The 57,671-nt window shown below is 48.8% G+C and carries 42 protein-coding genes; 29 read left to right on the top strand and 13 right to left on the bottom strand.

Annotation, left to right across the window (positions count from 1 at the left end; all coding sequences use genetic code 11):
- Positions 1-3: 3 nt before the first annotated feature.
- Positions 4-600, bottom strand: coding sequence for a TetR/AcrR family transcriptional regulator (locus PHQ97_09235; protein ID MDD4392912.1), 597 nt, complete (start codon positions 598-600; stop codon positions 4-6).
- 170 nt (positions 601-770) lie between these two features.
- Between PHQ97_09235 and PHQ97_09240 the strand changes: the two genes are divergently transcribed.
- The 9 genes from PHQ97_09240 to PHQ97_09280 all read left to right on the top strand — a co-directional run bounded on the left by PHQ97_09240 (position 771) and on the right by PHQ97_09280 (position 8,243).
- Entirely contained in the window at positions 771-1,775 is a 1,005-nt protein-coding gene (locus PHQ97_09240) for a transposase (protein ID MDD4392913.1), read from the top strand.
- Between the two features lie 257 nt (positions 1,776-2,032).
- A complete protein-coding gene (locus PHQ97_09245) occupies positions 2,033-2,263 on the top strand; it encodes a transposase (GenBank protein ID MDD4392914.1) in 231 nt (76 codons plus the stop codon).
- Positions 2,264-2,410: 147 nt separating this feature from the next.
- Positions 2,411-2,719, top strand: coding sequence for a hypothetical protein (locus PHQ97_09250; protein ID MDD4392915.1), 309 nt, complete (start codon positions 2,411-2,413; stop codon positions 2,717-2,719).
- 398 nt (positions 2,720-3,117) lie between these two features.
- Positions 3,118-3,549 carry a peptidoglycan-binding protein LysM gene (gene lysM, locus PHQ97_09255; protein MDD4392916.1) on the top strand — a complete coding sequence of 144 codons (432 nt, stop codon included), beginning with the start codon at positions 3,118-3,120 and terminating at the stop codon, positions 3,547-3,549.
- Positions 3,550-3,682: 133 nt separating this feature from the next.
- Positions 3,683-4,558 (top strand): tellurite resistance TerB family protein, encoded by an 876-nt coding sequence (locus PHQ97_09260; GenBank protein ID MDD4392917.1) that lies wholly within the window; start codon positions 3,683-3,685, stop codon positions 4,556-4,558.
- A 563-nt stretch (positions 4,559-5,121) separates the two neighbouring features.
- Positions 5,122-5,376: a hypothetical protein gene (locus PHQ97_09265; protein MDD4392918.1), complete on the top strand. Its 255-nt coding sequence runs from the start codon at positions 5,122-5,124 to the stop codon at positions 5,374-5,376.
- 855 nt (positions 5,377-6,231) lie between these two features.
- Positions 6,232-6,486, top strand: coding sequence for a type II toxin-antitoxin system prevent-host-death family antitoxin (locus tag PHQ97_09270; protein MDD4392919.1), 255 nt, complete (start codon positions 6,232-6,234; stop codon positions 6,484-6,486).
- Entirely contained in the window at positions 6,479-6,739 is a 261-nt protein-coding gene (locus PHQ97_09275) for a Txe/YoeB family addiction module toxin (protein MDD4392920.1), read from the top strand. Before PHQ97_09270 ends, PHQ97_09275 begins: the two co-directional genes overlap by 8 nt.
- Before the next feature lie 130 nt (positions 6,740-6,869).
- Complete coding sequence (locus PHQ97_09280; GenBank protein ID MDD4392921.1) at positions 6,870-8,243, top strand: amidase; 1,374 nt, start codon at positions 6,870-6,872, stop codon at positions 8,241-8,243.
- 205 nt (positions 8,244-8,448) lie between these two features.
- On the opposite strand, the gene PHQ97_09285 is transcribed toward PHQ97_09280, so the two are convergent.
- The 3 genes from PHQ97_09285 to PHQ97_09295 form a co-directional block, all read right to left on the bottom strand.
- Entirely contained in the window at positions 8,449-17,217 is an 8,769-nt protein-coding gene (locus PHQ97_09285) for a glucoamylase family protein (GenBank protein ID MDD4392922.1), read from the bottom strand.
- A gap of 251 nt (positions 17,218-17,468) precedes the next feature.
- Positions 17,469-17,945 (bottom strand): ferritin family protein, encoded by a 477-nt coding sequence (locus PHQ97_09290; GenBank protein ID MDD4392923.1) that lies wholly within the window; start codon positions 17,943-17,945, stop codon positions 17,469-17,471.
- Between the two features lie 437 nt (positions 17,946-18,382).
- Positions 18,383-19,864 carry a DUF853 family protein gene (locus PHQ97_09295; protein ID MDD4392924.1) on the bottom strand — a complete coding sequence of 494 codons (1,482 nt, stop codon included), beginning with the start codon at positions 19,862-19,864 and terminating at the stop codon, positions 18,383-18,385.
- Between the two features lie 347 nt (positions 19,865-20,211).
- Between PHQ97_09295 and ppdK the strand changes: the two genes are divergently transcribed.
- The gene (ppdK, locus tag PHQ97_09300) at positions 20,212-22,959 is read left to right on the top strand and encodes a pyruvate, phosphate dikinase (GenBank protein ID MDD4392925.1); all 2,748 of its coding nucleotides are present in this window, start codon (positions 20,212-20,214) and stop codon (positions 22,957-22,959) included.
- A 233-nt stretch (positions 22,960-23,192) separates the two neighbouring features.
- On the opposite strand, the gene PHQ97_09305 is transcribed toward ppdK, so the two are convergent.
- Together PHQ97_09305 and PHQ97_09310 are read right to left on the bottom strand one after the other, a co-directional pair.
- Positions 23,193-24,293 carry an OmpA family protein gene (locus tag PHQ97_09305; protein ID MDD4392926.1) on the bottom strand — a complete coding sequence of 367 codons (1,101 nt, stop codon included), beginning with the start codon at positions 24,291-24,293 and terminating at the stop codon, positions 23,193-23,195.
- A 565-nt stretch (positions 24,294-24,858) separates the two neighbouring features.
- A complete protein-coding gene (locus PHQ97_09310; GenBank protein ID MDD4392927.1) occupies positions 24,859-25,125 on the bottom strand; it encodes a hypothetical protein in 267 nt (88 codons plus the stop codon).
- A 759-nt stretch (positions 25,126-25,884) separates the two neighbouring features.
- Here PHQ97_09310 and PHQ97_09315 point away from each other — a divergent pair.
- Positions 25,885-26,541: a ferritin family protein gene (locus PHQ97_09315; GenBank protein MDD4392928.1), complete on the top strand. Its 657-nt coding sequence runs from the start codon at positions 25,885-25,887 to the stop codon at positions 26,539-26,541.
- A 396-nt stretch (positions 26,542-26,937) separates the two neighbouring features.
- Here the strand turns inward: PHQ97_09315 and PHQ97_09320 are convergent, their stop codons facing one another.
- From PHQ97_09320 to PHQ97_09335, 4 genes are all read right to left on the bottom strand, one after another.
- Positions 26,938-27,225 carry a hypothetical protein gene (locus PHQ97_09320; GenBank protein ID MDD4392929.1) on the bottom strand — a complete coding sequence of 96 codons (288 nt, stop codon included), beginning with the start codon at positions 27,223-27,225 and terminating at the stop codon, positions 26,938-26,940.
- Positions 27,226-27,651: 426 nt separating this feature from the next.
- The gene (locus PHQ97_09325) at positions 27,652-28,323 is read right to left on the bottom strand and encodes a YciC family protein (protein MDD4392930.1); all 672 of its coding nucleotides are present in this window, start codon (positions 28,321-28,323) and stop codon (positions 27,652-27,654) included.
- Positions 28,324-28,476: 153 nt separating this feature from the next.
- Positions 28,477-28,791 (bottom strand): HigA family addiction module antitoxin, encoded by a 315-nt coding sequence (locus tag PHQ97_09330; protein ID MDD4392931.1) that lies wholly within the window; start codon positions 28,789-28,791, stop codon positions 28,477-28,479.
- 11 nt (positions 28,792-28,802) lie between these two features.
- Positions 28,803-29,084: a type II toxin-antitoxin system RelE/ParE family toxin gene (locus PHQ97_09335; GenBank protein MDD4392932.1), complete on the bottom strand. Its 282-nt coding sequence runs from the start codon at positions 29,082-29,084 to the stop codon at positions 28,803-28,805.
- 243 nt (positions 29,085-29,327) lie between these two features.
- Here PHQ97_09335 and PHQ97_09340 point away from each other — a divergent pair, with 243 nt between their 5' ends.
- The 6 genes from PHQ97_09340 to PHQ97_09365 all read left to right on the top strand — a co-directional run bounded on the left by PHQ97_09340 (position 29,328) and on the right by PHQ97_09365 (position 40,132).
- Entirely contained in the window at positions 29,328-29,531 is a 204-nt protein-coding gene (locus tag PHQ97_09340) for a hypothetical protein (GenBank protein MDD4392933.1), read from the top strand.
- Positions 29,532-29,998: 467 nt separating this feature from the next.
- Positions 29,999-33,274: a helicase-related protein gene (locus PHQ97_09345; protein MDD4392934.1), complete on the top strand. Its 3,276-nt coding sequence runs from the start codon at positions 29,999-30,001 to the stop codon at positions 33,272-33,274.
- Positions 33,271-33,933 (top strand): DUF4391 domain-containing protein, encoded by a 663-nt coding sequence (locus tag PHQ97_09350; GenBank protein MDD4392935.1) that lies wholly within the window; start codon positions 33,271-33,273, stop codon positions 33,931-33,933. Before PHQ97_09345 ends, PHQ97_09350 begins: the two co-directional genes overlap by 4 nt.
- 229 nt (positions 33,934-34,162) lie before the next feature.
- A complete protein-coding gene (locus PHQ97_09355) occupies positions 34,163-36,133 on the top strand; it encodes a site-specific DNA-methyltransferase (GenBank protein ID MDD4392936.1) in 1,971 nt (656 codons plus the stop codon).
- A gap of 11 nt (positions 36,134-36,144) precedes the next feature.
- Complete coding sequence (locus tag PHQ97_09360) at positions 36,145-39,207, top strand: DEAD/DEAH box helicase family protein (protein MDD4392937.1); 3,063 nt, start codon at positions 36,145-36,147, stop codon at positions 39,205-39,207.
- 82 nt (positions 39,208-39,289) lie between these two features.
- Positions 39,290-40,132, top strand: a complete 843-nt coding sequence (locus tag PHQ97_09365) for a DUF2726 domain-containing protein (GenBank protein MDD4392938.1) — start codon at positions 39,290-39,292, stop codon at positions 40,130-40,132.
- 427 nt (positions 40,133-40,559) lie between these two features.
- Here the strand turns inward: PHQ97_09365 and PHQ97_09370 are convergent, their stop codons facing one another.
- On the bottom strand, positions 40,560-41,639 hold the full coding sequence (locus PHQ97_09370) for a class I SAM-dependent methyltransferase (GenBank protein ID MDD4392939.1): 1,080 nt from the start codon (positions 41,637-41,639) through the stop codon (positions 40,560-40,562).
- Positions 41,640-42,367: 728 nt separating this feature from the next.
- Here PHQ97_09370 and PHQ97_09375 point away from each other — a divergent pair.
- The 6 genes from PHQ97_09375 to PHQ97_09400 are packed head-to-tail and all read left to right on the top strand — an operon-like array spanning position 42,368 to position 47,399.
- On the top strand, positions 42,368-43,213 hold the full coding sequence (locus PHQ97_09375; protein MDD4392940.1) for an MlaE family lipid ABC transporter permease subunit: 846 nt from the start codon (positions 42,368-42,370) through the stop codon (positions 43,211-43,213).
- Positions 43,214-43,240: 27 nt separating this feature from the next.
- On the top strand, positions 43,241-44,494 hold the full coding sequence (locus PHQ97_09380; protein ID MDD4392941.1) for an ATP-binding cassette domain-containing protein: 1,254 nt from the start codon (positions 43,241-43,243) through the stop codon (positions 44,492-44,494).
- Positions 44,491-44,967 carry an outer membrane lipid asymmetry maintenance protein MlaD gene (mlaD, locus tag PHQ97_09385; protein ID MDD4392942.1) on the top strand — a complete coding sequence of 159 codons (477 nt, stop codon included), beginning with the start codon at positions 44,491-44,493 and terminating at the stop codon, positions 44,965-44,967. Before PHQ97_09380 ends, mlaD begins: the two co-directional genes overlap by 4 nt.
- 11 nt (positions 44,968-44,978) lie before the next feature.
- Positions 44,979-45,560: an ABC transporter substrate-binding protein gene (locus PHQ97_09390; GenBank protein ID MDD4392943.1), complete on the top strand. Its 582-nt coding sequence runs from the start codon at positions 44,979-44,981 to the stop codon at positions 45,558-45,560.
- Positions 45,561-45,592: 32 nt separating this feature from the next.
- Positions 45,593-46,597 (top strand): VacJ family lipoprotein, encoded by a 1,005-nt coding sequence (locus PHQ97_09395; GenBank protein MDD4392944.1) that lies wholly within the window; start codon positions 45,593-45,595, stop codon positions 46,595-46,597.
- 13 nt (positions 46,598-46,610) lie between these two features.
- The gene (locus PHQ97_09400) at positions 46,611-47,399 is read left to right on the top strand and encodes a hypothetical protein (GenBank protein MDD4392945.1); all 789 of its coding nucleotides are present in this window, start codon (positions 46,611-46,613) and stop codon (positions 47,397-47,399) included.
- A 146-nt stretch (positions 47,400-47,545) separates the two neighbouring features.
- Here PHQ97_09400 and PHQ97_09405 read toward each other — a convergent pair whose 3' ends face one another.
- Positions 47,546-48,463, bottom strand: coding sequence for a diguanylate cyclase (locus PHQ97_09405; GenBank protein ID MDD4392946.1), 918 nt, complete (start codon positions 48,461-48,463; stop codon positions 47,546-47,548).
- Positions 48,464-49,047: 584 nt separating this feature from the next.
- Here PHQ97_09405 and PHQ97_09410 point away from each other — a divergent pair.
- Together PHQ97_09410 and PHQ97_09415 are read left to right on the top strand one after the other, a co-directional pair.
- Positions 49,048-49,650: a superoxide dismutase gene (locus PHQ97_09410; protein MDD4392947.1), complete on the top strand. Its 603-nt coding sequence runs from the start codon at positions 49,048-49,050 to the stop codon at positions 49,648-49,650.
- A gap of 317 nt (positions 49,651-49,967) precedes the next feature.
- Complete coding sequence (locus PHQ97_09415) at positions 49,968-50,204, top strand: YheU family protein (GenBank protein ID MDD4392948.1); 237 nt, start codon at positions 49,968-49,970, stop codon at positions 50,202-50,204.
- Between the two features lie 501 nt (positions 50,205-50,705).
- On the opposite strand, the gene PHQ97_09420 is transcribed toward PHQ97_09415, so the two are convergent.
- Positions 50,706-54,272, bottom strand: coding sequence for a DUF748 domain-containing protein (locus PHQ97_09420; protein ID MDD4392949.1), 3,567 nt, complete (start codon positions 54,270-54,272; stop codon positions 50,706-50,708).
- A 367-nt stretch (positions 54,273-54,639) separates the two neighbouring features.
- Here PHQ97_09420 and PHQ97_09425 point away from each other — a divergent pair, with 367 nt between their 5' ends.
- The 4 genes from PHQ97_09425 to PHQ97_09440 all read left to right on the top strand — a co-directional run bounded on the left by PHQ97_09425 (position 54,640) and on the right by PHQ97_09440 (position 57,263).
- Positions 54,640-54,972, top strand: coding sequence for a c-type cytochrome (locus PHQ97_09425; protein ID MDD4392950.1), 333 nt, complete (start codon positions 54,640-54,642; stop codon positions 54,970-54,972).
- A 116-nt stretch (positions 54,973-55,088) separates the two neighbouring features.
- Complete coding sequence (locus PHQ97_09430) at positions 55,089-55,280, top strand: hypothetical protein (GenBank protein MDD4392951.1); 192 nt, start codon at positions 55,089-55,091, stop codon at positions 55,278-55,280.
- Positions 55,281-55,381: 101 nt separating this feature from the next.
- The gene (locus PHQ97_09435) at positions 55,382-56,317 is read left to right on the top strand and encodes a mechanosensitive ion channel (GenBank protein ID MDD4392952.1); all 936 of its coding nucleotides are present in this window, start codon (positions 55,382-55,384) and stop codon (positions 56,315-56,317) included.
- Between the two features lie 403 nt (positions 56,318-56,720).
- Positions 56,721-57,263: a hypothetical protein gene (locus PHQ97_09440; protein ID MDD4392953.1), complete on the top strand. Its 543-nt coding sequence runs from the start codon at positions 56,721-56,723 to the stop codon at positions 57,261-57,263.
- The last annotated feature ends 408 nt before the right edge of the window (positions 57,264-57,671 follow it).

Below are 57,671 nucleotides of genomic sequence, written 5' to 3' on the forward strand. Positions count from 1 at the left end.
TGGCTATCGTTTGATCGACTCCCAGGTGGTTTCAATAACCTGCTGGACCAGATCCTCTGAATACAGCAACAAACCACTGTGAATGTCACGCAACATAAAAATAATCGGGCCCAACGTCAGGGCTCCGATTAACTGCTGGGGCAGGTCCTTGATTATCAGTTGTTTTTTTGCCTGAACAAAAAATTCACCTATGTAATAGCTGCTTTTCTCGCCCGCATTCGCCTTTTCGATCAGACTACGCTTGCGCTGAATGCCGTAAGGCGAATTAAAATATTGCTCGCTGAAAGCAAAAAATGTTGGATGATTGTGCATAAACCGAAAAAAATTACGGCACAGGCAAATGTACTGTTCCCGCAGAGGCGCGTTTGAATCGTATCCTTTTAAAACTTCAGTTTCTACCTTTTCCATCAATTCATTGAACACTGCGTGGATCAGAGCCTCTTTGTCCTTGAAATAGCGGTAGATGGATCCGACCCCGACACCCGCCCGGGCGGCAATCTCGGAGGTCGGCGCCCCATGAAATCCGTTGGCGGCGATCAGTTCCAGGGCCGCCGTCAAAATGGCCGCCCGCTTGTCGGTTTTTTCGGACTGTTTGTGCATTGATTCTCCTTGAGAATTGGAGTGAATGTTCACTCCGCTTTACTATAATGAAAACACCCTGTCAACTTCTTTTGAGCGAGTCAAGGCGCTTTTACTGAAATTGTGGGAACAATGGGACGGTCATGAAAAAATGCATATCCATGAGATTGAAAGTATGATATAAGCTGACTATGTCACGCAAAGCCCGCATAGATGCCCCCGGGGCACTACATCATGTTATCTGCCGTGGAATAGAGCGGCGAAAAATATTTGATGATGATGTCGATCGGGATAATTTTATTGAACGTCTTGGGACTATTTTAAAAGAGACGTCAACGTCTTGTTACGGTTGGGCGCTGCTCCCCAACCACTTCCATTTATTATTGCGAAGCGGCAAAGCACCGATTTCGACTGTCATGCGCAGGCTTTTAACCGGCTATGCCGTCAGCTACAATCATCGCCATCGCCGCAGCGGGCATCTTTTCCAAAACCGTTTCAAATCCATACTATGTCAGGAAGATCTCTACTTAAAAGAGTTGGTGGCCTATATCCACCTTAACCCGTTGCGGGCCAGGATGGTCGCCGATTTAAAAGGCCTGGCGAAATATCCATATGGTGGTCATAGTGTTCTTTTGGGCAAGCATAAACGAGATTTTCAAGAAGTTGATTACGTACTGCGGCTATTTGGTGAAAAGGAAGCCGCGGCACGACGCAATTACGTTGAATATGTTCGTAAAAGAATGGGTTTAGGTCAACGTCATGAGTTGGTAGGCGGAGGGTTGCTCAGAAGCAGTGGCGGCTGGGGTGTATTAAAAGCGATGAGCAAAGCGCGCATCCACCTGAAAGGGGATGAACGTATTCTGGGAGACAGCGATTTTGTCAAAAAAGTCCTGGCAGAGCAGAAGGAGCGGTTTGAGCGTCGCTATTGGCTTCAGGCTCAGGGTTATGATATTGATCGAGTGGTGGAGAAGGTAGCCAAGGTTTTTGAGATGGAACCGGCGGAGGTTCGAAAACCGGGAAATCAACCGCTACGGGTAAAGGCCAGAAGCCTGGTTTGTTATTGGGCGGTCAGAGAATTGGGGATGAACGGTACAAGCGTAGGCAAACTGCTGGGTATAGGTCAACCGGCGGTGAGCCGTGCGGTAGTGCGGGGGGAAAAATTAGCTCAAGATATGAATTTAAGCTTAATAAAGTGAGAAATGCATTTATTCATGGCTGTCCCCTTGTTCCTCCATGGCTGTCCCCTTGTTCCTCCTGCACCTGCATGAGATACCGGATAAACGTAACGATCAGCAACGGTGTTCTCCGAGAAGAGAAACTGCCGAAATACTTCTGCTATCTGCAGTCGGTGAGGTACGTCCTAAATTTAAAATGAAATGTAACTATCTGTTTATAAAGAAAATAAAAAAATCTTGACATAAGGGATATAGAATGACCCCTTGTTCCTCCTGTTCTGGAATTTCTCAGGCGCTATCTTCAACACGTTTTACCGACGGGTTTTATGAAAATACGGCATTACGGCTTTTTAAGCCCCTGCGCATCGCTGCCTTTGGAAAAGGTTCGCACGATGATAGAAGTGGCCCTCGGGCTTACCGCCATCGTCAAGAAAAGTAGGGCTGAACCTTTCGCCCCTATATATTGTCCACGCACCCAAGCTATTCCTGCGCGTTTTTCATCACAATGACACCATCTTTCTATGCTTGGCAATTGCCGATAACAATGCAATAATATACCAAAAATCATAATTAAAAAAATGCACCACCTCCGTTGGATCCCCTAATACGGAGGTATTTATGGATATTTTGGAATTGCATTGACAAGAGCACAGCGTATGCGCTGGCTCGACACGGTAGCTAACCAACGCGTCCACAGCGCTCACCGACAGTCCGGTCAACCAGCGCTGGCAGCAGAGATAACTCATTGGGGTCCCCTGCCCCGCCATGTGATTACCCACCGCGTCATGCTGAAGATCAAAGAGGCCCGATCCGCTTTTTCCATTACGACCCGCTGCTGCCCCACTTACAAAGTGGTTCAAAGGGAAACACCCGCAGATTGGCGACGCATGTTCTATAAGCAACTCAAACGCAAGTATGGCCACAATGAAGTCGGGTACCCGCCGGTGGACAGCAGGGAGGCGTAACTGTTCTTTCTATTCGCCTTCCATCGCTACGAGAAAAACGCTGCGAATCACGTCGATCAAACGCTTTGGGGACGCCAGAAGTTGTTCGGAGATGCCGAGATCGCCACCGCCATCCTGGACCGGCTTCTGCATCACTGCAAGATTGTCAACATCAGGCCATAACTACCGTTTGAAAAGGCATTCTACGGTCAAAGAGCAACTCAAACTAAAGGAAAATAATCCGCATGAGCTGACTGTAGTTTTTTTCACCCCGGTTGGTAGACTTTTAGTTCCCGATTGAAAGCAATTAAAGATGTTGGAATGTTTTTTTGTGTAGTTTTTACCGAAGCCCTGACATTCAAAGCGTCAATTTTCAATCGATTCACCTTTAACAGGCACATGAGCAAAGGAGGAGCGCTATGGGACTTTTTGATTTCGTAAAAAGTATTGGTAAAAACCTGTTTAACAGCGATGCAGAGGCGGCAGAGAAAATCAAGGCCCACATCGAGGAAGACAACCCAGGTGTGGAAGGGTTAAAGGTACTATTTGAAGACGGCGTAGTTTCTCTTTCCGGTACGGCAAAAAGTGCCGAATCTCTGGAAAAGGCTGTTTTGATGGCAGGTAACGTGAAGGGGGTTACTAACATTAATGCCGATGGGTTGACGGCCCCGCCGTCTCAAGAAAAAGTTGATTACTACACCATTGTCAGTGGAGATACGCTTTCCGGTATTGCCAAAAAATATTACGGCAAAGCCAATGCCTATCCGCGGATTTTTGAGGCCAACCGAGAAGTAATCAAAGATCCCGACAAGATATATGTCGGCCAGAAAATCCGCATCCCTCAGGATTAATGAAAACCATTGTCTGCTGCCCGACCGTGTTGGGTTTCGACGGCAGGCAACAACCGACACACTTGATAAATGCCGGCATTGTCGTGCCGGACAATGAATGTCCATCTGCACAGATGGACCCAAGGAGGCAATTATGTTCAACTTAAGTGACGTGGTAGGAATGATGATCAACGGAGGAATGTCCAACTCCTCATCCAATCGACTGAATCACGCCTTACAATCCGGCGGATCAACTGAGGAAGCCACTGGCAAATCAACCGGCGGCGGGCTGGGCAGTATAGTGGCTGGACTGACTGGCAGAGGCAGCGGTGGCGGTGGCGGTGGTTTGGGCGATCTATTGGGAAACCTGATCGGCGGCAGCGGGTCGGCCGGCGGTGGCCTTAAGAATTTGGGCGGAATGCTGAGCGGTATACTGGGCCAGGCCGGTCAAGCTTTGGGCGGCAAAAAAAATCTGGCCATAGGCGGGCTGGGCGCCCTGGCCGGCGCGGTTTTGGGTGGGGGCAAGAGCGCAATGAAAGGCTCGCTGGGTACCGGCGCCATGGCCCTGCTCGGCGCCATGGCCTTTGATGCATTGAAAAAAAGCCGAACAGCCCCTGAACCGGGGGTGCCATTGGGATTGCGGGAACCGGAAAGCGACCGGGAGCGTGACGAACTCGAAAACAATGCCGGGCTGGTGGCAAAGGCGATGATCAGTGCGGCCAAATCCGACGGACAGATCGATCAGCAAGAGATTCATCGTATTCTTGGAAAACTGCAGGCAGAAGGTCTGGATGAGGAGGCACAACAGTATCTGATGGCAGAGATGCAGCAACCTCTGGACCTGGAGGCTCTCTGTGCGGCTGCAACGGGTCAGCAGGAGTTGGCCGCTGAAATGTATGCCGCATCACTGATGGCCATTGAGGTTGACACGCCTGCCGAGCAAGATTATATGGAAAGATTGGCCCGCGGGTTGGGTCTGACCCCCGGAACCGTTCAACGGCTGAAGACGATGGTGGGTATGCAACAATAGCCCTCTATATATTGGCATCCGTTATAGCTTGGTCCGACACCGGATACGTTTAAAAATACATCGTATCAGCTGGGGTCGGACCAAGATAACATATTGAAATAAAATCAATACGTTCAAAATCGACCCATAAAATACAGCTTAGAATTCAGTTTTGGATATCAGAAAGTGACCTCTAAGAAAATTTATACAATACAGAACGAACTTTCTCATTTCCAAAAAGGATATTTTTTACACTGGAACCACCCCGGCGATACCAACTGATTAATCGGGAAGAACTCATAAATTCTCTTGGCATAAATAACTGTTCCGAGCCCATATAGCCGGATAGACCCGGAACGAATAGAAACATTGAATCGATTCAAAGGCAATTCCCGCATAACATGGCAGTGCATTGGACAGCCAAGGCTGGGGCCGTTTTGGAATTTTTCATAGAATCGACCGCTTTTATTTTTTATCGTAATTCAGTGTAATCCCTGGCTGCCACTGACAGCCGGCTGTTATTCGCATTTCCAAAATGAACAACCATCAAAAAATAGCCTTGATAGAAGGAATTATCAAATTTCATGTCAACAATTATCCAAAGAGATCAAGCATTATCAATGCTTGATTCAAAATTAACGCTACTTTCAAAGCTATATAAAGAATGCTATCTTTCAATGGGACGAGGAGCTTTGTTAGTTTATCCAAAAAAAGTCATCGAAAGGGGACTTCCAACTAAGGGTTCGCTCAGAAATAAGTTCGCAATTTTAAGTGTTGAGGCGCCTGCCTGGCAAGGCACGAAAGCGCAGGAATATCAAGCATATTTCGAGCTTTCGTAACGCAGCCAGACAGGATGCATCGGCGCTTGAAATGTGAAGTTATTTCTGAGTGAGCCCTAAGCATGATTATAGGACAAAAGAAGAAATACTCGATGTCTTTGATGCCCCTGCCTCTCATGATCAATTAGAGGGAATGATTAATAATTATGATCAGAAAAATGAGGGCATTTTGGCGCTCATTACAAGTTATTCAAATGCTACATTTTTCGTTACTGTCAAACTAAAGTAAAAACTATGCATAACAATGCAAAACTGAGCGCAAAAAGCCGCGCACGCTGATTTGCTGCGTTATTTTTAAGGGTCAGGTCTCCGTTTGATCTTTATCAGAATTAAAAAGAATCAAACGGAAACCCGATCCCTCTCCTATGCTATTAATAATAATTCGTCAGAATTTTCGCCCTTATTGATTGTGGAAGAGACCCTTCATGGTTCAGGCGGGAATATATCCGATCAAATCGCGATTAAATTTAAAACCGGGTATTGTATTGAGAGGAGAAGGACACCTGGTGACTCGCCTCGACTGCGTGTGCGCCGATGGGTGCATAAACGTCAGGGGATCTTATACCGGCGGATATATCCCTGTTCTGAGCGGTTTCCAACAAGGCTCAACACAGATAACCGTATCCGACGCTTCGGGATTCACCGCCGGCCGGGGCGGACAAATTAAACAGGACGATATTTCAGTTTACATAAATTTCGGGTTGTAAAATAGGTCTCTGATTCTACACCCGGACCCCTTCGCAGCGGTACTCGATCGCAAAACGAATATTTTATCCATACTTGTACAAAATAATGGTCAAATGTAAAAATATTTATTATACTTGTACAATAAACAATACAAGTTTGGAGGATATTATGAGAATTGTTAATTTCAGCGAAGCAAGAAACAATCTAAAGTCAGTTTTGGATCAAGTAATAGATGATGCCGATTATACAATAATTACCCGTCGTGACGCAGAAGATGCTGTTGTTATGTCATTGGAAACCTTTAATCGTTTTATGGAGACATTTTATCTTCTCAGATCACCTGCCAATGCTGCCCATTTAACAAAATCAATTGAACAATTTAGAGATGGAAAAGTCCAGGAAAAGGATTTAATAGATGAGTAGGAAATTAGCTTGGACTGATGAAGCATGGAAAGATTATATCTATTGGCAGACACAAGAGAAGAAAACACTCAAACGAATCAACAAGCTAATTAATGATACTATGAGACAACCTTTTGCGGGTATAGGAAAGCCCGAACCTTTAAGAGAAATTTTGTCTGGCTTTTGGTCACGAAGAATTGATGATGCAAATCGGATGGTTTATGCGGTTGATGATGTTTTTATTACAATTATTTCATGTAAGTATCACTATTGACCCACGAAAAATAATCGAACAACCCGCTTGCAGATGGACTGCAAAAGCAGGCGGTTTTATTACCAGTCCTTTTTTCACCTTTTGTAGCCCCTGAAGCGGAAATGTCAGTCGTCGGTACAAAGGATAAAATATGCAGCAGATAATCAACCTTTCAGCTGCGGCACTCGCCAAAGCCATACGTAACAAGGAGATTTCCTCAACAGAAGTTGTAGATTCATATCTAAATCGAATAAAAGAGGTTAATCCAAAACTAAACGCCGTTGTACAGCTATCTGAAGAAGCCGCACGTGACCAGGCTTCTAAAGCTGACGAAGCTTTGTCACGAGGTGATATTTCAGGCCCGCTGCATGGAGTGCCATTTACCATTAAAGATTCATTTGATACAGCGGGCCTGATTTCCACAGGGGGAACCAGGGGAAGATCAAACTTTGTTCCTTCCAGGGACGCTACAATTGTCAGTCGCTTACGCGCCGCTGGCGCTATTCTGCTTGGTAAAACCAATACCTCGGAATTAACCCTCACCTATGAAACTGACAATTTAATATACGGCCAGACGAACAATCCTTATGATCTTTCGCGCTCTCCCGGCGGCAGCAGCGGCGGACCCGCGGCCATCGTTGCTGCCTGCGGATCTGCATTTGATATCGGGAGTGATTACGGAGGAAGCCTTCGGTTCCCGGCACATTGCTGTGGCATTGCCACAATCAAGCCCACTTCAGGACGTGTACCGCGAACCGGACATATTTTTCCTTTTGGTGGTGTGCTGGATTTTTTTCAACAAATGGGCCCCCTGGCCCGATATGTTGATGACCTGTCTTTGGTTCTGCCGATTATCAGCGGGCCTGACGATATCGATCCCGGTATAGTTCCAATGGCATTTAATGACCCAAAAGAGGTGGCGCTGACAAATCTTAGCGTCGCTTTCCATTCAGACAATGGAATCGTTTCTCCTTCACCGGAAACAGAAAAAGTGGTTCGGAAGGCAGCTGCACGCCTTGAAGGTGAAGGCTTGATCATAACGGAGATACGCCCAAAGGGTATCGAGCAGTCCTATGATCTGATGATTGAGCTGTTATCTGCAGACGGTGGTGCGTCGATCCGAAGGTTGCTACAGGATGCAGGTACAAAGGAACATACCCTCCCGTGGCTGGGACTTGCAGAGCCAATCAATGCGACTCGGTTCGATGCTTTGATAATGAAATGGTACCAATTTCGAAGCACCATGCTGTCATTCTTTAAAGACTATGATGTCATTATCAGTCCGGTAAATGCCTTTCCGGCCATGCCGCATGGATCATTGGGTGCTGATCTGGAGGCGTTTAGTTATACCATGACTTACAATATGACAGGCTGGCCGGCTGTCGTTGTACGTGGCGGCACATCCCCGGATGGGCTGCCCATTGGAGTGCAAATTATTGCCCATCCGTGGAGAGAAGACATTGGCTTGGCAGTTGCCGGCTATCTTGAAAAAACGCTCGGAGGATTTCAACCACCCCCGATATAGTAAAAAATCGCCAAACCAGGCAGAGGAAAAAACAACATTTTCCCCTCTGCGTTCTCTGCGCCTTGAGCGAAGCGGGCGGTATGAATATTTTAATTGACCACCAATCGGTCTCATCGGCATCTATAGCCCACCCCGGGTATAGATTCCCGTACCCGGCAGTTTCAATCAGGATACGCAACGAACTTTTGATCCCACAGACGAGTTCTCAACCGCCTGTAGCAGGTATCCTCACCTCACCCCAGTGTTCCTTGTGGTCGTCAACAAGAGCGATGGTCTTATCGTGTTGATCAATGCCATCCACGGTCACGCTCATCTCGCCATTGCCGGCAGGCGTTTGCAGTACCTCAATATGGTAGACCGTCTCCCGATAGCGGTAGTGCAGCTTGAACCCCTTCCAATCCGCAGGGAGGCACGGCGTAAAACGCAGTTTATCCACTTCAAGCCTGAGCCCCAGAAGTGATTCCACGATCAGCCGGTACATCCAGGCGGCCGAGCCCGTGTACCAGGTCCAGCCGCCTCGGCCGGCATGAGGCGGAGCCGCATAGACGTCGGCCGCAACGACGTAAGGTTCCACTTTGTAGATGGCAGTCTCCTCGGGTGATTTTGAATGGTTCACCGGGTTGATCATGGTAAAGAGTTCCCACGCCCGCCGGCTGTCCCCAAGGCGAGCGAAGGCCATTGCTGCCCAGATGGCTGCATGCGTGTACTGTCCGCCATTTTCTCTGACTCCCGGTACGTAGCCTTTGATATAACCGGGATTCAGCGCCGACTTGTCGAAGGGCGGGTCCAGAAGCTGGATCAGCCCATACTCGCGGCGAACGAGCCGCTCATCCAATGCTTCCATGGCCATACGCGAACGCTCATGATTTCCCGCACCCGAAAGAACAGACCAGCTCTGCGCAATCGAATCAATCTGGCATTCGGGGTTAGCTGACGATCCAAGCGGCGAGCCGTCGTCGAAATAGGCACGGCGGTACCACTGGCCGTCCCAGCCATGCTTTTCGACATTGCGGCACAAATCCTCAGCCTCCCTTACACATCGCTCTGCGAAAGGCTCGTCACCGTGCCTGCGGGCAACCTCAGTAAAGCGCATGAGCACATCATAAAGAAAAAATCCCAGCCACACGCTTTCGCCTTTGCCGTGTTCGCCCACCAGATTCATACCGTCGTTCCAGTCACCGGAGCCGATGAGCGGCAGGCCGTGTTCGCCGAATTTGAGACTGTTCAGGATGGCTCGGACACAGTGCTCGTAAAGACTCGCCGCCTCTTCTGAACGCACTGGCAGATCGTAATAAGAATCTTCATCCGCGTTTACCGGGCGGCCCTGGATAAAGTGGATGGATTCATCCAACAGGCCGATATCCCCGGTAGTGAGGACATAGCGGCAGGTCACGAGCGGCAGCCAGAGGTAATCGTCCGAACAGTGAGTACGCACACCCCGATTGGTTGGAGGATGCCACCAATGTTGAACATCTCCTTCCGGGAATTGACGGGCCGCGCACAGGAGCAGGTGCTCGCGCACCAGATGCGGCCTGGCGTGAATGAGTGCCATCACGTCCTGCAACTGATCTCGGAAACCAAACGCGCCCCCCGACTGGTAGGTTGCGCTTCGCGCCCAAAGGCGGCACGCCAGAGTCTGGTACAGCAGCCAGCCGTTGGCCATCAAGTTAAGGGCCAGATCAGGTGTTTCCACATTTACCGCGCCGAGGGTGTGCGTCCAGTGCTGCCACACCACATCGAGGGCGCCGCGTGCGGCGGTTGAACCCCGAAAGCGATTAACCAGGTTTCTGGCATCGTCGGCGTCTCGCCCTACGCCGAGCCTGAAGACAATCTCACGCTCTTGACCGGCGGCCAGATCGAAGCTCACCTGGATCGCTGCGCAGGGATCCAGGGCCGCCCCTACCTTACCGGAAAGGCGCATGCGCGCCATAGCGGCAGGAGCGCTCAGCGACCCGTTGCGTCCTATGAATTCAGTCCGATCACCGCTTATGGTGCGAGTCGTATCGTCCACGTCGAAGAACGCAGTCCGGTCGCGGAACTCCGTGTTATATGGGTTGCGCGCGAAAAGCGCGCCGCTATTCGGGTCAATTTCGGTAATCACGTGCATACTCGATTTTGGCCGCAGGTCGCCAAGCACCCATTCCGCATATCCGGTAGCGGAGAGCCGACGGGATCGGTCCGAGATATTTTGCACTTTGAGCACCGTGATCTTGACCGCTGCATCCATGGCCACATAAACCCACAGCTCGGAGCGGATACCGCGCTCGGTATGTTCGAAAACACTGTAGCCGAATCCGTGCCGGGTGACGTAAGGTGTTGCCCCGCGGCAGGGCAGCGGCGTGGGCGACCAGAAATGGCCGCGCTCTTCATCACGGAGGTAAAATGCCTCTCCGCTCGAATCGCTCACGGGATCATTCCCCCAGGGAGTGAGGCGGAACTCGTGGGCATTCTCGCTCCAGGTGCAGGCAAGACCGCTCTCTGAGACGACAGTCCCGAATTGCGGGTTGGCCAGCACATTCACCCAGGGTGCCGGTGTCTCCTGCCCGCGCGCGGTGGTAATAACGTACTCGCGGCCATCCGGGGTAAATCCGCCCAGTCCGTTGGAAAATATCAAATCGGGACGTGGCAGCGGGGCGACCGCCAGGGGTTCGGAACGGTGGGTTCGGGAAGGGCTGAGCAAGGGCACGGTTACCTCCACCGGACTGCGACCGTTGATCTGATCCGCCAGCGATCCCCGACTGTCGGTGATGATGGCACGTGCGACCGTTTGGATCAGGATGCGGTCCTCCTCGGCAATCTGGTCCACAGATCTTACGAAAATGCCCCCCGGTCGATCGGTTACATTGGTTCCGATACCTGCGGCAATGAGCCCCATGATCTGGTCGTGGAGGAGTTGCCGGTAACCATCGTGATCTTCGTTCCAGATCACCAGGTCCACCGCCAGTCCCTTTAAACGCCAGTAAGCGTGGGCCTGAACAAGTTGGCGCACCAGATCGATATTGGCCGAATGTTCAATCTGCAGCAGCACAATCGGTAAATCGCCGGAGATGGCGTATCCCCAGAGACCGGATTGCCCCCGGTGGTTCTTGATGAGGACACTCGGGTCGGCTCGCAGCGAAGCATTGGCGTAGATGATCGAGCTGGCAAGGCGTTCATAAAGCTGCGCATCGGCCTCGGAGGCATTGAACTGGCGCAACAGCACCTGGCCATGAGTCCATGCCAGATCGAAGACGCGATTCGCGAGACGCCGATCCTGGTATTTTTCCACCAGGCTTAAGGCTGCATCACGGGTTTCACCGATGCCGAAGACCATGTCTATCGTTGCCGATTCTTCCGGATCCAGCGTTATCCGGGTACGGATGGCGACAATCGGGTCGAGCACGGAGCCCTCGCTGCCCGAGAGCGCTCCGGTAAAAAAATCGGCAGATCCGCTCATCGCCTGTGGATCACCGACAGTGTTTCCGCGTCCGATGAACTGCATACGATCGGTTTCATAGGAGACAGCTCCGATCTCCGCCCCATGCACGGCCATCAGGTGCAACATCCAGGGCGCCTGCTCGCTCCGGGAACGGGGCCGGCGAGTGCAGAGGATTGCTCGCTGCCGGCGGATGATCTCGGTCTGCACAAAAAGATTGCTGAACGCCGGATGCAGTGCGTCCGCGGCAGGCGGTGCCAGAACCACTTCCGCATAACTGGTAACGTCTATCGCCCGGCGCGTCCGCGCGTGGTTGGTGATGCGGACACGGCGCAGTTCGATGTCATCCTCTGGCGAAACAACAATCTCGGTATAGGTGTCATAGTCGTGGTCCCGGCCGCGAAACTCGGCTCGCCCTTCCGAAAAAATCGCCTCAAAACGTTTCGATCGTTTGAGCGTTGGCTGATATGAGGTTGACCACAACTCAGTGCTGGTCACATCGCGGATGTAACAGAATGTGCCCCAGTTGTCGCAGGTGCGGTCTTCGCGCCAACGGGTGATGGCGAGGTCCTTCCAGCGGCTGTACCCGCCGCCGGAATTGGTGATCATCACGTGGTACCTGCCGTTCGAGAGCAACTGCACTTCCGGGTTCGGCGTATCCGGTGTCTTGAAAACGCGTATCGGCGGGGCCTGAAGGCTGGGAGCCATATGGTGCTCGGAGAACTCGGTTGTATGCGCATAGGACGCTGTCGCTTTGGGGATCCGCTCCTGGAGTAACAGCATGGTCGCCTGGAACAAGCGATCCGACTCGAATCGCTTCTGCATCGGGCGATCCAGGAGCAAATGGGCCAAAGACAGGAGACTCATGCCCTGGTGATGAGCCATGAAGGACCGAACCACGGCGTTCGATTGTCCGCTCGGCAGACGCGACGGCGTGTAGTCAATCGCTTCGTAAAAGCCATACCGGGTTTCAAAGCCTTCAGCAGCGAGTCGCTCAAGGTTCAGACACGCTGCTTCTGGCGCCACCATCAGCGCCAGCGCCGAGGCATAGGGGGCAACCACCAGATCCTCGGTGAGCCCGCGTTTGAGCCCCAGTCCGGGTACGCCAAAGGCCCGGTATTGGTAGTTGAGATGCACATCGATGGCATTGTAACCACATTCCGAAATGCCCCACGGCACCGCGCGTTTTTTTCCATACTCAATCTGCCGGGCCACAGCCGTTTTACAGGTCTGGTCGAGCAGCGTGTGCTCGTAGGTTGGCATCACAAGAAGCGGCATCAGGTATTCGAACATCGAACCGCTCCACGAAAGGAGGACCGAATCTCCACCGGCGAAAGTGAGCAGACGTCCCAGGGCGAACCAGCTCTCCTGCGGCAGTTGTCCCTGAGCAATCGCTACGAAACTGGAAAACCTCGCTTCCGAAGCCAGGAGATCGTAGTAACTCGAGTCCCGACGGCTTTCAGCGACATTATAGCCGATAGCCAGCAGATGACGCGTCTTGTCATACAGAAAATCATATTCCATCCGGGCGAGTGCGCCGCATAGCAGGGCAAGCCCTTTGATAGCCGCAATCCTTTCTCCGGCATACCGGCTGGCTGCCGTGATGAGATCTCGAAGTTCACTAAACCAGGCACTTTCCGCCGACGTGGCGGCAGAGCTGAGCCGGCTTACGATGGTTGGCAGGAGTTTTGCCTCCAGTTCTGCCAGTTCGCGTAGGGTTGGGATCTCATCCAGATCGGGAAAGTTGCCGGGGTTATTCTGAGAAGACAAAAGCGCTGTCCACGGAGCGAGAAGCGTCAGCTCATCGAGGGCATCCCGGCATTGCCCGGTGAAGGCGTGGATCCCCCACCTCAATGGGTTACCGGGGTCGGCATCGAGAGCTTCAACGCTGGCGCCCACTGCCGCAGCCGAAGTTGCCAGGTGATCAAGGCACAGCCGAGAGGCCACGAGCGTGGTCGGTTGGAAACGTATCGCAGACTCCACATACTGCTGCAGTTGATCGAGCTGAACCGCAGCATATACTTCCGGAGCGGCGGCCGCAGCCTCTATGACAATCCCGAGAGTGTCGTTTAAGCCCTCAAAGAATCGCGTTCCCAGGATCTTGTGATCGGCAAGTTCGAGCAGACCCGGCCGCAATGTCAGCAAATGGCCCGCAAGATTTCCGCTGTCAACCGACGAAACATAGAGGGGCGGCAGGGGCTTCAGAGATTGGGTGTCGTACCAGTTATAGAAGTGACCCCGGTATCGTTTCAGGGCTTCCATGGTATGGAGGGCCTTCGCCGTACGCTCGATGAGATGTCCGGCCGAAAGGTAGCCGAAGTCGTAGGCGGACAAATTCGCCAACAGCGCAAGGCCCATGTTGGTAGGCGACGTGCGGTGCGCGATCACGGCAACGGGATGCTCCTGATAGTTATCCGGCGGCAGCCAATGATCTTCCGGGCCGACGAAGGTCTCGAAAAACGCCCAGGTTTTCCGGGAAAGCATCCGCAGAAAGCGGGTCTGATCCGCTGTCAGCCTTGCTTCGCGGTGGTCGATCGGCCGGCTGATCCACCAGACGATAGCGGGGGAGATAATCCAGAGGCCCAGTATGGGCCCCGCCACCGCCAATACGGCCGGCTTTGATGCCGCAAGCGTAATCACTGCAGCCGTGGCCATGACCGGGGCGATCCACATAGTCCGGTACGAGCCGACGAAGTTGGTTCGGCTATTGCGATCCAGATCGCCCGACGGATTCCATTCAAGCAGCTGCTTATGCGTGATCAGCATCCGCCAGGCAATGCGCAGCACCGCGTCCAGACTGAAAAACGCTTCGTATGGCAGGCATACAAGCGTGAAGACAGCCTGAACGAAATGCCGGCCGGCCGAGTGCACTGCGGCCGTGAGGTGCTGTCCCAGAGTCACATCGCCGGACTTCTGAAACACATTCAAAAAAGAGGATATCAAAGGAGGAATCAGGATGATGCCGATCACTGCCAATGTCCAGAAGCCGGCCGATGGCAACACCGTCCAACCCAACAGCAACAGGAGCGTCAACGCCGCGGCTGTGAGACTGCGCCGCAGGTTGTCAAAAATCTTCCAGCGGGAAAGCATTGAGAGAGGATTTTTCTGAAGGCCGGCATCAGGGCCGGGAATCCTCGGCAACAGCCAGTGCGCGATCTGCCAGTCACCGCGAATCCAACGGTGCTGGCGGCTCACATCCGCGCTGTAGCGAGATGGATATTCCTCGTACAGATGCACATCGCTCAACAGCCCTGCCCGCGCGTAACACCCCTCCAGAAGATCGTGGCTGAGGATCCGGTTGTCGGGAAAACGCCCGCCCAGAGCCCGTTCGAACGTATCAACCTCGTAGATGCCCTTACCGATGAACGAGCCTTCACCGAATAGATCCTGATAAACATCGGAAACGGCACGCGTATACGGATCGATGCCGGGCTCACTGGCACACATGCACGCATACCGGGACCGGCTCGTTCCGGGAAGGCTCACTGCCACCCGTGGTTGCAGGATGCCATACCCCGCAACGACACGCTGCCGGTCTTCGTCGTAGAGCGGCCGGTTCAGCGGGTGCGCCATGGCGCCCACAAACTGCCGGGCCGAATCGCGTGCCAGTTGCGTATCGGTATCCAATGTGATCACGTACTTCACGTTCGATAAAACCGCGGTTTCACCGACGACGAGCGCGAAGCGATCACCAGTGATACCCTGTGTTTTGTCGCGCAGAAGCCCATTCAAATCCGCAAGTTTGCCGCGCTTGCGCTCGTAACCCATCCAGATCCGGTCTCTTGGATTCCATCGGCGCGGGCGATGAAACAGAAAAAAATTATTGCCTTTTGAGCCCCGGTACTTTTCGTTAAGCTCTTCAATCCTCTGCCGGGCCAGCCGCAACAGCGGTTCGTCCTCCGGCAGCGTTTCTTCGATGGCGTCACGAAAATCAGTAAGCAGACCGAAGTGAAGGTGGTCATCCTGATTTGCAAGGAAACGGACTTCAAGCGCCTCGATCAGGTTCTCGATGTTTTGACTGCTCGTGAGCATTGTCGGAACCACAACCAGAGTGCGCAATTCCTCCGGGATCCCTTTTGAAAAATCCATACGCGGCAACGGATGCGGCGACGCCAGCAACGTTGCCAGCCAGTTCACCAGGGCTACCGCCAGATGACTGGCACACAGAAGCGAGAGCAGTCCGACCGGCACGAGTGTCCAACCCTGCACCCCGTCGGCATATGCCTTTGCCGCTAAGCACCCGGCATAAATCGCCGTCATCAGTAGAATGGCGCCTGAATACAGAAGCAATGGGAACCGGCGGCTGACTCTGCGCAGAACCTCTGCAAATGAAAAGCGTACCTCCGACATTCGTTCGAGCTGCGCCAATCCCTCGTCGATCAGGTAAAAGCCGACGTGCGCTGCTCGGTCGTCGCTGCCTTTCCGAACCGCTCCTTCATGCGCCAGCTGGATTGCCTTGCGCGCCACCTCGCTCTCGGAGTGCGGACTGCGCTTCGCGACCTTCTCCACGACGTGGCGGTAGCGATCACGGGTAGCAAAATCCATCTTGCCGTAGACACCCCCAGGATCCTCACCCAGGGTCTGCTCGACAACGCTCAACGTCTCGACGAACTCGCGCCAGTCCATCTCGCCCAGAAAACGGAGGCTGCCGATGCTGTTGCTCATCGATACCTGATTGGCAGCCTGTTGTTGGTTCTCCGAACGCACCAACTGTTCGATGGTCAGGCCGGCCTCGGACAATCGATGTTCAATCCAGGTGAGCGGCAGTGCCAGCGCAGGACCCTGGCCCTGCAAGAGACGCGTGAACTCTGCAACAAACGAGCTCACCATGGGAGGATTCGACCGGACCATGTCAGCTATCACCAGAATCAGGCTCTTCGGGTCCTTCGCAGCGATCTCCGTCATCTGGCCGGCCCAATATTCAGCGAGATTTCGATCGATCCTGACGGCGGCGATCCGGGCGGCAATCCGCCGAAGATTCTCAAGCAGCGCCAGACGCAGCATGATGGGGATGGCCCAAAGTTCGCCCAGTTTCAGGGTGGTTACCGACTGGTAGGCGGCTACGAAACTGCTGAGGTTTTCCGGATCCACCCGGCCATCGCCGTGTGAAATCGTCTCAAGAGCGATGTCATACACCCGCGGAAGCCCGGCCGATGGGTCATTCCGTAAGTACGGCAGCTCACGGCTATAACCCTTCGGCAAGTGTCGCCTCGCCGTTCGAATCTGTTCTTCAATTAAATAGAAGTTGTCAAGAAACCATTCCCCGGCCGGTGTAATCCGGCGCTCCTCTTTGACGTCGGCGGTCAGCAGTTTGTGGGCTTCAAACAGGAGACTTTCATTCTCGGCCAGCCGTGCCAGAAGGCGGTCCCGATGGCGTCCGGACTTCAACTGGTGAACACCGGCCAATATCTTGCCATGCTGCTCCATCTGATCGGCACTGAACAGTTCCGATCGAAGGGGCAGTTCATCGGTGACATACTTCTGTGTCAGTTCGCTTCCGCAACGGCGCGCCCACATACGGGAAAAAATCCCGAGAACGGTTTTACTGCTCAACTTCATTTTTGATGTCTCCTTCTGCCTGATCGAAAGCGGTCTCATCCATATCAGAAACGGGATTAACCCGTGATGAGCCTGTTTTCCATTTTCCAGTGAAAATACTTACTTATTTCCCTGGCACAAAATGTTTTCAGGCATCACCAACCAGGGCCATCTGTGCTTCAGAGATATGGGGTCATGCCTTCATTTTTGGCATGATCTCTTCGGCGTAAAGAACGACCGCATTTTCCATCATCGTTGAGCTGTAACGGGAATCAATTCGCAAGGGAGATCAGCTTCCCGCTGAGAAGACTGATATGTCCCATCTCCTCCCCGATGATCTTGTCCAGCTTGTTTTTCCCCATCTCGTCAGGGACCATTTCCTTCATGCCGAGATAAAATAAAATAGAGTCTTTTTCCGCCAGAATCGCCGCTTTCAAAATTTCTTCCATCGACGTGGTATCGATTTGTTTCTCGAAAAACACCCGGGTATCGGCAAGCGCCCTGAGGTACTGTGCCGCCTGATCTTCCGGATCAAACACCGTTCCGGCTTTTTCCCGGCCCGTCAGAGACGCTCTCAGATCGACAAAGATTCTTTCATGCTCGTCCTCCATTTCAGCCAGACCCAGCAGAAGCTTTTGAGACTCCTCATCGGTGACATCTCCGGCAGCCTTCCGGTAAAAATCCGCACCGTTTTTTTCAATCTGTACAGCCATTTCAAACACGTCATCCGCATTAAAATCGTAAGCCATTAAAGTTATCCTTTCATTTTCAGTCAGTTCCGGCTGAACCGGATAGAATATTATTATTCTTTAAACTCAAACCATGCCGTCAATAATTTCAAAAATTGTCTCACAACAAACAACAGGTTACAAGTTATATTCAAAAATCCTGTTTCTTAGTAATTTTAAAACAACTTCATGCTATCGCATTTCACCCGAGCTCACACGCCTATGGTAATGTGCACTTAACGGGTCCCCACGCAAAGCACAGGAAAAAAACCGGCCATTGGCAGCAGAGAAGATTGTTTTGACTGGCTCTCCGAATGGAAAGCATAAAAATCCATGAGGTTTCCTTAAAATTAAATGAAAAAAGGAGGAAGAACCGGGGACAGGAATTGTTAATCCGGATTAACACCTTAAAAGGATTCAACGAAAATTCGACGCATTTGCCCGGCGTGCGCAATCAATCACCGGCGGCCACCAAACAGCGAACCCAGAATGCCGCGGACAATCTGACGGCCGATCTGGCTGCCGATGGAACGGGCAGCGCTCCTGGCCATGGCCTCTCCCAACCCCTGGCTCTGCCGTCCCGGCCGCAATTTGGCGCTTTTTTTTTCAGCCGGCTGCCTTGAACGGGCAGCTTCCTGCTCTTCCTGTCGGATAAGGGCACGGTCCCTGAGAATCTCGTAAGCGGATTGCCGGTCTAACATCGCTTCATAGCGGCCGGCCAAGGGAGAACGCCTGAGATGCTCTTCTCGTTCAGAATCAGTCAGCGGACCGATACGCGACTCGGGAGGACGAATCAAAACCCGTTTAACCGGACTGGGACTGCCCTTTTCATCCAGACAGGAGACCAGTGCCTCGCCAATCTCAAGTTCCGTGATTTCCGATGCAATATCCACGTCCGGATTCGCGCGGAACGTATCGGCTACCTGTCGGATGTCCCGCTGATCTTTCGGGGTAAATGCCCGGAGGGCATGCTGTATCCGAAGTCCCAGCTGTCCCAGCACTTCATCGGGTATATCAGACGGACTCTGGGTAACAAAATAGATCCCCACGCCCTTGGACCGGATCAGCCGGACGACCTGTTCGATCTTTTCAAGAAGCACCTTCGGCGCCTGCTCAAACAGCAGATGCGCTTCGTCAAAGAAAAAAACCATTCGGGGCTTTTCTTCATCCCCTGTCTCCGGCAGCTGTTCATACAACTCTGACAGCAACCAGAGCAGAAAGGTCGTGTAGACCCTCGGCGACCGGGCATGCAGACGGCTTGCATCCAGAATGCTGATGACCCCATGACCGGAAAAATCGCTTTGCATCAGATCCTGGAGTTTTACCGCCGGTTCGCCGAAAAAAGCAGCACCGCCCTGCTCCTCCAGAACCAGCAGCCGGCGCTGGATGGCACCGATGCTGGCAGCAGTTATATGACCGTACCGGCTTCGCAACTCGTTTGCATTTTCCCCGACCCAGCGAAGCATGGCGACAAGGTCCTTCAAATCCAGGATCAGCAGGCCCTCGTCATCCGCGATCTTGAAGGCGGCATACAGTACGCCGGACTGCGTGTCGTTGAGTTCCAGCAGATTCGATATCAGAAGCGGCCCCATCTCGGATATCGTCGTGCGAACCGGATGACCTTTTTCCCCATGGATGTCCCAGAAGATGACCGGACTGGAACGCGGCGCATAGGAAGAAAGCGTCATTTTTTTCAACCGTTTGTCGATGGTGGCGTTCTGCTGACCCGATGCGGCAAGACCGGAGAGATCCCCCTTGATATCAGAAGCAAACACGGGCACCCCCATGCGGGAAAATCCCTCAGCCAGAATCTGCAGCGTCACTGTTTTTCCGGTGCCGGTCGCACCGGCAATCAGGCCGTGACGGTTGGACATTTTCCCAAGCTGCACCACGGGTTCACCGCCCGTTCCGCCAATGACCCACTGTAATGGATTGCCCATTGTATCCTCCTTATTGTTTACTGAAATCCTATCACAGCTCAGGCCACCGGAACAAATTATTTGAGGTACAGAATACAGCGTATTTTAACAATTTTCCGGACAGTCAGCGGAAACCGATTGCACCGCAAGACCCGGGTGTGCTAATATTTTTTATAAGTTAAAATTTTTATAGCCTTCACCCGAAGGATTGTTCATTTTTTCTTCACTCAAAACCAACTTCTCTCAAATTCGACGTTTATGACCTTTAAGGCTTGATACGGCACGACCGTAACTTCATCCTTTATGGTATTGTTCTTGCTCAATATCGATATTGTCCTTTTTCATCATATATTGGAGGGATAAACGCCATGGAAAAAAAATGGGTGTTTCTATTCGATGAAATCAAACAGGCCATCGCCTACGCAGACGATGACTGGGAAAAAGTTCGCGGCCTGCTGGGGGGAAAAGGTGCCAACCTCGCCGATATGACCCGGCTTGGGCTGCCCGTACCCCCGGGATTTATCGTCACCACCGAAGCCTGCAACAGTTATCTTGACGCAGGCATGAAACTTCCCGATACGATGTGGAAGCAGGAGCTTGCCGCCCTGTCCGCCGTAGAGGAAAAAACCGGAAAAAAATTCGGGGATCCAAAAAACCCGCTGCTGGTATCGTGCCGTTCCGGAGCCAGATTTTCCATGCCCGGCATGATGGACACGGTGCTGAACATCGGCCTGAACGAAGCGACCGTCAACGGCATGATCGAAGCCACGGGTGACCCCCGGTTTGTGTACGACTCCTACCGGCGGCTGATCCAGATGTTCGGTTCCGTGGTTATGGGCGTTCCCGATGAGCCTTTTGAGGAGGTGATTACCGAATTTTGCAATCAAAAAGGCATTAAAAGCGATACCGAATTGAACGTAGATGACTGGAAAGCCATCTGTGAGCGGTTCAAAGATATCTTCCGACGCTACAACCGAATCGATTTTCCAACCGATCCCTTCGAGCAGCTGCGCCTGGCGACCGAAGCCGTGTTCAAGTCATGGCACGGCAAGCGCGCCGTCGACTACCGCAACGCAGCTAAAATTCCCCACGACCTGGGCACGGCGGTCAATATCCAGACCATGGTGTTCGGCAACATGGGAAACAACTGTTCCACCGGTGTTGCGATGACCCGGAATGCCACGACCGGCGAAAAAAAAATCGAGGGCGATTACCTGATCAATGCCCAGGGCGAAGATGTGGTAGCCGGCATCCGCATCACCGACCCGGTGGAGAATATGGCCAAAACCATGCCAAAAAATTGGCAACAGTTCGTTGAAATTACCGGAAAACTGGAAAAACACTATCGCGACATGCAGGATGTCGAATTCACGGTCGAGCGGGGAAAATTGTGGATGCTCCAGACCCGTGACGGGAAACGCACCGCACAGGCCGCCGTCCGTATCGCCGTGGAAATGGCCGATGACGGTTTGATCAGTCAGGAGGAAGCGGTGATGCGAGTCAGACCCGAACAGGTCGATTTTTTTCTCCATCCTCAGTTCAATGCGGAGTTTAAAAAAGCCGCCAAAGCAGATGGACGGCTGCTTGCCGTTGGGCTGAATGTCTCGCCGGGGGGAGCCGTGGGCGTAGTGGCCTTTGATGCCGACATCGCCGAGACATGGGCCTTAAAAGAAAAAAAAAAGGTCATCATGGTGCGCCCGGAAACCAAACCCGATGATGTTCATGGCATGCTGGCGGCCGAAGGCATTCTGACCAGCCGGGGCGGCCGGACCAGCCATGCCGCACTGGTCGCCCGACAATTCGGCAAGCCCGCCGTGGTCGGCGTGGCGGCCCTGGAAATCGACATGAACAAGCGCATGATGACAGTGGGCGAGCAGGTAATCCATGAGGGCGACTGGATATCCATCGATGGTTCGACCGGCGGGGTGTATCTCGGAAAGCTCGACACCATGGTACCTGACATCTCGGACCCCTGGCTGATGAAACTGCTGAGCTGGGCCGATGGCTTCCGGCGGCTGGGCGTATGGGCCAACGCCGATTATCCCCATGATGCCAAACGCGCCCGGGAATACGGTGCGGTCGGAATCGGTCTCTGCCGAACGGAACATATGTTTTTTGAAAGTCAGCGCCTGCCGTTTATTCAGAAACTGATCATGACCAACCAGCCCACGGAACGGCGTGAAGCACTGGAAGCCCTGCTGCCCTTTCAGCGTGAGGATTTCATTGGCCTTTTCCGGGCCATGGACGGACTGCCGGTGATCATTCGCCTCATCGATCCGCCCCTGCATGAATTTCTGCCGAGCCATGATTCACTGATGACCTCGCTGGCCGACAACAAAATCCGCCTGATGAACGCCGGCAATCTCAGAGAAATCGATGATCTTCTGAAAAAAATACAGGACGACGATCATATCCGTGTCCGGGTGGAGGCCCTGCATGAAACCAACCCCATGCTGGGCCTGCGCGGCGTACGCCTCGGAATCCTGATGCCGGAGCTGACCCAGATGCAGGTGCGGGCTATTTTTGAAGCCGCCTGCCAGTGTACGAAAGACGGAGTCGATGTTCACCCTGAGGTGATGATTCCGCTCACCAGTCATGTCAATGAACTGAAGGTGGAACGCGACGCGCTGGAAGCGGTTGCCGGAGAAGTGATGAAGGAACAGGGCATTTCTATCAATTACAAATTTGGCACAATGATCGAAATCCCGCGGGCAGCCCTGACGGCCGACGAAATTGCCAACTTTGCCGAGTTTTTCTCATTCGGCACCAACGACCTCACCCAGACAACCTTCGGCATCAGCCGCGACGATGCCGAAAAGGGCTTTCTCATCGATTACATTCAGCACGGCATCCTGAAGGAAAACCCCTTTGAAACCATCGACGAAAAAGGCCTGGGCAAGCTGATGCAGATGGGCGTGGAACTGGGCCGAAAAACCCGCCCGGAGCTGGAGGTGGGGATCTGCGGCGAACATGGCGGAGACCCCAGGTCGATTGAAATATGTCACCGGCTGGGCCTGAACTACGTCAGCTGCTCGCCCTTCCGCGTTCCGATCGCCCGCCTGTCAGCGGCACAGGCCGCACTGAAGGAGAAGATGACAGCGAAGAAGGGCCTGTAGACAACGGTCGTCCCGTGCCCGCGTCACCGGCAATAGCACCTACCGTTACGCTGCCATGGCTCCACGGGCAACGCCACGAACCACTCCGCCCGCCGGACGCTTCCTGCGTGAGCGACGGTGCAGTTGCCGTCGGCGCGGGCATCCGTAAAATGCCGCTGATGGCGGGCAGTTGACTGGTAAGGCAGAGGCCTCTGAACGCAATCAGAGTCTCTGCCCCACAAAAACTACAGACATCATAAGTCTGTGATGTCAATTTCCACCCGCCGGTTCATCGCGCGGCCCTGCGGCGTGTCATTACTCTCTATGGGATTGGCCTTACCAAACCACTGCAGGAGCAGACGGTTCATCTCAACATTGAAATGTTCGACCAGATAATTACCAACACTCTCCACCCTTTGACGGGCCAGATGCAGGTTATACTCTTCTTCCCCCATGCTGTCGGTAAAGCCCTGAAGAAGGGCGGTGGCGCCGGGATGGCTTTTCAAAAACTTTGCCAGCGCTGCGAGGTCATCGTTATACTCGGGACGTACATCGACTTTGTCAAAATCAAATCGGATATCCTGAATATCGAAACCAGCGACTTTTTGTTTGACTATCTCTTTCGTAATTTCATTGGTTTTCACCACAAAAAGGGCGCCCAGATAATAGTCCGGCTGCTCTATGAAAGTTTCAAAGGGAACGACCCTCGAACATTCGTTGACTGCTGCGATTTTTTGTACTGTGTTTAACTCTTTTTCGGTCTGGGCCGAACTGATTACATAAAAGCATACATTGTATTTTTGGGCGAGGGTTTTAGCGGCATCCCAAGGATATATTCTAGGCCTGAAGTAGAAAGACCCATCGGTAAAAACAAAGACAACCGTCTTGCCGGTGACCCCTGCCAGAACGGGGTCCAGATTCTGAATGCCAAGCCCCAGGGGACTGGGTTGATTGGCGAAATCGCCTGCGGTCTCGACCGTCGGCAGTTGCATGACGGCGTCATGGTACCTGCTCTTATCGTGTTGCTGCATTTCGTAGTAGGATTTCCACGGAGTGAACAAATACAACCCGGCATTATAGCCCAGCTCGGGGATCATGTCGTGAGATTCATCCAAAAACTTTTTTGCAAGGTCGATTTTTGGTGTTCCCGTATCTTTATATGGTTCCGCCATGCTTCCCGACGCATCAAACAACACGATAAAATTGTCCGCCGTCTTTTCAAAAACCGACTCCACCTCGATTTGTCTTTCAATGACATCCTTCAAAAGGACTTCAGCGGCTAACGCGCTCCATGCCGTCAGAACGGAAACAGCAAAAACCAGGTAAAAAATTAAAAGCATGTTTGTTTTCTTCATAGCAGCACTCTCCTTTTTACGGGTTTGAAATGTTGTTTAATAACAGAAACAGGTGTAACCGCTCTGCCGCATGGTCCGAAATTCAGTCCTGACCGAGGCAGAGATATGATCGTCTGTAAGATATCGATCAATCCGAATTCTTACCTGATAGGCGTCCGGTCACTGTGCTTAAAAGCCCGACCATGTATTACGTCCGCCAGCCAGTGGATAGTCTAATCGAATACCACTGACGCTTATGGATGAGTGGTATGATGACCTGATTGATATAATTCCATTTTCAGGTAAAATTGATCGGGTAGATGGGTTTGATGCTGAGCGATCACATTGGCAGTGGAAGGTTCCAGAGCACCTCGCCTCCACACAGGACAGCTTTGGCTCATGCAGCGATTCGAGCTGTTTTTCTTTACGGGAGGTGACTTTTTACCCGTTGCGCACCCTCTTCCAGCGAACAAATCAGGGATAGGACACAACGTATATGATAAGATCATACCAGAATGGCGATATATCTCATATCAGGAAAACGCTGTATATATATAGGGCTAAATCCTTAGAATTCGCTCAAAAATCACTCTCCCGGCAGACTCAAAAAGCAATTTTCTACAGACAGCTCATCCATTGCGCCGAATTCACTGTCTGCAGACCGGATCGTCGTGAGCGAAGGAAGTGTCCACATGAGATTCGGAAAATTAACTCCCGCAAAAGATGCGTTCGAATTCTGGGCAAACCGATTGAAAGTATTTCTGTACTCGGCACACGGCGTGAAATAGTCGCCGAGCCGTGCGTGGCCTGAGGCCTGGCCATAGTAATATATTTTAACACATTGAAAAAACATCGAAAATTATCATCAGTCTCAGAATTGAAAGTCTACAGGGTAAACCGGCCAGATATCTTTGGGCTTTCAGCTTACGCGGAACAAGAATAGAAATAGTACCCAAAAGCCGGGTTACCCCGGTGAATTCCTCCATCCCGTCCTTTGGGCGTTTTACAGCTATACATCAAGTTCAAAAACAGCAATGTCTGGCTGATTTCCTGGACTTTATGTGATGCCAATTGCCCCCGAATTTTAACCAACCGATGACGGTGATCTATCGGACGCGTTTGCAAGCAGTCTGCTACAGTTTTTTTGACAAACCATCTGAAATCCACATTCCAATCACAAAGCCCTTGATCATATAATGATAAATGTTGCATATATTGACTATGGCATTTTGAAAAAAATATTCATCAGATCCTGCAATAACAAATTTAAAGTCTGCCAATAAAATTCTGTTTGGAAAGTTGTCTGATTAACAAAATAAGGGCTTGATCATAACTGCGGCCATATTTTGCTGTGCGTAGCCTCAGAGTCCCGCCCCTTGCCGGCGTACGACATGGCGCGATCCGGGGAAAAGATGTCGGGGCCATGAAGCGTTAAGAAGCGCAAACTATTTGAGGCGTGCCGAGTTTTTGCGCTTTAGCTTCATGGGCCCGGCATCCCCCCGGATCGTGCTGGAGAAACCGGCAAGGGGCGGGACGGACTCCGTGACATTGTGGCCGCAGTTATGATCAAGCCCCAAAATAAAATAAACATGACTGACCAGGGAGGCGACAGATGAAACAGAAACGGCGAATTATACAAGCATTTCTGGCATATCTCGTATTGCATATCTCGGCAACGTGTCTTGCCGCCGATCCCTCTCAATTTCCGGATACGATTTCCGCCCTGAAATATCTTTATACCGATGAAATCACAGCCTGCCAAATTTTCAGCGCATATGCCGACCAGGCCGACGCAGAGGATATTAAAAGTGTTAAATTGCTTTTTGACGCATTGAAAGCATCCGAATCCGTGCATGTCCGAAATTTTGAAAGGATCCTGAAAAAATTCGGGGTCGAAACAACCCGCTTAACGCCTGGAAATATACCGGTCTTCAACACCACCCTCAAAAACCTGAACCATGCCCTGGAGGTGGAACTGTCGGAAATCGATATACGATATCCGGCATATATCAAACGTGTGGAGGCCGAAGGGCATGAAGATGCTATTTTGCAAATTACCTATGCATGGGAAGCGGAAAAACAACACCGGAAACTGATTCAGAAAATGAGAGGGGCCACCCGGTTTTTTTTCTGGAAACTGGTGCTGAAACTTAAAAAAAACCGCAATTATTTTGTCTGTCAAATCTGCGGCTCAACGCTGCTCAAACTGCCGGAGCATCAATGCCCGATTTGCGGCTCTGCTGTAGAAAATTACCAGAAAATAGAGTGAATTGAATTTTATCCGTTTTTCAGATTACCTTCCCCCCGATTAAATTCCATTCTTAACAACTGCAGACCGTTGAATGGGCGAAGCCAGCGGGCCCATCTACTGAAGGCCGGGGTCGAGGCCGGGGTCAAACCTTGATTTGTGATTCCAGAATCCAGTATTGTTTTTTAATCCTCGGATCACTTTTTGACTCGCCGGTTGACTGATGTCAAGGTGACCCCAATTTCACACCTTCTCATATCTCTATCATACCGTTTTTGCCCTCAAAAAGTGCGATATTGAACTCATGACAAGGTTGAATTTGGATTTATTTCATTTAATTTCGGGTTGTTAACTTGGCACGGCAGGAATGCCGGTTACCCGGCACCCCCCGTACAGATCCGTACGTGAGGTACTACCTCATACGGCTCCTACCTCGGGTACGAACGCTGAAATCTCTGGCTCGGATAAGGATGCTTCCTTATCCTGCTGAGCTTTTCTACGTACACCATCAAGACCGATCGACGCAGTTCCCCGCCCCTGTGTGCGGACTGCGGCAGTATCTCTGATGTTCCCCTCGGCCAACGTCCTTCCCTCCACCTGCTCCGCTGAGTTTTTAACCTCTTTGTTCACCGGCTTCTCAGGTAATATGTTGTTGTCCGACTTCCGTGAATCGTTCGTACCAGTCGTACAGAATTTCTCTTTCACTGGCCGTTTTCCTTTACCTTTCGGTCTATGGAAAACTCACGGATCTCCCGATTCCCGCGTAAAAGATGTCCACACATGCCAAGTTCTAAGACTCCGCCGGGCCGTTCGGTGACTCGCGTTATAGCGCCACAGAACGTGTTGCCTTCCCCATCGGACCACGTGGTCGGCACCCGAGAACTGGTGATTTCCGGAGCTCAATAGCCCGCCTGCGCTTCCCTCTGTCAACGCTTCAGCCACTGCATTACTGCAATTGCCGCATGACTCGAGGCTGGTGTGATTCGCTAAATCTTCTACCATAAGACTCTTTCATTCTCTATCTCTTACCGGTTTTAATCAGCGCTTTCGGCCCGGCCCCAGATGGCTTTCTGGGTTTGATTCCAATACATTAGGCTGGTACGATCCCACAGTCGTAGCTCGAATAACGGGTTATGCTATGGCCTTTTTTTCATTTATAAGGCAATAAAACCGAAACAAAATTATTATCAAAAACGCTGAAAAGAGATTGCTGATTATTCCAATTACAAACGAGGAAAAAATTGAATCGAATCCGTTTTTAAATAATGAAGGTATTATTGTGAATATAATAATGTAAGGTAATCCAACTATTGTTAAACAGCCCAGAATTGATTTGGTATATCCTTTTGTCAGTTCGTAACTATTCTTAATTGCTTCAAGAGGCATGTCTTTTGACAAAAGCAAACAATAGGTAGTCAATGAAAGTTTGGCAGACAATATAATTCCGGGAATGATAAGCAGCAAAAAGCCGACGCCGGTAATTAAAAGGACTATACAATCTGTTAACAATACTAAAGGTGCCATTTTTAAACCTTTTAAAAGGCTTTCTTTTACAGAAACAAACTCCCCTTTTAAAATGCCATCAAAGAAAAATATGAGCCCTGCAGAATAGACCGAATGAAATATCAGGCTTATAAAATATTCCATGAAATCAATTAAATTAGAAAGCCTGTCAGGAACTGAAATAAATTCTAATATTAAAATAAAGGCAAAATTGAAAATTAAAATTGGCAGTAATATTTTGAATATATTTAAAAAATTAATTCTAAAAAAAATGTATGAGTCTTTTAGGACTTGTAGCATTGGATTGAATCCTTTGATCGGTTTGATATTCAGGCAGGGCAAATCTGCCCGAAAAGGCCCTTAATATAAACTTGTCAGGGCAAATGTACCTGATAATCAGTGGTTGGAAACGGATTTTTGACAATGATGACACTAGAGAAAAAGCAGGTGACATTAAGCTGCATTAAGTGGATGGATCTTTTTTAGCTCTTTTTGAAATCGTTTTTCGGCCTCCCAAAGGTCTCGCGCATATTGTGCATTGAGCCAAAATTCAGGAGAGTTGCCGAACAGGCGAGATAATCGCAATGCCATAGTAGGCGTGATGGACCGTCTTTCTCTTAATAGCTCATTGATTGTTTGACGGGAAACTCCTAACGCATTGGCTAATGACGTTGCGGTCAATTCATAATCTGGCATGAAATCCTCCCTGATCATTTCCCCGGGATGTGTCGGAGGGATTTTTCGTTTTGTTGTATTTTGTATCGACATTACATTGTTCCTTAATGATAATCTGTTATTTCGAGGTCAAAAGCATCTCCATTAATGAACTTGAAACAAATTCGCCATTGGTCGTTGATGGATATTGAATATTGCCCCTCTCTGTTACCTTTAAGAGTATGTAATCTATTGCTTGGAGGCACCCTTAGGTCATTTATGTTAATTGCCCAATGGATGTATTCCAAGCGACGAATTGCTCTTCGGATTAAATCTGGAGGTAGACGTTCTGATTTGCCGTTAACAAATATCTGTTGGGTTTCTTTATCGGCAAATGTTTTTATCATGATCTAAAAGTAATTTGTAACGTGACAGTTGTCAAGATGATTTTTCCCGTTAAATTAAATGGAGCTTCGCTCAACCATCTCTTTCATCGGATCGCGAAAAGCAGCGCTCGTTGAAGAGTGGTTATGGTGCAAAGTTGGGGACATTGTATTATTGGTTTATATTTTTTTGATGCTTTTCTATTGCCCATGCAATGAACAATAGCCATCTTTACAAGATACTTTCTTAAAGAATGCAATATTCCGATGGAATGTCCCCAACTTTCCCAGGGGGCCGATACCCGCACCGCTCTGGAACGCATCGTGCGCGAGCAGGCCTTCATGGGACTTAACCATCTCGCGGCGTTGCGTATGCCTGTGTCGCGTGGGCTGCTGATCGAATCGGTCGGCAACGGCTACTATGCCAAGGGCTTCTATCTTTATACTCACTTGGCCGGAAGCGTAACATAATTTACTTATCCCATTTCATCCCTTCGTCCTCATTTTCCCATTTTCAATTCTTACAAAATAAATTAAAAAATGAGACTCCCTGAGAAAAATCCGTTCCCGCTTGACTAAAACCAATAACTCTGAAAAGTAAAAATATACAACATAGCTTCACTTCGCTCCGATCCCGTGGTAATTATCCTCCGGAATGACTGGTCACAATGCAGCGGAACAGGTGATCACTTTCAGCAGAATACGCACGCAATTTCAGAATTGAATGAATATTACGGCATCCAGCGGATGGATATGTGGAAAAAGCCTGCCTGCCATAAAATCGGCTGATTTCCGAAGTTAAAGAAATACGATGTCGATGAATGGAGATGACAAGGCGGCGGGGCGGAGTCTTCTGATGATAAGAAAAGATAGGCCGCCCTTTTAGAGACAAAGTTGTTGAGAGTTTAATCAAATAACGACTTAGGTAGCCGGTAATTATGCAAATTTTAGACAATATAAACACCCTTTGGGGTGATGACCTGAAGCAGATGCTCAAAACAGGATCAAAACTGAAAATTGCCGCATCCTGTTTTTCCATATATGCCTATGAAGCCCTGAAAAATGAACTTGAAAGGATTGATGATTTAGAATTCATATTCACGGCACCTACTTTTGTTCCCAATGAAGTGACCGACAAAGTTTCAAAAGAAAGGCGAGAGTTTTATATTCCCAGACAGCAACGGGAAAGAAGCCTCTACGGAAGTGAATTTGAAATCCAGCTCAAAAACAAACTCACTCAGCGGGCCATTGCGAAAGAGTGCGCCGCGTGGATGAGACGCAAAGCCAGGTTCCGCTCCAATGCGACCAAAGCCCCCATGCAGCAGTTTGCCTGCCTGGATTTCAGAAATGCCGGGGCCGCTTACATGCCGTTGCATGGATTTACCGCGGTTGATCTTGGGTATCAACAGGGAAATGCGATCTCTAATCTCATCAATAAATTAAACGAAGCACCGCTTACAACGACCTATCTGCAACTCTTCAATCAAATCTGGAATGATGCTTCAAAACTTGAAGATGTAACCGAAAATTTATGCGCACACATTGAATCGGTATATCAGGAAAACGCTCCCGAAAGAATTTATTTTCTCATGCTCTACAACATCTTCAATGAGTTTCTGGAAGATTTGAATGAGGATGTCTTACCCAATGACCTTACGGGCTATCAGGACAGCATTGTATGGAACAAGCTTTTCAATTTCCAACGCGATGCGGCTACCGGGATTATCAATAAACTTGAAAGCTACAACGGATGCATATTGGCCGATAGCGTCGGACTGGGAAAAACGTTCACCGCGCTTGCCGTTATCAAATATTACGAATTGCGCAACCGCTCGGTATTAGTGCTTTGCCCTAAAAAAATTGCAGATAACTGGCTGAACTACAACCGGAATCTGAAAACCAATATTCTTGCAAAAGACAGGCTTAACTACGATGTCCTCTGCCACACAGACCTGCAACGGACAAGCGGGGAATCCTTTGGCACCCCACTGAACCGGATCAACTGGGGTAACTATGACCTTGTCGTAATTGATGAGTCTCATAATTTCCGTAACAACGATGCCTATAAGGAAAAGGAAACCCGCTACCAGAAACTGATGACAGCCGTCATCCGTGACGGGGTTAAAACCAAGGTTCTGATGCTTTCGGCAACTCCGGTAAACAATCGGTTCAATGACCTTCGGAATCAGTTGGCTCTGGCATATGAGGGCGATTCCGAGAATTTGAGTAAAAAACTGCGAACGGGAAAAAGCGTCGAGGAGATATTTCGACGGGCTCAGGCTGTCTTTAATCAGTGGTCAAAGCTGCCTCCGGAACATCGTACGGCGCGGGCCATTCTTGATTCACTTGATTTTGATTTTTTTGAATTGTTGGACAGTGTTACCATTGCGCGGTCCAGAAAACATATCGAAACGTTTTACGACACCAAAGATATCGGAAAATTCCCCACACGACGCAAGCCCCTTTCTTACCGCTGCCCATTGACCATGCTTGATGATGTCATGAGTTTCAATGAGATTTATCAGCAGCTTTGCCTGTTGAAACTTTCCGTATATGCGCCGGTCAGTTACATCCTGTCGAGCCGGTTAAAAAAATATGAAGATCTCTATGATACCGCCGTGGATGGTGGCAAAGGCAAATTCAGACAGGCTGATCGGGAAAAGAGTCTTCAGGCGTTGATGACCATTAACCTGCTCAAACGTCTGGAAAGTTCTGTAGAATCGTTCCGGCTGACACTGAGCACACTGAAAGAAAAACACACCGATATGCTTTCAAAAATAGCGAGGTTCAAGCAATCCGGAAAAAACAGCTTAATTCATGACTGCGCTGCTGCTTTAGGTGAGCTTGAAGCCGATGACGATGATTTAACGGCACTGGAAGACAATAAAATTGGTGACAAAGTGCAGGTCAGCCTGTCAGACATGGACTTGCCTTCATGGGAGCATCATCTCGGACATGATTTAAAAATAATCGAAGAACTGCTCGCCTCAATGATAAAAATTAAGCCGGAAGATGATGCCAAACTTCAGCATTTGAAAATGCACATTGAAAAGAAAATCACCGAGCCGATTAACCCGGGCAACCGGAAGGTGATTATCTTCACCGCGTTTGCGGATACTGCCAACTATCTGTATGAAAATCTGGCGCAGGAATTCTTAAAAAAGCTCGGGGTTCATTCCGGCAGGGTCACCGGAAAAGATTCTCCAAAATCAACTTTGAGAAAAGGCTTTGATTTTCAAACGCTTCTGACGCTTTTTTCGCCGCATTCAAAAGAAAAGGACCTGATACTGCCGCATGAGACAGGTGAAATTGATATCCTGATCGGAACCGATTGTATATCCGAAGGGCAGAACCTTCAGGATTGCGATTATGTGATTAACTACGATATCCATTGGAATCCGGTTCGTATCATTCAGCGGTTCGGGCGAATTGACCGGATCGGCTCTCTTAATGAATCCATTCAGCTGGTGAATTATTGGCCGGATATTTCCCTGGATGAGTATATCAATCTGAAAGAGCGCGTCGAAAACCGGATGGTTATCGCCGATGTGACCGCTACCGGGGATGATAATGTGCTCACCGCACAATCCAATGATGTCTCCTACAGGAAAGAACAACTCCGCCGCTTGCAGGAAGAGGTTATTGAACTGGAAGATTTGAAAACGGGTGTTAATATTACGGATCTGGGGCTCAATGATTTTCGCATGGACCTGCTCAACTATGTCAAAGCAAATGGTGACCTTGGCGCAGTTCCCAGCGGCATGCACGCGGTTGTTCCGGCAAAGCCGGAAGTGGGACTCACCCCTGGCGTGATCTTTACGCTGCGTAATCGAAATTCAGGTGTAACCGTCAATCAACATAACCGCCTGCATCCCTTTTATCTGGTTTATATCGATAACCACGGCGAGGTTGTCACCAATCATACCGAAGTGAAACGATTGCTGGATCTGGTCAGAAGCAGCTGCAAAGGGTTGGATAAACCGGTCCTTGATATCTGCCGGCAGTTTAATGCGGAAACAGACGACGGGCGGGAGATGACACGCTATTCCGACCTCTTAAGTCAGGCCATTCGTTCCATGATAGAGGTGAAGGAAGACAAGGATCTGGACAGCCTTTTTACCGGCAGCAAAACAACCGCATTGGTGGATGCCATTGCAGGACTGGATGACTTTGAGCTGATCACCTTTTTAGTCATACAGGCGCGCAGGACATGAGTTTTTTGTATGATTTTCCTAAAAAAGCAGCGTTCGGGAAGGTCTTGCCTAAAAGCAAGATTTACGAACATGCTTCACCGACACCTTCAGTCAAGGACCTGTTTATCCGGGAAGTGGATAAGATCGTCTGGTCTTACAAACTGTCACCGGAAACCGTTAATCTGCCGGCTAAAGGTAGTGTGCAGGAAATTCAGGTGTTCACGATAGCGCTTAAAACCGGAACACTCAAACACGAGGTGTTGCAGACCATTGACAAGGCCATCCCGTCACCCATCCTTTTTGCGCTGTCGTTTGAACACAAAATCCGTTATATTGCCGCCTATAAACGCCGAAACGAAGCGGATATGAGCAAGTGGGTGGTAAGCGGCTATTTTGAAACGAATTGGATGCCTGATGATACCGGGCGGATTGTTCTGCCGGTTGTTTTAGACCTTGGTGCGCTTTATTCCAGCATGTTGGAAAATATCATACCGCTTCCTTCAAGACAAAACGAAACGATTGATGAGCTTGTCTCTCGGGTGGAAAAACTGCGGTTAAAGGAACGGGAGGCTGTCAAAGCAGCGGTCCGTCTGAAAAAGAAAAAACAGTTTAATCGCAGGGTGGAGATCAATGCGGAGCTTAGAGGCCTTAAACAGGAAATTGAGGCTTTAAAAATATAAATCCCGAGAGACACGAAAGGCGCCAAATGAAGATTGATGGCCATGTAAAAAGTCATATTCAGCCCTTATTTGTCATTCCCATGAAGATGGGAATCCAGTCATTTCAACATGTTCTGGATTCCCGCCTCCGCGGGAATGACGGGTGCGGGTACTTTTTACGAGACCGTCAAGATTGTATTTTTTCGTGTTTTTTGTGCCTTTCGTCGTTAAAAAAATATGGAGAAATCATATGGAAAAATTGAAAATGCACAGCTCCAACGTGACCCAGGCCAATATTGAAAAGCTGGCGGAGCTGTTCCCGAATTGCGTCACAGAAAGCAAGGCTGATAACGGCGAACTCAAAAAAACGATTGATTTTGATCAGCTCCGACAGGAGTTGTCCGGAACCATCGTGGAAGGCCCTCAGGAACGCTATCACCTGAACTGGCCGGGAAAACGTGAAGCACTGCTTACCGCCAATGCCCCCATTGCCAAAACCCTGCGCCCCTGCCGGGAAGAAAGTGTGGAGTTTGATACCACCCGGAACCTTTTTATCGAAGGTGACAATCTGGATGCCTTGAAGTTGCTTCAGGAAACCTATCTGGGCAAGGTGAAGATGATCTATATCGATCCACCGTATAACACGGGAAAAGATTTTATCTACGAGGATGATTTTGCGGAAAGCACTGAGGAATATCTTCGAAAATCCAATCAGAAAGATGACCAGGGGAACCGTCTAATAGCCAATACCGACTCCAATGGCCGGTTTCATTCTGATTGGCTTTCTATGATGTATCCAAGGCTGAAATTAGCGAAAAACCTACTAAAAGATGATGGAGTTATTTTTATCAGTATTGATGATGGCGAAAATATCAATATCCGAAAGCTGTGCCATGAAATCTTTGGGGAGGAAAATTTTGTCGGTAACATAATTTGGAAAAATGTTACTGACAATAACCCGACGAACATAGCTACGGAGCATGAATACATTGTTGTTTATGCTAAATCAAAAATTAATCTCGAGCCTGTATGGAAGTCCAAACTTTCAGACGTGAAAGATGTTCTAATCAATATTGGAAATGAGTTGATTGAAAATTATGAAGATCAAGATGCTCTCCAGAAAAAGTATTCAAAATGGTTTCGAGATAACAAAACTCAATTAGGGGTTTTAGACAGATATAAGTATATCGACCAAGGTGGTGTCTATACAGGAAGCCAAAGCGTTCATAACCCTGGCAAAGAAGGATATAGGTATGATGTTATTCATCCCGAGACAAAACTGCCTTGCAAAGAACCATTAATGGGTTATCGCTTCCCTGAAGCTACAATGAATAAGCTGCTTGAGAAAGGGAAAATTCTGTTTGGAAATGATCATAATAAGATCATTGAGTTAAAGGTTTATGCAAAGGACTATTTGGAGAAATTGTCAAGCGTAGAGGTTCTTGATGGAAGACTCGGAGCTTATGATGTTCGGCAGTTGTTTCCAGAGTTTAAGAAAGCGTTTACCAACCCTAAACCAGTTGTATTAATAGAGAAATATCTATCTTTTATTTTATCTGAATCAGACATTGTTCTTGACTTTTTCGCCGGTTCCGCCACCACCGCTCACGCCGTCATGCAACTCAACGCCGAAGACGGCGGTAACCGCAAGTTCATCATGGTACAGCTTCCAGAAGTGTGTGATGAAAAATCAGAAGCCTACAAGGCAGGATATTCAACCATCGCCGAAATCGGCAAAGAACGTATCCGTCGGGCCGGAAAGAAAATCAAAGAAGATAATGCGAACAAAGAAGGCATCGACAAACTCGATATCGGTTTCCGCGTTCTTAAGGTCGACTCCTCAAACATGGCGGACGTCTACTACGCCCCTGATGCGGTTACTCAAAAGCAGCTTTCCTTGATGACCGACAATATCAAACCCGATCGCACGGCCGAAGATCTCCTCTTTCAGGTACTGCTCGATTGGGGAGTGGATCTGGCTTTGCCTGTCATCAGAGAGATCATCGCAGACAAAGAGGTTTTCTTTGTGGACGGGAATGCTCTGGCCGCCTGTTTTGTCAAGGATAGTGGAATCACCGAGGATTTTGTAAAAAAACTGGCCAAACGTGAGCCTTTGCGAGTGGTATTCCGTGATGCGGGCTTTAAGGATGACAGCGTGAAAATCAACGTGGAACAAATTTTCAAGCTCATGTCATCGCATACGGACATTAAAACCATTTAAGGAGGCCATGAATGAAACTTAAGTTCAAAAAACAGGCCTACCAGACCCGTGCAGTCGAAGCGGTGGTGGATTGCTTCAAGGGCCAGCTCAACACATCGGGCATCAATTACCGTATTGATCCGGGTAATGATACATCAAAACAGATGAAACTGTTTGATTCTTCCGGTTTTAAAAACGCCGATCTGGCACTGAACACCTCTCAGGTGCTGGAAAATATTCAGCAGGTTCAGCGGCTTCAGAATCTTCCCCAATCCAGTGATCTGGTCAAAACAAAAGTCACTTCTCTCAATCTGGATGTTGAAATGGAGACCGGTACCGGAAAGACCTATTGCTATATCAAGACCATTTTCGAGATGAACAAACGCTACGGCTGGAGCAAGTTTATTATTGTTGTACCCAGCATCGCCATCCGGGAAGGCGTCTATAAATCTCTGGAGATAACCGCCGAACATTTTTTGGAGTCCTACGGTAAAAAAATAAAATTCTTTATCTACAATTCCAGGCAGCTTCATAACCTTAAGAGTTTTTCCTCGGATGCCGGTATCAATGTGATGGTGATCAACGTGCAGGCCTTTAATGCACGGGGGAAAGATAACCGTCGTATCTATGAAGAACTCGATGAATTCCAGAGCCGCAGGCCGATTGATGTCATTAAGGCCAACAGCCCCATTCTGATTCTGGATGAACCGCAGAAAATGGAGGGCGCAAAAACGCTGGATTCTCTCAAAGAGTTTAATTCTTTGATGATATTGCGCTATTCGGCCACGCACAGGACCACCCACAACAAAGTGCACCGGCTCGATGCCCTGGATGCCTACAACCAGAAGCTGGTGAAAAAGATTGCCGTACGCGGCATAACGGTAAAGGGCCTTTCCGGAACCAATGCCTATCTTTATCTGGAATCCATTGAACTGTCCAGGCAAAGCCCGTCTGTCCGCATCGAGCTGGAGGTAAAGCAGAAAAGCGGTATTAAACGGATCATACGAAAGATGAAAAAGGGGGACAACCTGTTTGATTTGTCCAATGGGCTGGATCAGTACAAAGGTTTTGTCATTGCAAATATCAATGCCATAACAGATGCTGTGAGTTTCACAAATGGTGTGGAATTGAGCGCCGGGGAAGCCACAGGAGACATCAATGAAACGGCCCTTCGGCGTATCCAGATTCGGGAAGCTATCAGGGCTCATTTTGAAAAAGAACAGGTGCTGTTTCACCAGGGCATTAAAGTGCTCACGCTTTTTTTTATCGACGAGGTCGCCAAATACCGGATGTACACGGATGCCGGAGAAGAAGGCGGGGAATATGCCAGGATTTTTGAAGAAGAATATTGCGATTATTTGAGACAACCGGAATTGCCTTTTAATCCTGAATATCAAAATTATTTGAAACGCATCGATGTATCGAGAACCCATAATGGCTATTTCTCGATTGATAAAAAATCCCGGCGAATGATTGATCCGGTAACCAGCAACAAATCAGCCGAAACAGATGATGTGGATGCCTATGATTTAATTCTGAAAGACAAAGAGCGTCTGCTCTCTTTTGAAGAACCGGTGCGGTTTATTTTCTCTCACTCGGCCCTGCGAGAAGGCTGGGATAATCCCAATGTTTTCGTGATTTGCACCTTGAAACACAGTAACAACACCATATCGCGACGACAGGAAGTGGGGCGTGGACTTCGTATTGCGGTGAACCAGCTCGGGGAAAGACAGGATGATCCGGCCACGGTACATCAGACGAATGTCCTGACGGTTGTGGCCAGTGAAAGCTATAAAGATTTTGTGACGGCACTGCAACGGGATATCAGTGATTCACTTTCCGAAAGACCGCGTGTTGCCGATGAAGCCTATTTTACCGGCAAAATGATCATAACCGATAGTGGTGCCAAGGAAGTAACGCCTCAGATGGCCAAACAGATCTACAGATATTTGCTTAAGAACGATTATACAGATGACAATGACCATATTTCCCAAACATACCATGAGGCGGTAAAAAATGGGACGCTCTCCCCACTGCCGGATGACTTGAAACCCTTTAAGGAAGAGATTTTTCAATTGATCGACAGCGTTTACAGTGATGCAAAACTGCCGCAAATTGAAGATGACCGTGCTGCCAAAACCAATCGGCTGAATGCCAATTTTGACAAAAAAGAATTCAAGGAACTTTGGAACCGGATTAATAAAAAGGCTGCCTACAGCGTCCATTTTGACAGCAGTGAATTGGTTCGTAAGAGCGTGAGGACGCTGGATAACGAGTTGCGGGTAGCTCCGCTGCAGTATACCATTCAGCGCGGGGAACAGGTAGATAAAGTAGACTATGATGATATAAAGTCCGGTGACGGTTTTGTGGTGCGCGAAACAGCCACTGAATTCAATCGGCAATCAATCCATTCTGCGGTTAAATATGACTTGGTGGGAAAAGTGGCTGAAGCCGTTCAGCTGACTCGAAAAACAGTTTCTGATATTCTGGGCAAAATTCAAAAACCGGTTTTTGACCAGTTTAAAACCAATCCGGAAAATTTCATTTCAGAAACCGCCCGGCTGATCAACGAACAGAAAGCAACTGTTATCATCGAGTATCTGACCTATGATACGGTCGCTGAAACCTACGATATTGACATCTTTACCAACGGTCAGAGTAAACAGGATTTTCGTAATGCCGGTGAGCCACTAAAACGGCATATCTATGACTACGTGATAACCGATTCAGGTATCGAGCGTACCTTTGCTAAAGAGTTGGACACCAGCGCTGAAGTGTCCGTCTACGCAAAACTCCCAAAAGGATTCTTCATCCCAACCCCGGTTGGCAATTATAATCCGGATTGGGCCATTTCTTTTAAAGAAGGTGTGGTCAAGCACGTCTATTTTGTAGCTGAAACAAAAGGTACCATGTCATCAATTCAATTTAAAGAAATTGAAAAGTCCAAGATCGAATGTGCCCGAAAATTTTTCGATGAAATCAATCGAAAAATAAATCCGGAAAATGTTAAATACGATGTGGTCGATAGCTACGGAAAATTGATGGAACTCGTCGGAGTTGATGCTCGCAATTCACAGCTTTCGGGGAGGTGTTAAATGATTGATAATGGGGATAAAAAAGGGGACTGGCAAGCTATGCTTCCTTTATGGGATTCAGTATCACAGGATATTACTTGAAATGATAGATTTTTTTTGGATCATTATTGTTATTGTCGGAATCTACGGGGTATTTAGTTTACTGACAAAGAAGTTTAAAAAACTGCTTGGCACTTTTTTGTCTGCACTAACGCCGGGAGATGGGGCGTTCAAGTTTAAATATGTCAAAAGAAGTGCTTTGTTTACACCGGCAGAGCGATCGTTTCTCAAAGTTATTGACCAGATTGTTGGAGACGACTATCGAGTATTTGGGAAAGTCCGTCTGGCAGATATTATCCAGACTGAATCGAATCGGTCGGGCAGTCAATGGCAGACCGCCTTTAACAAAATTTCCGGAAAACATGTCGATTTTGTCGTCTGTGACAAGAATACATTGGCTGTGCTGGGGGCCGTGGAACTGGATGACAGGTCTCATAATTTGAGTCATCGAAAAAAGAGGGATGAATTTGTAGATCAGGCATTGTCATCGGCGGAGATACCCATTCTGCATGTACGGACTGCATCAAAATATAGCATCCAGACGATAAAAAGACAGATGTTTGAAGGCCTTGAGCTGAAAAGGCTGGTATTTAAACCGGATCGGGAAGTGCCTGCCGGCAAGGCAATCACCGACCCCCCGAAGGAAAACTTCGGGAAGTGCCCCGTTTGCGGTGCCAGGTTAACCAGACGTATGATCGATTACGGCAAACATGCCGGAAAATATATTTTGTCCTGCACAAAATTCCCTGTGTGTAAGTATGTGACGCCTTTCAAAGAAAAACCGTGTAATGATGATAAACCCTTTCAGTTAACAGATTTGAATCCCGGAAAAATTTCAGGAAAAGATTCTTCATGGGACACTTCTGACAATTTTAAAATCGACTAAGCCGTTGTTCAAAAATAAATGACGCCACTTTGAGACTCGACAACCGGTAAATTAGTAATTTCCGTAGCCCTAATTTTGACGATGATTTGTGTCGCATGAATTGAAAATGGACTGAATGAGGGATAGGTAAATTATACTTTCACCTCAGCAAACAGCATCAGTCCATAAATTAGCGCCTTCCGATTTCTCGTATCTCACACAAAGCATCAATAATTTTTTCTTATTCCGTGTGTTCCGGGTGTTCAGTGGTTTAAAAAAAATCCCTTTTCGTGGCTTTCGAGTTTTTCGTGGTTAAAATCCCAATTTTTTTTTTATTTTTCGTGGTTAAATTTTTTAGAAACGTTGTGGCGAAGGATACGTGTAGTTTCGAAGTCCCGGCCGTTCCTCACGACGTTATGGCCGCAGTTATGATCAAGCCCAAATTGTGCTATAGCGGTGCCTTGCAAAAGTAATGGAGGTTAAACGGGTCATGTTCCATCTCCGTGAGCTCAATATGTTCAAATCCGGCTTCTCTGAGCAGCGCTTCTGCTTTTTCCTGCCCCCACATCATTCCAAGTCCGGTTCCATTGTCGTTCAGTCCCACCGGCATACAGTGCATCAGGCTCACCGTATACAGGAAGGGTCCCATCGGGTGATCTATGTTGTCAGCCAGGTTTGATCCGGCCTTGATATCGATCATTGAAAATATTCCGCCAGGTGCCAGCATGTATCTGATTCCTTTAAGGGCTTCCAGGGGATGGCTCTGATCGTGGATGGCATCAAAGGCACAGATATAATCAAACCGCCTGAAAAATTCTTTTTGCCCATGGATTTTTGCTGCATCCAGAACGTTGTATACTGCATTGGAAAGGCCCAACTCCCGGGCATCGTTTCTGGCGTTTCTGATCGCCTCCTCGTGATTGTCAATGCCGGTAAAACTACTTTTGGAAAATGCCCGGGCCATGAGATTTACCGCAACGCCATGGCCACAACCCAGGTCACAAACCCTTATTCCGTCGGTAAGACGGGCAAGCAGTCGTCCTTTGTCAACAGACGGGAGAAAATGGTTAATCAGCGTCTCTTTGTGCTTTGCATCGGAAAGTTCGGCCATGAATCTTTGAAAATCAGGATACCTTGAGAAGGGAACCCCTTCCCCGGTTTTAAAATTTCCGTTAACCGATTCCAGTGCGCAGGATGTCAGCAAAGGAATTTCCTGGGTATAGACTCCCATATTGTTGCTTCCTGCCTTGCGTGTCAGAAATAAAGCATGCTCAGGAGGCAGAAAATATGTGTCCTCTCCACCTGGCGTCCGGGACAATTCAATGATTTTGCCGGTCACCATTATCCCAAGCCATTCTTTGAGATACCTGTCATGGAGCCCTGAAGCAGAAGCAATTTCCAGAACTGTCACCGGTTTGTTCAGTTCTTCAAGAATATCGAAAATCCGGTTTTTATATCCTATGGCCATGGCAAGATTTAAAGCGCCATGGTTGAGAATTTCATTTATCCTTTTTGAAAAATCATTCATTATTCAGTTGTCACCCTTTCAATTCAATACCACGAAACGGAGAGGCCGGAAAAAGTTGACCGAGCACCTGAGTGTATGAATATCACATCTTGTATTGCAGATAGCCGCAACCCATACGACACTCAAGTTTCAAACGCATTGATAGGTTAACCCACATATTATTCCAATAAATATGTTCTGTGCAGATTTTTATTCACAATACAAGGTGTGACTTCTTTTCTTACGGTAACCTGCTTCTTAACGTCGTCCTTTCAGAACTCATGGCTATGTGCTTAGGGCTCGCTCAGAAATAAGTTCGCAATTTTAAGTGTTGAGGCGCCTGTCTGGCAAGGCACGAAAGTGCAGGAATATCAAGCATATTGCGAGCTTTCGTAACGCTGCCAGGCAGGATGCATCGGCGCTTAAAATGGGAAGTTATTTTTGAGTGAGCCCTTAATGCAACCGGTGGTTACACCGGCGATACGTACGAAAATCCCATAGGTAAAACCCGCCTGAAATTTCATAGTAAACATTACCTGAAAACAGGAAAAACCTGATAGATTTATCTGTACCCCTCAGACACAATAATAAAAGATGATGAGTTGGTTTTTGTATTTTGGAAAAAAGCGGCCCTCTGTTTACCCACCTTTTTCTTATCCGAAGTCGAGGAATAGAATCCTCAAGGGCAAAAAATAAATCCGAATCCGGATGGTACAGCGCCACATAACATCATTAGCGGAACGCGTTTCATGGGCTTAACAACAGATAATCAGTGCCATCCCGCAAAATCAAAATGGTTGTCCGGCAAAACATGGGCAGACCCATTTGCCGCCCTTGGCAGAGAAACAATCAACTGGGTCAACAACCTGGGGGCGGCGACCGTGTTCCTTGTGCTGGCGATCGTGATGATCTTTCGTCCAAAGCAGTTGGCCAGAATCGTTCAGCAACTCTACTTTATCGGTATGCGGTCCATAACGATAGTCCTCCTGGTTGGCCTGTTCACCGGCATGGTTTTAGGACTTCAATCCTATTACGCCCTCATCAAATTCGGTGCGCAGGGAGCCCTCGGTACCCTGATCGCCCTTTCTCTGGTCCGCGAATTAGGGCCTGTTCTAACCGCCCTCATGATCACAGCCCGGGCGGGTTCGGCGATCACGGCGGAAATAGGAATCCTCAGGATTTCCGAGCAGATCGATGCCCTGGTCACGATGCAGATCGATCCGTTGCGGTACCTCGTGAGTCCGAGGATTATGGCCTCCCTTATCAGCTTTCCCCTGCTTACGGCTATTTTCGACCTGATCGGAATCTTCGGCGGGTATCTCTCGGGTGTCGTGCTCCTTGGCGTCAATCCCGGAACATATTATTATCGGGTGCAGTCCAGTCTGGAAATAAATGATATTACGGACGGATTCATCAAGGCCATCGTTTTTGCCGTGATCGTCTCGACGGTCTCATGTTTCGAGGGATATTTCGCACACATGCGCAGCGACAGCCATGGGGCAAAGGCTGTCGGGTATGCGACAACTTCCGCAGTGGTGCTCTCCAGCGTCCTCATTCTGGTGTCCGATTATGTGGTAACGTCACTGTTGTTATAAAAAAATCCGGTCAGGGAGCATGGGGCCATGACTACACCGTTAATCGAATTCAAGGATGTCACCAAACGTTTCGGATCTCTGACCGTACTCGACCACATCAACCTGAAGATCTTTGAAGGAGAGGTAACCACCATTATCGGGCTCAGCGGATCAGGCAAAAGTGTGATTCTGAAGCATATTGTCGGGCTGCTCAAACCCGATGACGGAACGATCCTCTTCCGGGGCAAACCCCTCAGTGAAATGACAAAGAGTGAAATGTCGGCATATTTCGCGCAAATGAGTTACATGTTCCAGAGCAACGCCCTTTTCGATTCCATGACTGTCTATGAAAACATTTCTCTCCCGCTTCGAGAGACAACGCATCTTGGGAAAAAGGAAATCCATCGCCGGGTTATGGACAGAATCGAACAGGCGGAACTCGGCGATGCAAATGACAAGTACCCTTCGGAACTTTCCGGGGGAATGCAAAAACGGGTTGCCCTGGCGCGGGCTCTGGTCACGGACCCGAATATCGTTCTTTTTGACGAGCCTACGACCGGGCAGGATCCCGTAAGGAAAAACAGCATTCTGAGCATGATCGCCGAGTATCAGCGAAAATTCGGATTCACCGCGATCATGGTCAGCCACGCGATTCCGGACGTGTATTTCATCTCGAACCGGATACTTGCGCTCTATGACCGAAAAATCGTTTTTCAGGGCACACCCGAGGAACTGGAAGATTTCGACCACCCGTTCAAGGAAGAGGTCATCCACAGCCTCGAAGGCCTCGAGGAAGAATTGACCGGGCTTTACTCGCGGAGGCAGTTTAAAATCCGTTATCACAACGAGCTGAAACGGAGGCCGTTCGATGAAACCTATGTTGTGGTGGTTTTCGCCATCTTGAATCTGGAGATGCTCGCTTCCAGTTTCAATCATTACACAGCGCAAAAAGCGATACGATGCATGGGCCGGTGTATCGATGATCATTTCGGGGCAGTGGGGGGATTCTCGAACCGGTATGGCACCAATGAATTCGTAACGGTGCTCCCCTATTCCGATCTGGCAGAGGCCGAGGCAATACTGGATAATTTCATTGAGGATATTCAGCGCCAGGGAATCTGTAAAATTTGCGGCGTCTCCGCAGGAGAGGCTTTTCCTGAAGTCGACATCGATCTTATAATCCTGGCCGGGATTGATCAAGGGCGGCCCGATATGGAAATGACCTCGGTGATCAACTCGGCAAGAAAACACACCAAGGAAATTGCCCGGCTGCGGTCTGGCAAGGTAAAGACGGAAGCATGAAAAAGTACACCATTGAAACCAAAGTCGGCATTTTTGTCATGATCGGAATTATGTGCATCACCTACATGACAGTTAAACTCGGGAATGTCTCTTTCCTGGGAGAGAACACCTACCCCCTTTTGGCCCGATTCTCGAATGTTTCCGGCTTGCGGGTCGGCAGTACCGTTAATATGTTCGGAATCGAAATAGGCCAGGTGGATGAGCTCTCGATGGATCAGAAAGACCAGCTGGCGCTCGTAGAAATCGGGGTCCTTAAAGGAATCCAGATTTACGGGGATGCCATCGCCTCCATCAAGACAGAGGGGTTGATCGGCGATAAATATATCAGCATTGATCCGGGGGGCTCGGAACCCCCGTTGAAACCCGGAGATACAATCATTGAAACGCAGGCAGCCGTAGATATTGTGGACCTTGTCGGAAAATATGCCTTCGGAGAAATCAAGGGCGGCGAGAATACGTCGGAAATTAAATAAGAGGCGAACCCATGAAAAAAATTTTCCTCGCATGTTATATTCTCATGGCGTTCATATTACAGTCCCCTGCATATGCGGCCACACCCCTGGAGACAGCCAGAGAAGATGTCAATAAAGTACTCGAAATCCTCAGAGATAAAACAGCCAGCAAGGAAGTGAAGAAGAAAAACATAGAGGATATCTACGGGAGGATGTTTGATGAGGTCGAACTTTCAAAGCGAAGCATGGGAAAGGGTTGGACTGCGCTTAACAGCTCAGAACAAAAGGAATTTGTGAAACTCTTCCGCGAAATCCTGAAAAAGGCTTACATTGACAAGATCCTTTCTTACTCCGATGAGAAGATTGATTTTACCGGAGTGACAAAATTATCCGAAAGCCAGGCTGAGGTCCAGACCCGGGTGATCACATCTTCAGAACAGATCCCCATTAATTACAGAATGATCATGAAAAATGATACCTGGAAGGTATACGATGTTGTTGTTGAAAACGTCAGCCTGATCCGGAATTACCGCAGCCAGTTCAGATCGATCCTGTCAAAGAATACACCGGAGCAGTTGCTCGAAATCCTGAGGAAGAAGGTCGAAAAGGAATAATTTTCCTATATTTCCGCAAAGGATGCCATGTGATGAAATATATCGCATTTCCCATAGTCTTACTTGCCATATTCGCAGGGGGCTGTGCCCATAACACCGGTTCGAAGACATCTGCTTCTCAACCTGCCGCATGTGACGCTTCAGGGCCGATGATCATAACGCCAACCGGCGAAGGGTCCTTCATGAGTTCATTCCGGGATTTTTCAACCAGAGATGAAACCGTTCAGACGGGCAGTGAGCCGGATGCGGGCATACCTGAAGAAAAAACAGATGTGCTCTTCGCTTCGAACGGAACGATGGAAAATGAGTCGAAGGTGGAGGCGGATGACAACACCGGGCCGGACACGATCGAAGAGGAAGACGCATGGGAGGAAGACCTGGAAGCTGAAGATCCGGGCATCGCAGATCCTCTGGAGTCTTTCAACCGGGCGATGTTTCATTTTAATGACAAGCTGTATTTCCGGGTTCTTAAACCGGTTGCGCAGGGCTATAATAAGGTTATGCCCAAACCGGCCCGATCCGGCATTCAAAACTTTTTTGAAAATCTCAAGTTTCCGATCCGCTTCGTGAATAATTTATTGCAGGCGAATTTCCGGGGAGCAATTTCGGAAGCAGGACGTTTTACGGTCAATACGCTCTGGGGAGTCGGCGGATTCCTGGATCCGGCATCAAAGAAGGAATTGGATATTCCTGAATACGACGCCGACTTCGGACAAACCCTCGGCGTGTATGGCGTGGGTGCCGGTTTCTATATCGTCTGGCCGATTCTGGGCCCCTCCAGTGCCAGGGACACAGTGGAGATCCCCGGTGATTACTTCCTGTATCCTGTTTCCTACATCAGTCCTGGCTACGCCTCATCCGGAACCCGGGTTTATGAAACGGTAAACGACACCTCGTTGAGAATCGGTGATTATGAATTGCTAAAGGAGGCGGCGATCGATCCGTATGTGGCGCTTCGTAACGCCTATGTCCAGTACCGGGAAGAAAAAATAAAAACGTTCAAAAAAATCCCGCTGAAACCGGGGGGGGTACGATAGGGAGAAAGATTGGATGCATACAAAACTATTCTTATTGACCAGTCTGGTCGTATGGATCGTACTTGCGTTCTGCGGGATCGGTTCCGCCGGCGCCCCCTTTGGTTCTCCCGAAACTGTGGCGATCAGAGAAGGAGGCCTCTATACCGCATTTGGATACTGGTATCACGAGGATAAATACGAAAACGGTACGGAACACGTTCTCAGACAAAATCAGCTGTATTCCGAACTCGGCTATGGGTTCATGAACGGGTTTGAGATTTATGGCCGTATCGGGATCGCTGACATGAAAATCCGGGATGCTTTCAGTCCTTCAGATAACTCGACAACAACCGCCGGAAATGAGTTCAACGACAATTGGCAATTTTCCGGCACTCTGGGAGCGAAGGGGTTTTATCCATATAATGGTTTTTTCGGGATCGGGTCTTTTATCCAGGGAACCTGTTGCTTAAGCGACTACACGGACAGCATCCCGGGAACCCTTAACGGGGCGCCTTTTACGAGTACGATGAAAGTTAAAAATCCGTGGGACATCAATTTCGGGATCGATCTTCAGACGAGGCTCCCGTCCGGGACAAAGCTGTATATCGGCCCATACATTTATTATGCGCAAGCAAAGGTATCTTCTTCTCCGAACATCCCGGGTATCAATTTGTCGGCTACCGATACAACCTTGAAGAATAAAATAAATGTGGGCGGATTTGCAGGGGTCGATTTTCCCATCGGCAAGGGATTTCATCTGAATCTGGAAGGACAATATGCGGAAAGGTTCTCAGCGGGAGTCGCCGTCACGCTGGTTTATTGATCAGGGACACGCCTTAAGGTTTCTGATAATGCCGGGCTGTGCCGCTCCACATCAGTCGTTGATAAAAGGCCCGGCGACAAACTTGCCATCGAAAAACTCCCCGTGAGCGATTTGTATTCCGCATCCGGCAGCGGCCCATCGCCGGGTCACATCATCCGAATACAGGCCCGCCCGGAGGTTTTGGCCTTGTACAACGCGTTATCGGCCCGGCTCATCGGTCGGCAGATCGATTCATCCTCCTGTAAAATTTCGGTCAAACCTATGCTGACCGTGATGGCGAATTCATAACGTTCAAACGTAATTTTCATCTGTTTGATTTCGCGCAAAAGCCTTTGAATCATTATTTCCGCGCTGGAAAGATTCGTATTCACCATCAGCAGGGCAAATTCTTCTCCACCGATCCGGGCGAAGATATCTGTTTTTCTCAGCTTAAGCTTAATCATACGGACAAATTCCACCAGCGTCTTGTCCCCGCATGGATGTCCATAGGTATCATTGACGTCCTTAAAATGATCAATATCCATCATCGCAATAGCAGCAGGGCTGTGATGTCGTTTAAACCGATTCAGCTCGTATTCAAACGCCCTCATGAAATATCTCCGGTTATTGGCTCCGGTCAGCTCATCGATTTCGGAAAACCGCTTCAGCTCCCTCTCCGTCCGTTTTCGATCCGAAATATTGATAGCCACCCAAACGACACAGGGGGTGCGGTAGCAATCTATCCGTATCGGGGAAATCCGCCCTTCAAACCATTGCTTTCCGGCAGGGCCGTCTGACCGGTTTCCGAAACAATCCGCTGAAGACAACTCATATTCAATCGTTTGGAGCCGATTGAGCCGAATGGCCTTTTTGATCGTATTCAGAAACCGGTTGGCTACAGGTTCCGGCAGGATATCGTGAAGTCGTTTGCCGATCAGGAACCGGCTGCTGTCGTATAAGGACCGTTCAGCCCCGCCAATGATATCCACATATGTTCCGTCGATATCGATGATAAACATCGGATCGGGCAATGCGCAGGAGACGGCCAACAGCATTTTTTCCGTAATGTCAGGTGTTGAATGCATACATTTCCATACGTTCGGTTTCAATATTATTCGGACAGGTCATCTGATCGATTGAATTTCGGTGTGAATGGTTTCATAACGGGCGGATGATAAACCGGAAAAATCAACTTCATATCAGCACAACCGGATGGATTTCTAAAGTCAAGGGGTTTTCATTCCTTCGCAATACGATCAACCAAAGTCACACGCGGCATCCAGATACTCATAATATTTTTTTCGTAAACCAATACCATAAAACCGGTGTCAAAGACCACCCTGATTTTAGATCGGGCAGCCTGATTCCGACATATTTGGCATACGGCTCTCTTCCGGCCTTCCGGAGGCGCATTCGTGAACAAAACCGGTAAACATGGCTGAATGAATTATACGATCGAACGGCTATTTTCGGATTTCGCTTTATTAACGATCCGGTTTCTGGTAACTGTTTCCATCACTGAAATAAATCAGCGCCCTGAGGGCGGACTGGGGAGCAAAGCTCCCGCCCCTTCAGCGATAGCGGCCCTCAGTCTGTAACCTGCTGATCAAATCAATCAAAAAAAATGAAATGGCCTGTTCATATCTCATATATTCTTCAAGGAGGAATCATGACTGTCAGACTGCCGGCTCTGCCCTATGAAAAGCATTCACTGGCCCCGTTTATCAGCCCGAAAACAATCGAATACCACTATGGGAAACATCACAATGCCTATATCACAACGACCAACACCCTTATTGAAGGCACAGAACTGTCAAATCAGGATCTGGAAACGATCATAAAGAAAACGTCAAACAATACATCAATGAGTTTGATATTCAATAATGCCGCTCAGGCCTGGAATCACTCCTTTTACTGGTCCTGCATGAAACCGGGGGGAGGCGGTCCGCCTTCAGGCGATATAGCCGGAAGGATAACTTCGGATTTCGGAAGTTATGAAACTTTTACTGCGGAATTCAAAAAAGCCGGCGCCACTCAATTCGGCAGTGGCTGGGCATGGTTGGTTTTGAAGGAAAACCACCTGCAGATCATGAAAACATCCAATGCGGACACGCCGATTGCCCATGGATTAAAGCCGCTTCTGACGGTAGACGTCTGGGAACATGCGTACTATCTGGATTACCAGAACAGACGAGCGGACTATCTGTCCGCCTTTGTGGATCACCTGATCAACTGGGAGTTTGTGAGCTTACAGGTAGCTACAGCTTTTTAACTGCAGCCATTTTTTCGGGCTCGATCATAATTTCGGCCATAGTTCCGAAGTGTAGCCGCGGACAACGTGGCCGAAATTTATGATCAAGCCCTAAGGTTCTAAATTTACCCCTCATTTATTTTTTTGAGGGGATTTAATGGGGATATAGCAGGCATCTGCAATCGTGGAATTTCAAGTTCATGTCGGGAGGGAGACATTCACACCATAAAAAACCGCATAATACCGCACTCGCCAGAAGTTAAAAGCCGTACCACATTATGGTCGAAAACGAAAATTCGTGATACCTTCAAAAAACTTGAGGATGAACCTGAACCAGAATGATAATTCCATACAAAAAATTAAGTCCGGAAGCGCTAAATGGCCTTATCGAAGAATTTGTTACTCGATCTGGCACCGACTCAGGATATACAAAAAACACCCTTGAGCAAAATATAGATATGGTAAAACGAGAATTGAAACGAAGCGAGGTTTTCGTTGTCTATGACGAAGACACTCAATCTGCTAACATTGTATCAAAGAATTATCTGGAAAAAAACAACCGGCGTCATCGTTAATTGATGCCGCACACCTATAATCAGGCCGCATGTCCGACACCCCTCATGTCCTCGGGGTTTACAGGGACGGGGTTTACAGGGACGGGCATGAATAAATGCATTTCTTACTTTATTAAGCTTAAATTCATATCCTGAGCTAATTTTTTCCCCCCCGCACTACCGCACGGGGGGTTTACAGGGACGGGCATGAATAAATGCATTTCTCACTTTATTAAGCTTAAATTCATATCCTGAGCTAATTTTTCCCCCCGCACTACCGCACGGCTCACCGCCGGTTGACCTGTACCGGGCTTGATCATAACTGCGGCCATATTCTCTTACGTGTAGTTTCGAAGTCCCGGCCGTTGCCGGCGTACGACATCGTACGATCGGGGATATGCATCTATTCATGGCCGTCCTTATGTTCTTCCCCCAAAAATTTTACCTCATTTTGCGTTTTCTTGTGACTCTTTGCGGCTATCAATCTTTGGGCACCGGCAATATTCCTGTTGCTCACTTAACTCACCGAAGCGAAAACCGGACACGGTTTTTCCGATCAAAAGCGGATTGCCGATCAGCAACCCGCTCAGGCTCAAGAATGAACACCCGGTTTTCCTCCACTTTGCCCCCGCCCATGATCTGTGCTCTGACAGTTTCGGCCCTCTCATAGGCCAGTGACCGCAGGTCCGCATCCGTAATCCGGGTATGCGTCAAGAGCAATTTTTCCATCTCTTCTGTGGAAAGTTCCTTCAGCTTTCCATCCGCCTTCCTCGGTTTGGGAAACTGTCCGGCATCATAGGCTTTTTCCACGTAGGCAGCCCTTTCTTCCGGGGAAATACTGATGACGGACAGGTCCATGTCCGGCTGAGTGCGGAGCATCTCGTTCAGTTTCTGCGACTTGATGCCCTGTTCAAACGCCATCTTCTGAAGAACACTGCGATCATTTCGGGAATCGGCCTCTCCCTGAATCTCCAGCGTCAGTCCCGGCCGCTGATAAAGGGCGCTTTCCAGATCAGAGATTTTTTTCAGACCCTTCGAACTGAGCTCACTGCTCCCATCATCGAACTCGATATAGCTCAAATCTTCGCCACCTCCGAACATGGCGCCAAGGGCCGCAAACGGTGAGGTTACCACCTTGGTAATCACATTTCCCAGAACCATCATCACCACCTTACCGATACGAAATTCAGGATCATCCAGCTCTCCGCGGACCGGCAGGTCCAGGTTAATAACGCCTTTTCGGTCCTTGAGCAATGCGATGGCCATTTTAACCGGAAGACTCGTCGCCTCTGCACTCTTGACGCTTTTCCCGAGGGTCAGCTGATCCAGCACCACTTTGTTCTGCCCCTGCAGTTTTCCCTGTGAAATACTGTATACCAGGGACAGATTGAGCTTTCCTTTTTGCAGCTGGTAGCCCAGATATCGGCCCGTATAGGGTGTAAAGGGGCTCAACTGAATATCCTTGAATGAAAATCGGATATCGGCAAACAGATCCCGAATCAATGGATTGATCTTTCCGGTAATTTCCAGCGGCGCGTAATTATTCAACCTTCCTTTGAGGAATACGTCAGCGTTTTGGGATTCTTCTGAAACCAGTCCGGATATATTACCCCCCAACGCCAGCAGGGTCGCTTCAAAATTGGGCTGGATTTGAAAGTCTGAAAATTTAACGGTCCCGCCCTGAAAGGTTACCGCATCGATGCGCACCGGTACGGGAGAAACGGTTTTTTCTTCGGCTGCCGGTTCGGGCTCTTTCTCCTGCTGCTGCGGAACCATAACGGATTGCAGGTTTATCTTTCCATCTGACTCTACGATCAACAGTGAGAAAAAATTTGACAGCGCCACTTCTGCGATGGAAACACGGGTCGGATTATACCCGATATCAGCACCGGAAACATACAGGGAATCCCATTTCAGAAAATCCTTTGAAAAGGCCCGGTCTACCGAGGCAAATTCAGTTACGAACACATCGCCGGTATACGTTGAGCCGACCGTATCATCCGTGTTCTGAAAAATGGCCAGCTGTCCTTTGGCCCCGCACGACCCGTCCGTGACCAGCAGTTTGACCCTGTCCGTAAAATAGGGCTGAACCGACCGAATATCCACTTTGTTGGCAGAAACCGCCAGATCAGCTTTCAAAGGCGCGAGTCGAAGACCTCCCTTAACAGCAACCGTCCCGTTCTTGTTCCATTGAAACGACAGGTCCACCCTGCCCGGCTGTTCAACAGCGGTCCCGACGCCCTGGACGTCAGCGGCAATTTTCTCAATATTGACACGCACCGGATCGGCCATGGTCCTATCCTCAAACTCAACGGCCCAATTTGTGAGATCCGCATGATTTAGCACAAGGTTCCATGACGTTTTTTCACCTGATGGCGATTTTTCCGATTGAGATGGCGTATCAGCTGAAACCAGCGTCTGCCAGTTGATCGTCCCATCGGTAGCGCGCTGAAGATATGCATTTCCGCCTTTGGTTGACACACGGCCTAAAACGACAGAACCTGCCCCCGCATCGATCCGGGAATCGGTCAGAAAAAATTCGGGAATCGTCAATATCGACCGGTTCATTGCAGGGTCATGAACCTTCAGGTTCTGCAAACTCAATTGAACTCCGTCAAACACCAGTACCTGCGGATCGGCCGTAAATCGGAATCCGGTATGCATCCCGGCCTGTCCATCGGCAATCTCAAACCGTACCTGTTTCTGATAATATGGCGCATACTGTTTCAGAATCAATCCGGTCAGATCGACTGTTCCTTCAGCCGTCAGAGGATTGATGCAGAACCGGCCGGACGATGCGATTGTTTCACCGGCATCGGTTTGAGCTGAAAACGTGTAATCCGCATTTTGGGTTTCCCGGGTGCTGAACTGCTTTACACAAAGGGCTATCTGCTCTGACCGCAGTTGAAAGGGGGCAGCCATGAACATATCCGAAAAAACGGCTGAGGCCCCGGAAATGTTCACTTCATCCACATCGATCAGCGGCAGCACCATGGCCGTCTGAGTGGTTTCCGGCGGCATTTTTTCTCCCGGCTTTTCCCCGCCCAGGCTTGCCAGTTCCCATTGTCCGTCCTTGTCCCGCCGCAGATACAACTCAGGGCTGTTCATGCGAATTCCTGCGAAATGATAAGGCCCGTTGAGCAGATCAGAGCCGGCCAGAGTCACCTCCAGTTCCGGCATATTCATTAACGGGAGGTTTTCGCCGTGATTTACGCGGGCATCGGATACTGTCAGGGATCCGGACGAGGCAAGCACGGAAAGGCGGCCGTTCTGTCTGCTGATATTCAGGTCCATCCTGCCCGCAACAAAGGCCGAATCCACATTCAGCCCTTCGGGCATGGTGATATAGGAAAGACCGCGAAGAACATCCAGTTTTTCTAGCTGAACCAGAAGACGGGTCTTGAGGGAGGGATCAAAGGGAAGACTTTCAGCCTCCAGGCTTGCCGGTGTTCCGTTAATTTTTACACCAAAATGAAGCATTACCGGTGTCTTACCATCCTTCGGCAGGCTGGACACCCTCGGAATGGAGACAAAAATTCCGGTCATCTCCTGATCCACCCCGACATGCTGATCGGCAAAATACACCGCCCCATCGGTAAGAGAGATGTTTTCAACCAGAAACCTGAACAGCCCGGTTTCGGGCTGCGGTTGGGTTTCCGGTTCAGGCGCAGTCTTGTGTGCGGAAGCCGGAATCAGATCCGAAAAATTAAACGTATCCGGTCCGGTTCGCACCACATGGATATCGGGTTTTACTACCCGGAGCTCTTTTAAAACCAGGGCGCGTTTGAGAACTGAAAACGTCTGCAGATTGACAAAAAGTTCATCCAGGGACATCAAAGGCGTACCATTTTGCTCCCGGATATTGACGCCATTGATATTTATCGTCAATGCATAAGGATTTACAGAAACCTTCTCGATGGTAACCATACGACCCGTTGCCACGGAAAGCTTGTCCGCAAGAACAGAACGAACAATTGCCGGTAACACGGCAAAGCCGAACAGGGTATAAAATACGATAAAAATCCCCCCGCCAATCAACGACCATTTTACCCATTTTTTTTCAAAAATCGCTGTGTTCAGTTTCATCATGCTTCCTTTTTCTGGAATGGGTATCACATCTTGCATAATCAATAAAAAAATGGGGACAAAATAAACCCAATTAAGTACTGGTTACCACTCGTTACGGATAGCTGCTGATTCAGTATTGCGTCTCCATGAAAACAGGTCAAGAAAATCCTGCGTACGCATCGCCAAATTCATACCCCCCCCCGAAGCCTAATGGTTTTTACATATTAGAATACACTCTTTTACCAATAGACATACGAGTTACAACATCATACGCTTAAAATATCCTCTCTTACAGCACCCGCTCCGGGTCGCTTTAACGCTTCTGTCATCTAAACAAAAGGTTCCTTATACCCTTTAATATTTAATAACCATTCAAAAAGGAGCACCTATGAACCAAACAAAAACGATTCTGATTATTTTTATTATCCTGCTGCTGAGTGCAGCAACTTCATGCACCCAAAAAGCAACCGTATTTGAATCACAGGGATGCGGCGCATGTCATAAGCCTTCCGAAGGGGTCGAAAACCCTTCTTTGATCAATATTTCAGAAAGTTACCATGGCATGGAAGACCAGTTGGTACAATATCTAAAAGAAGAGGCTGAACCGGTTATTAATCCGCAAAAAGCCGGGATCATGAAACCATATCTTGAAAAAACAAAAACACTTTCTGATGCAGACCTGAAAAACCTGGCTGATTTCATCATGAGCCACAAACAATGACCGGCTGATTCTCCACGAGCAACATTCTTCACAAAATAATTGAAGAATCAAAAAAAGAAAAAAAACATGATTACAAAAAGAAGCATTTCAGAAAAGGTACGGGGCAAAGGCAGGAAATGATGGCCGACATGCATGCCATGGACAAGGTCCTTGACGAAAAAGTGGCCCGAATGAACGCAGCAACCGGCGAAGAGCGTCTGTCTGCCGTCATCGATGTCATCAATGAGTTTGTGCCTCAGCGCAAAATCATGCGGGAAAAGATGCCGATGATGCAGGAGAATATCGAGGATTCAGTCCCTGCGGAGTGACACCTTGTCCTCACACCACTAGGGACATGTCATCGACTCGGCTGACGCAGTCCCCTCCGTAGCAATGGGATTCGGGGGCAACCTTGCCAGGAACGCAATTCATGGAGCTTCTCATAAAAAAATGGCTTTTAGATCCGGTTGTTGGGAAAATCGTATTTTCTCTTCTGGCTATTTTGTTCACTATTTCCGCGGTACGCCTGGCACAACGGATTTCAGGCCGGTATGTGCAAAACAGTGAACGCCGGTATCGGTTAAAAAAAATTATTGCTTTTTCCGGCTATCTGCTTGTCGTTTTTCTGTTTTCTATTATTTTCAGTGACAAACTGTCCGGTTTAACCGTGGCTTTCGGAGTGGCGGGCGCCGGAATCGCCTTTGCCCTTCAGGAGCTGATCGCAAGTGTTGCCGGATGGGTATCGATGTCTTTTGGTCGTTTCTATAAGATCGGCGACAGGGTTCAGTTAGGCGGAATAACGGGAGATGTCATCGATATCGGAATGTTAAGAACGACGCTTATGGAATGTGGCGGCTGGATTAAAGCCGATCAGTACAATGGCCGAATCGTTCGGGTAGCCAACAGCTTTATTTTCAAGGAACCCGTGTTTAATTATTCTTCCGATTTTCCTTTTCTCTGGGATGAAATTGTGATCCCCGTCAGATACGGCAGTGATTATAGACTTGCCCGCAGCCTGTTTGAAGATATTCTTAACGAGTTAACCGGTGAATATGCCGCACAATCCAAGGCTATCTGGCACCAGATGACGGAACGATACATGATTGAAGATGTTAAAGTGGAACCGGTTGTCACCCTGGTTGCCAATGACAACTGGGTAGAATATACGCTTCGATACATCGTGGACTATAAGAACCGGCGTGTCACAAAAGACAAGATCTTCGAACAATTGCTCAACAGCATTGATGAAACCAAAGGACGGGTCCGGCTGGGTTCCACGACAATTGAACTGACAGCTGCACCAGACCTGGATGTCCGGTTGCTTCAAATTCATGCGCCAGCAACGGACCCGGTTAATAACCGGTGAGCCCAAATATTACAGATAAAATCTGTATAACCCGTCTTTGACCGGTTTTATTTTGAAAGTCTTAAATCAGATTATCAGATGATATTTCCCGCCCATTTCGCAGATCAATTTATAGCAACTTCTGAACGAAAAATGGAGGGGGGTGAGCATATTTTTTTGGGGCATGGCGCTGGCCCTATCGTGGAAGGGGGGGATCAATCATAACGTGAGTGCAATAAAAACATTTTTTCAGAACTGCTCGCATGAAAAACGGGTTATGCGTTTATAGACCTGTTAATTTATTCCTGATGGGTTTGTCTCAACCCAGATCACCAGACGTCTCACGCAGTTTTACAGACCTATGATTACGGCATGCTTATTTTACATAAATTTCGAGAATAACACTCATCAGGACGATAATCCAATGGAGGTAAAAACTATGTCAAAAGCACTATGCATTATAGCAGCAATTGGTATCCTGTTATTGCCCGCTTTCACAAACGCTGAGCCCATTATGGAATATAACGCGGGAGACTGGGAATTCATACTTGCAGGAAGCGGAACGAGTGATAATAGTTTTGATACAACGACTCTTTCTGTCCAGGGCGGTGCAGGATATTTCTACACGGATAATATTGAACTGGGCATCAAGCAGGGAATTTCCATCTCGGATCTCAATGACGGCAGCAGCTGGGGCGCATCTACCCGATTCAGTTTAGACTACAACTTTAATATAAGAAATTTAAAACCATTTATCGGGGTGAATGTCGGGTACCTCTATGGAGATGACGTTAAGGATACCTTTATTGCCGGCCCCGAGGGCGGAATAAAATATGGTCTTAACTCTACAACTTTTATTTATACCCAGGTTGAATACCAGATACTCTTCGAAAATGCCGACGAGATAGATAATCAATTTGATGATGGCCGCTATGTTTATACCATCGGTATGGGCATTAAGTTCTAGCCCAAGCTTAGGGCTCAGCAAGACAAAAGTTGAATGGGCAGAAATTTGACACGGTTGCAAAAATGATCGAATGACTTGATCAGCCTTCCAAGGAATATTTGATTTTCCCTGGAAGGCTGGATTCTATGAACGACTGTTCGGCTTTGAAATTGTTCACTGCATTTAGGCGGCTTGCAATAAGAATTCCACTTTTACGGCTTCGTATGGAAACAAAATGCGCTTATTCTCAGTTCGGTCAAGAATTCCAGCGTTTAACAGTGCAGTAACATCACCGTGAACGGCTTTCACATCACGCCCAACACGACGTGCGATTTCACGGATTGATACGGGGCCTGCTCCGCAAAGAACTTTGATCAACTCCCAACGTTTCGCTGTCAGCACTCGCCAAAGCAATTCAGGGATAGCAAA

It is taken from the genome of Desulfobacterales bacterium (assembly GCA_028704555.1).
Taxonomy (GTDB): Bacteria; Desulfobacterota; Desulfobacteria; order Desulfobacterales; family JAQWFD01; genus JAQWFD01.

What these genes read in the sequence shown, in the direction of transcription:
- PHQ97_09235 (MDD4392912.1), bottom strand. Translation starts at nt 600, where the DNA reads ATGCACAAACAGTCCGAAAAAACCGACAAGCGGGCGGCCATTTTGACG.
- PHQ97_09240 (MDD4392913.1), top strand. Translation starts at nt 771, where the DNA reads ATGTCACGCAAAGCCCGCATAGATGCCCCCGGGGCACTACATCATGTT.
- PHQ97_09250 (MDD4392915.1), top strand. Translation starts at nt 2,411, where the DNA reads ATGCGCTGGCTCGACACGGTAGCTAACCAACGCGTCCACAGCGCTCAC.
- lysM (MDD4392916.1), top strand. Translation starts at nt 3,118, where the DNA reads ATGGGACTTTTTGATTTCGTAAAAAGTATTGGTAAAAACCTGTTTAAC.
- PHQ97_09260 (MDD4392917.1), top strand. Translation starts at nt 3,683, where the DNA reads ATGTTCAACTTAAGTGACGTGGTAGGAATGATGATCAACGGAGGAATG.
- PHQ97_09265 (MDD4392918.1), top strand. Translation starts at nt 5,122, where the DNA reads ATGTCAACAATTATCCAAAGAGATCAAGCATTATCAATGCTTGATTCA.
- PHQ97_09270 (MDD4392919.1), top strand. Translation starts at nt 6,232, where the DNA reads ATGAGAATTGTTAATTTCAGCGAAGCAAGAAACAATCTAAAGTCAGTT.
- PHQ97_09275 (MDD4392920.1), top strand. Translation starts at nt 6,479, where the DNA reads ATGAGTAGGAAATTAGCTTGGACTGATGAAGCATGGAAAGATTATATC.
- PHQ97_09280 (MDD4392921.1), top strand. Translation starts at nt 6,870, where the DNA reads ATGCAGCAGATAATCAACCTTTCAGCTGCGGCACTCGCCAAAGCCATA.
- PHQ97_09285 (MDD4392922.1), bottom strand. Translation starts at nt 17,217, where the DNA reads ATGAAGTTGAGCAGTAAAACCGTTCTCGGGATTTTTTCCCGTATGTGG.
- PHQ97_09290 (MDD4392923.1), bottom strand. Translation starts at nt 17,945, where the DNA reads ATGGCTTACGATTTTAATGCGGATGACGTGTTTGAAATGGCTGTACAG.
- PHQ97_09295 (MDD4392924.1), bottom strand. Translation starts at nt 19,864, where the DNA reads ATGGGCAATCCATTACAGTGGGTCATTGGCGGAACGGGCGGTGAACCC.
- ppdK (MDD4392925.1), top strand. Translation starts at nt 20,212, where the DNA reads ATGGAAAAAAAATGGGTGTTTCTATTCGATGAAATCAAACAGGCCATC.
- PHQ97_09305 (MDD4392926.1), bottom strand. Translation starts at nt 24,293, where the DNA reads ATGAAGAAAACAAACATGCTTTTAATTTTTTACCTGGTTTTTGCTGTT.
- PHQ97_09310 (MDD4392927.1), bottom strand. Translation starts at nt 25,125, where the DNA reads ATGTTTTTTCAATGTGTTAAAATATATTACTATGGCCAGGCCTCAGGC.
- PHQ97_09315 (MDD4392928.1), top strand. Translation starts at nt 25,885, where the DNA reads ATGAAACAGAAACGGCGAATTATACAAGCATTTCTGGCATATCTCGTA.
- PHQ97_09325 (MDD4392930.1), bottom strand. Translation starts at nt 28,323, where the DNA reads ATGCTACAAGTCCTAAAAGACTCATACATTTTTTTTAGAATTAATTTT.
- PHQ97_09330 (MDD4392931.1), bottom strand. Translation starts at nt 28,791, where the DNA reads ATGTCGATACAAAATACAACAAAACGAAAAATCCCTCCGACACATCCC.
- PHQ97_09335 (MDD4392932.1), bottom strand. Translation starts at nt 29,084, where the DNA reads ATGATAAAAACATTTGCCGATAAAGAAACCCAACAGATATTTGTTAAC.
- PHQ97_09340 (MDD4392933.1), top strand. Translation starts at nt 29,328, where the DNA reads ATGGAATGTCCCCAACTTTCCCAGGGGGCCGATACCCGCACCGCTCTG.
- PHQ97_09345 (MDD4392934.1), top strand. Translation starts at nt 29,999, where the DNA reads ATGCAAATTTTAGACAATATAAACACCCTTTGGGGTGATGACCTGAAG.
- PHQ97_09350 (MDD4392935.1), top strand. Translation starts at nt 33,271, where the DNA reads ATGAGTTTTTTGTATGATTTTCCTAAAAAAGCAGCGTTCGGGAAGGTC.
- PHQ97_09355 (MDD4392936.1), top strand. Translation starts at nt 34,163, where the DNA reads ATGGAAAAATTGAAAATGCACAGCTCCAACGTGACCCAGGCCAATATT.
- PHQ97_09360 (MDD4392937.1), top strand. Translation starts at nt 36,145, where the DNA reads ATGAAACTTAAGTTCAAAAAACAGGCCTACCAGACCCGTGCAGTCGAA.
- PHQ97_09365 (MDD4392938.1), top strand. Translation starts at nt 39,290, where the DNA reads ATGATAGATTTTTTTTGGATCATTATTGTTATTGTCGGAATCTACGGG.
- PHQ97_09370 (MDD4392939.1), bottom strand. Translation starts at nt 41,639, where the DNA reads ATGAATGATTTTTCAAAAAGGATAAATGAAATTCTCAACCATGGCGCT.
- PHQ97_09375 (MDD4392940.1), top strand. Translation starts at nt 42,368, where the DNA reads ATGGGCTTAACAACAGATAATCAGTGCCATCCCGCAAAATCAAAATGG.
- PHQ97_09380 (MDD4392941.1), top strand. Translation starts at nt 43,241, where the DNA reads ATGACTACACCGTTAATCGAATTCAAGGATGTCACCAAACGTTTCGGA.
- mlaD (MDD4392942.1), top strand. Translation starts at nt 44,491, where the DNA reads ATGAAAAAGTACACCATTGAAACCAAAGTCGGCATTTTTGTCATGATC.
- PHQ97_09390 (MDD4392943.1), top strand. Translation starts at nt 44,979, where the DNA reads ATGAAAAAAATTTTCCTCGCATGTTATATTCTCATGGCGTTCATATTA.
- PHQ97_09395 (MDD4392944.1), top strand. Translation starts at nt 45,593, where the DNA reads ATGAAATATATCGCATTTCCCATAGTCTTACTTGCCATATTCGCAGGG.
- PHQ97_09400 (MDD4392945.1), top strand. Translation starts at nt 46,611, where the DNA reads ATGCATACAAAACTATTCTTATTGACCAGTCTGGTCGTATGGATCGTA.
- PHQ97_09405 (MDD4392946.1), bottom strand. Translation starts at nt 48,463, where the DNA reads ATGCATTCAACACCTGACATTACGGAAAAAATGCTGTTGGCCGTCTCC.
- PHQ97_09410 (MDD4392947.1), top strand. Translation starts at nt 49,048, where the DNA reads ATGACTGTCAGACTGCCGGCTCTGCCCTATGAAAAGCATTCACTGGCC.
- PHQ97_09415 (MDD4392948.1), top strand. Translation starts at nt 49,968, where the DNA reads ATGATAATTCCATACAAAAAATTAAGTCCGGAAGCGCTAAATGGCCTT.
- PHQ97_09420 (MDD4392949.1), bottom strand. Translation starts at nt 54,272, where the DNA reads ATGATGAAACTGAACACAGCGATTTTTGAAAAAAAATGGGTAAAATGG.
- PHQ97_09425 (MDD4392950.1), top strand. Translation starts at nt 54,640, where the DNA reads ATGAACCAAACAAAAACGATTCTGATTATTTTTATTATCCTGCTGCTG.
- PHQ97_09430 (MDD4392951.1), top strand. Translation starts at nt 55,089, where the DNA reads ATGATGGCCGACATGCATGCCATGGACAAGGTCCTTGACGAAAAAGTG.
- PHQ97_09435 (MDD4392952.1), top strand. Translation starts at nt 55,382, where the DNA reads ATGGAGCTTCTCATAAAAAAATGGCTTTTAGATCCGGTTGTTGGGAAA.
- PHQ97_09440 (MDD4392953.1), top strand. Translation starts at nt 56,721, where the DNA reads ATGGAGGTAAAAACTATGTCAAAAGCACTATGCATTATAGCAGCAATT.